Raw genomic sequence first — 56,282 nt, forward strand, 5'->3', positions numbered from 1 at the left:
GCGCATCGGCAGCGACGGGCTTCACGTTCGCAACGGCCGTCGGCTTCGCGGCGGCGACCTGCGGCGCATCAGCGGCAGCAGCCGTCGCAGCCATCGGCAGGCTGAGCATCAGGGCCAGGACAAGTTCGGTAGAGCGGTGCTTCATGGAATTCTCCGTTCGAATCAGAAGTTGACGGCCATTTCCAGGCCGAAGGTACGCGGGTCGTTGAAGATGCCGCTCTGGCCCAGCGCCGCGCTGTTGATCTTGTAGAACAGGTGCTGCTCATCGAGCAGGTTGCGTGCCCACAACGAGAACGACATGGTGGTGCCAGTGCTGTTGACCGGCACATCCACCAGCGCCACCCGTGCGTTCACCACGAACGAGCTGTCGGTCAGCATCTGGTCGTACTCGCTGGTGTAGTAGCCATCGGACCAGTTGCCGTCCACATGGAACTTCAGTGCCGAGAAGTTCGCGAACGGCACCAGGTAGTCGACCGACAGGCTGCCGGCGTTCTTCGGCGCCAGCAGCGGCTGGACCGTTACCTGCACGCCTGCACCGAACGGGTCCGTCGCGGTCTGCGCGTCGATCTTCGTATAGGCGTAGTTGAGGCCGAGGGTGAGGTTGTCCACCGGCATCACGTTGAACTCCAGTTCCGCGCCGCGCGACCTGCCATCGCTCAATGCATTGGTGGTGACCATGGTGGTGCGGGTCTCGCCACTGTTCGGGTCGAACGGCAGCGAGAAGTCCATCTGCTTGTGCGCGATGGTCGAATCGAACACGGCCAGGTTCAGGCGCGCGCGGTTGTCCCAGAACTGCGACTTGAAGCCGAGCTCGTAGGCCGTCACTTCTTCCGGCCCGAACGCGGTGTAGTTGGTCGAGCGCGAGTTGGCACCGCCGGCCTTGAAGCCGGTGCTGTACTTGGCATAGACCATCGTGTGCTCGCCGAGGTCGTAGGCGATGTTGACCATCGGGTCGAAGCGGCTCCAGCGGTCCTTGAACGCAAGGTTGGTCGCCGCACCATTGACGATGTACAGGCTGCCCTTCTTGTCATCGCGGGTATAGCGGCCGCCGGCGGTCAGGTGCAGGCGCTGCAGTGCCTCCGGGGTCCACGTGGCCTGGCCGAACACGCCCAGGCTGTCGGTCCAGGCCTTGCTGGCGCGGTCGATGCGTACCCGCGAGAGATCCAGCGGGTTGGTCGCCGGATTCACGGTGTAGCTGTTGCCACCCGCCCCCCAGACCAGCATGTTCGGGGTCTGCGCATTGTCACCGGCAGTCTCGTGGTAGTAGAACGCACCGCCCAGGAACTGCACCTGCGAGGTGTTGCCGATCAGCTGGAACTCCTGGCTGTACTGGTGCTGGTAGACCTGCGCCAGGCTGTAACGACCGAACGGCGTCCCTGCGCCACCATAGGCGGAAATCGCATCGACCAGGCCCATGTCGAACTGGCCCTGGGTCAGTTCGCGGTAGGAACTGATCGACTTCAGCTCAAGGTTGTCATTCAACACCCACGACAGGTTCAACAGATGGCCACTGGTGCGGCCGATGTTGTCTTCCTGAGGCCCGCCCAGGATGGCGCTGTCGCGGCGATCCTGGCTGGCGCCGGCCTTCTGCAGGGGGCTGAGGTAGGCGGCTGGCACCAGCACCTGGGTGTGATATGGCGTGGTGGCATCATAGGAGCGATCGAACGCGTACAACAAAGAGAAGTCATCGCTCGGCTGCCACAGCGCACTCAGGCGGGCGCCGCGCTTGTCGTAACTGTTGAAGTCACGCTCGCCGCGCATCGGATTGTCGGTGGTGCCGCCACGCTTGGCCTGCACGGCGTCGATCTTGAAGCTGACATCGCCCACCTTGGGCAGATCCAGGTGCAGCGCACTGTTGTAGCCGCTGAAGTTGGACACGCCGACGCTGACGTTGCCGCCAAACTCGCCGGTCGGCGCCTTGGTGACGATGCTCACTGCACCGCCTTCGGTGTTGCGGCCGAACAGCGTGCCCTGCGGCCCCTTCAGCAATTCGATGCGCTCCACGTCGTAGAGCATGCTGCCCAGCCCCTGCGCACGGCCCATGAACACCCCGTCGACGTAGATGCCGACGCCGGCATCGCGGGCCGGTTGGTTGGCGTCGCCGGAGGCACCGATGCCACGGATGCCGATGTTCAGCGCGGAACTGCGGGTAGCGAACGGCGTGACCCGCAGTGATGGGATGGAGCCATCGGACAAGCTGCCCAGCGAAATCGCGCTGCGGTCCTTCAGCGCTTCGGCATCGACCACCGATACCGAGATCGGGGTCTCCTGCAGGTTGGTGGCGCGTTTCTGCGCAGTCACCATCACCTGGTCAAGGGCGACCACGGTGCGCGCGGCATCGGCGGATGCCTCGGCGTCGGCGCTGGGACGGTCTTCGGCATGGGCCAGCGCCGGCAGTGCGGCGGCAATGGCGAGGGTGAGCAGCGGGCGGTGCAGCAGGGCGTGGCGCATCGGACTCATTCGCGGAAGGAGAAGGCCGGCGCAGTCTGGGAGGCGGGAATTACAAATGAATGACCGTTCATTCACACCTTTTGTGACGTACTATCCCGCCTCTGGACGCCCCGACTTCACGCAATGACGCCGAAAACCGCCGTAGCCGTACCCGCTGACGCCCCTGCCGCCGCCCATGCCGAAGCCCAGCGCCGGCGCATCCTCGACGCCGCACAGAGGTGCTTCATCACCCGCGGTTTCCATGCCGGCTCCATCGGCGATATCGCCGCCGAGGCCGAGATCAGCCAGGGGCTGATGTACCGCTATTTCGCCAACAAGCGCGCCCTGATCCTGGCCCTGATCGAACGCCAGCTGCGTCACGACCAGGCCTCGATCAGCGAGATGCCGGCGGCCTCGGATCTGGTCGATGGCCTGCTCGCGTGCTACCAGCAATGGGCACGCGGCGAGGTGCTGCCGATCCACGGCAATGCCATTGCCAGCGTGGCGCTGTATGCGGAAATCAACGCCGAGGCACACCGCGACCCCGTGCTGGCCGAGGTGCTGCGTACCCATGACAAGCAGACCAGCGCCGCGATCCATGCCTGGCTGCGCCAGCGTGACGTCAATCTGGGCCGCGCCGTGGACGAAGAGCGGATTGCCAGCCGAACCCTGCTGCTGCGACTGCTGGTGGAAGGTCTGGCGATGCGCGCCGTGCGCGATCCCGACCTGCCTGCGGCACGGGTTCGCGTCCTGCTGGCCGATGCCATTGGGCGGGTGATGGCGGATTGAGCGGCAGTGCCGGCCGCTGGCCGGCACCCGGGGCCGAAACGACGGTATCAGATGAAGAAACGGGCCGGCAGAGCCTTATGCACGGCCTTCGTGCGCTCGCCGAAGTACCAGGTCGCCAGCGCAAGGAACCCGATGACGATCAGCAGCCCGCATCCAGGGCGTCCCCAGCTTGCGATCGGGGCTGCGCTTGCCGCTACGAAAAGCTTGCCACCCGCAGCGAGCAGGAGGGTGTTGGAGATCCGCGCGACGCTGGCGCAGAGCAACAGACTGAGGAGGTCGTACCAGGGAAATTTGCGATTCATCGAAGTCTCTTCAGGTTACGGAGAATAGTCAACGTCGCTTCGAACACGGTTGGCTACGAGGACTGACCCCAGCGTAGGGCCTGGCGTCTGCATTCCTGCCCCCTAACCGGCTTGATCGCAGCGGCAGTTGGGCGCCTGCCGGGCCCCGGAACATCGGACACCTGCACATCCCGGGGACATGCCCGTCCGGAAGATCGGGCATCCACCTGCCCTCCCCCTTGCCTTGATGTCTGCCCCCACCGGTTCCCGTCTGGTCATCTACGCCGCCCTCGCGGGCAACCTGGCCATTGCCATCGCAAAGTTCATTGCTGCCGGCATCTCCGGCAGCTCGGCCATGCTCAGTGAGGGCGTGCATTCGCTGGTCGACACGTTGAATGAACTCCTGCTGCTGTACGGCCTGCGCCGCGCCGGCAAGGCGCCAGACCCCGTGCATCCGTTCGGCTACGGCCGCGAGCTGTACTTCTGGAGCTTCATCGTCGCCCTGCTGGTGTTCGCCGCCGGCGCCGGTGTTTCGGCCTACGAGGGCATCCAGCACATCCGCCGGCCGGAGCCGGCCACCAACCACGCGTTGAGCTACAGCGTGCTGGGCATCTCCATCCTGTTTGAGGGGGCGTCATGGTGGGTCGCGTTACGGGAGTTCCGGCGTACCAAGGGCAAACTGGGCTACTTCGAAGCCTTCCGTCGCAGCAAGGACCCGTCCACCTTCACCGTGCTGCTGGAGGATAGCGCGGCCCTGCTGGGCCTGGGTTTCGCACTGATCGGGCTCGTGGCTGCCCAGATGCTGGACATGCCGGTGCTTGATGGTGTGGCGTCGCTGTGCATCGCCGGCGTGCTTGCCGCCACCGCCTTTCTTCTTGCACGCGAAACCAAGGGACTGCTGGTGGGTGAGCCAGCCCATCCGGCGGTGGCCGAGCGGATCATGGCCGTGGCGGAAACCGACCCGGACCTGCGCCGCGCAAATGGCGTGACCACCATGCAGATGGGCCCCGAACAGGTCGTGGCCATGCTCAGCGCCGAGTTCGAGGATGACCGGAAGACACCGCAGATCGAGGCGTGCATCACCCGCATCGAATCAGCCGTGAAGCGTGAGTATCCGGAACTGGTGGCACTGTTCATCAAGCCGCAGACACCCGAGGTCTATGCCTCCCGCCGCGCCGCACTGGCCGTTCCGCCTGCGCAGGAATGACACTGCGTCTGCGCCCGTTTCACCTGTTTGGTGCCACAGTGCCATCACCGTTTACCCGAGCCTGCCTCTACCGTGCCGGATTGGTTGCCCGCCGCTCTTCAGATCCTCCCCCGCAGCTTCTACCGGCGCCCGCCCGTCGAGGTTGCGCCCGAGCTGCTCAACAAACTCCTGGTCCGTGACGATAGCCGGGCCGGTCGCATCGTTGAAGTCGAAGCCTACGCGGGCAGTGTCGATCCGGCCGCACACTCCTATCGCGGGCAGACCCCGCGCACGGCCAGCATGTTCGGCGAGGCCGGCCACCTGTATGTCTACTTCACTTACGGCATGCACTGGGGCAGCAACGTTGTCTGCGGCGAAGTGGGTGAAGGCGTGGCGGTGCTGCTGCGGGCCATCGAGCCGCTGGCGGGCCTGGAGCGCATGCGCGAACTGCGCCCCGCCGCGCGCCGCGACCACGATCTGGCCAGCGGGCCCGGCAAGCTCTCGCAGGCCTTCGGGCTGGACCGCAGCTTCGACGGCGCTGATCTGGTGACCGGCAACCACGGCATTGTCATCGCCAGCGATGGCGTGCCGCCGCCGGAGGATCCAGTGGTTGGGCCCCGCATCGGCATCACCCGCGCTGTTGATTTCCCCTGGCGTTGGCACATCCGTGATCACCGTCACGTATCGATCCAGCCACGTCGCGCTTCCGCCCCAGCGAGGAAACGATGATGACCCCGCTCGACAAACCATTGCGCCGCGAACTGCACATCGACGGCCAACCCTACACTCTCACCGTGGCCCCTGAGGGCCTCAAGCTGGTTGAGAAGGGGCGGCGCAAAGGCATCACACTGCGCTGGCAGGACCTGGTATCCGGAGACGCCGCTCTGGCCACCGCCTTGCAGGCATCGCTGCAACAGCACTGAGCCGGCGCGCCCACCTCACATCCGCATCACCCCGCCGTGGCGATACATAACGGCGCGTGCACTAGCTTAGCGCCAGACAGCCGCCGCAACCGCCCTCGCCACCCAGCCCTGAAAAGCGCCATGGACGAAGCCGAACGACTGCTCGAAATCGAACGACTGCACCTCTTGGATACGCCCCCGGAGCCGGTGTTCGATGCCATCGTCGCCGCCGCCCGCGCCGCGACCGGTATGTCCATGGCGTTGATCTCGGTGGTGGCCGACGAGCGCCAGTGGTTCAAGGCCAACATCGGGCTGGAAGGCGTCAGCGAAACCGCACGCGAGATTTCCTTCTGCACGCATGCCATCCAGCAGGACGCGCTGTTCGAGATTCCGGACGCGCGCCAGGACCCGCGATTCGCCACCAATCCGCTGGTCACCGGTGGCCCGCGCATCCGTCACTACGCGGGCATCTCGCTGGGCTCGGCGCATGGCGCGCGCATAGGAACGCTGTGCCTGCTCGACCCGAAGCCGGGCGTTCTGTCTCCCTCGCAGCGCGAATTGATGGTGCATCTGGCCCGGGTCACCACCCAGGTGCTGGAGCAGCGCAGCACGCTGATGGCCCAGGTCGGCCAGGCCAAGGCCCTGCATCGTGAGCTGAAGCGCAGCGAGGACTTCCTGGAGCGCACCAACCGCGCGGCCCGGGTGGGGGGCTGGGAAATGGACCTGGTCAGCAACGAGGTCCGCTGGACCCGCGAAACCAAGCAGATCCACGGCGTGCGCAGCAACTTCGAACCGACGCTCGAAACTGCGCTCTCGTTCTATCGCGAGGACAGCCGAAACATCATCCGCACGGCGGTGCAGCGTTGCATTGATGAAGGCACGTCGTGGGAGGTGCAGCTGCCGATGACCACCGCCGACGGACGAGCCATCTGGACCCGCGTGGTTGGAGGCCGGCAGCAGGTCGATGGCCGGCCGCGGCTGGTCGGGGCCATACAGGACATCACCGAGGAGCGCGCCGCGCTGGATGCACTGGAAGCAAGCGAAACCCGCTACCGGCGGTTGTTCCACTACAGCCTTGGCCTGATCTGCACCCACACGCTGGAGGGCGTGCTGACCTCGGTGAACCCAGCGGCCGTGCAGTCACTGGGCTTCGATGAGAGCTACATGATCGGGCGCAGCTTGTGCGACCTGATGCCGCCGGAGAAGCGGGCCGCGTTCAAGGCGTATCTGGAACGCATCGCAGTCAACCACACCGATGCCGGCGTCATCGAGCTGATCGCCGCCGATGGTACCCGGCATTTCTGGGCGTATCACAACGTGCTCGACAACGAGGCCACCCCACCCTACGTGCTCGGCCATGCGCAGGACGTCACCGCACTGCGGATGCAGGAACAGCAGTTGCGCGAGATGTCCTTCAAGGATCCCCTCACCCAGAGCTACAACCGCCGCTTCCTGCCCCGCCTGGACGAACTGATCGACCAGCCTTGGGCCTGCCTGATGTTCGATCTGGATCATTTCAAGCAGATCAACGACACCCAGGGCCATGCACGGGGTGACACGGTGCTGGTCGAGTTCGCCGCCTTCCTGCGCGCTCCACTGGGGTCAATGGAAAGCGTAGTGCGTATGGGTGGCGACGAGTTCATGGTGGTGCTGACTGCACCGGAACCGGGACGGCTGGCCGCGCTGGAGCAGTGGTATGCGCAGCATGCCGGGCAGTCACCCACGCCCTTCTCGCTGGGCGCGACCCATCATGCACCCGGCGAGACGGTGGCCGACACCCTGCAGCGCGCCGACAGCCGTCTGTATCGCGAGCGTGCACGCGTGCGCACGCATCCGCGCCCCTCATCCTGAGGCTGCACCTGTGGAGCCAAAGGCAACGGCTCCTGCCGTTGCCTTCGGCTCCACAAATGCCCGCACCGGGCCTGCGCCTACTCCGCTGCCAGCGCTTGGATCGGATCCAGTTGTGCCGCGCTGCGCGCCGGGAAGTAGCCGAAGCCAAGCCCGATCGCAGACGAGCACGCCAGCGCGGCAAGCACCGGGCCCGCCGTGAACAGGAACGGCACACCCAGCGACAGCAGGCTGGACAGCGCACCCACGCCGAACGCGAACAGCACCCCCAGCACGCCACCGAACAGGCAGATCAGCACGGCCTCGATCAGGAACTGGCGCAGGATGTCGCCCTGCCGCGCCCCCACCGCCAGCCGCACGCCGATCTCGCGCACGCGCTCCTTCACCGACACCAGCATGATGTTCATCACCCCCACCCCGCCGACCACCAGCGCCACTGCTGCGATGGCCGAAACCAACGCTGCCATGGTCTGGCTGGACTTCATCACCGCCTTGCGGATCTGATCGGCGTTGTAGATGAAGAAGTCACGACGGCCATGCAACCGCTCCAGCTCGGCCCCCAGTGAGGCCTCGGCTGCGTTGGTGGGCACGTCGTCGCGTACACGCACCGTGATGCTCTCCAGGCGCTCGCTGCCCAGCAGCCGCGAGGCCGCCGAGGTGTACGGCACGTAGACCGTCGGGGTTGCACCGCCAGCGAACGCATTGGCCCCGACCACACCGATCACCTCCACCGGCATGCCGCCCAGCAGCACCGTGCTGCCGATCGGGCTGCCGCTGAACAGCGCTTTGGCGGCCTTCTGGTCGACCACACCCACTGCGCGATGCGCATCCACTTCGGCGTCGGTGAAGAAGCGGCCGGCCTTCAGCCGCAGCCCACGCACGCGCGGCATGTCGGCCCCCACGCCCAGCACCTGGGTGTTGGCACGCCGGTTGCCTTGCAGCGCTGCCACCGATCCGCTCAGGTTCGGGCTTACGCTGTCCACGTAACTCAACGCCGCAAGATGGTCCGCATCGCCCACCACCAGCGTCTCGATCTCCGCCGAGCGCGGGTCACCGAAATCCGAGCCCGGGAAGATCTCCAGCGTACTGGCGCCCAGTTCGTTGATCTGTGATTCAACCTGCGCCTGTGCACCCTTGCCCAGCGCAACCACGGTCACCACGGCCGCTACGCCGATGATGATCCCGAGCATGGTCAACAGCGTGCGCAGGCGATGGGCCAGCATCGAGCGCACGGCCATGCGCGCGGCTTCGCGAATCGCATCCATGCGTGCGCGGCGCTCGGTGACCGGCGACACGCCGCGTTCGGTCCCAGGTGTTTCAGCCACAGCACGCGATCCCCGCTCGCCGCGGTCGGTCACCACCCGGCCGTCGGCGATCTCGATCACCCGCGCCGCGTTGGCGGCAATCGCCGCATCGTGTGTCACCAGGATCACCGTGTGGCCCTGTGCATGCAGGCGCTTCAGCTCGGCCATCACCTGCTGGCCACTGGCGTGATCGAGCGCGCCGGTGGGTTCATCGGCCAGCACGATCGCGCCGCCGTTCATCAGCGAACGGGCAATGGACACGCGCTGCTGCTGGCCGCCGGACAGCTGGCTCGGCCGGTTCGCCATGCGTTCGCCCAGCCCCAGCGTTTCCAGCAGCGTGCGTGCACGGGCAGTGCGCACGTCCGCCTCCACGCCGGCATAGACTGCCGGCAGCGCCACGTTCTCGGTGGCGCTCAGGTTCTCCATCAGGTTGTAGCGCTGGAAGATGAAGCCGAAATGCTCGCGGCGCAGGCGTGCCAGCGCGTCCGGCGCCATCTGCTCGGTGGCCTCGCCGTTCACCCGATAGCTGCCCTCGGTCGGCCGGTCCAGGCAGCCAAGGATGTTCATCAGCGTGGACTTGCCCGAGCCCGAGGGGCCGATGATGGCGATGAACTCGCCGGCATCGATGCGCAGCGAAACGTCCTTCAGCACCACCACCTCGCCGGCGGCCGAGCGATAGGCGCGCGATACGCCATGCAGTTCCAGAAGTGCGTCGGCCATGCTCACATCCCCAGCAGGCTGGTCGGTTCGGATTCGCCGCCGCTGGGCGCCTGGCCGACCACCACGTTCTCGCCCTCGCGCAGGCCGGACAGGATCTGCACGGCGGTGGCGGTGCGCAGGCCGGTCGTCACCGCACGTTCCTGGGGGCGGCCCTTGGCATCGACCACGCGCACGGTTCCACGGCTGCCGTCCTTGCCATCCGAATCGGCCAGCGCCGTCAGAGGCACCTGCAGCGCGTTGGCGACCCGCGCCAGCTGCAGGGTCACTTTCACCGTCATCGAGGGCTTCAGCTTCAGGCCGGGATTGGCCACGTCGAACAGGCCGGCGTAGTACACCGCCTTCGGCGTCTGCGCAGAGCCACCCGCATTGCCGGAGGCGACGTCGGCAATCGAGGACGGCGCCGGTTCCAGCTGCTGCAGGTGGGATTCATAGCGGCGGCCGCTCGGCCCCAATGTCGAGAACCACAGCGGTTGTCCCGGTGCCACCAGCTCGACATCAGCCTCGGCGATCTCGGCGCGCACGGTCATCGTATCCATCTGCGCCAGCATTACGATGGTCGGCGTGGTCTGCATCGAATTCAACGTCTGCCCGGCCTTGGTGACGATGGCCACGATGTAGCCATCGCTGGGCGACACGATGCGGGTATAGCCCAGGTTGATCCGTGCGGTTTCGACCTGGGTCACGGCCTGGTCGATCTGCGCCTGCAGCGCGGCCACCTCTGAGCGTGCCGCATCGCGCGCCACGCGTGCGGCTTCGAAACCTTCCTGTGACACCAGGCGCGACGCCACCAGCTGCGACTGCCGCTGGTAAGCACGACTGGCCTGCGCATAGCGGGCCTGGCTGGCGGCATGCTGGGCGCGCAGCGTGTTGGTGGCCGCCTCGGCACTGCGCAGCGCGATACGCTGCGGCTGCGAATCGACCTCGGCGATCAGGTCACCGGCCTGTACGCGCTGGCCCAGCACCACATGCAGGCGCTTGACCTGGCCGGACACCTGCGCACCCACCGCCACCAGCTCCTTGGGATGAACCCGGCCGACCGCCTGTACGGTCTTCTCCAGATCCGCCACCCTTGCCGGTGCGGTGATCAGCGCGGCATCATCGCCGCCGGCAAACGCCCACCATCCAGCGCCGGCGGCCAATGTGGCCACCGTAGCGGCAATGATCCAGGTCCTGCGGTTGCTCATCGAAACGCCCGGCTGCGTGCAGTCGCCCAGTGCGACCGCCGAAACCGCAGTCTGGAAGCCGCGGATGGACGTTGTTTGGAGCCACTGTGGAGATTGCATGGAGGCGCGGCAGCCGTTCAGGCACCAGCCCCGCGCCTGAATGCTGCGGCCTGCGTCCACGCAATCTCGACACAATCTCGACCGAGTCTCCATCAACGGTCGCTAGCCTCGTCGGCCTCGCCGACTGCCCGCCTGCCGTGTCCCTTTCCCATCCAGACCTGCCACCCATCGATGTGCGCCGTGCCTACCTGGCGTGGTGTGCGCCTTCGCCGTGGTTGATCGCCGTCGTGTTGGCATCGACCACCAGCTGGATGCTGGCCGCGCCGGATCCGTTACCCCCGCTGCTGGCGGGCTTCGGGGCGGCCGCCCTGGTGGGGTTCCGCAGCGATGGGCCCGGTGGCACTGGCCGTTCCGGCGCACTCGCGTCGCTGGCGCTGATTGGTCTGGCGGTCTGGGCGGCAACGCACCCGGTCGCCGACGCCACCCTGCATCTGCTGCTCGCCCTAGCCACTCTCGTGGTCGTCGCCCTGCTGGCACTGCGCCTGCGCGCCATCCTGGGCATGGCCTTGCGGCTGCAGGCCCGGGTAGATACCACTCCCATGGCATCGCGCTGGAGCAAGCTGCCGGCGGCGGTGTCCACCCTGATGCTGCAGCAGCTGCGCGGCGCAGGTGCAGTGGAACCGAGTCTGCGGCGCACGCTGGTGCTGGCCACCCTGGCCTGGGCTGCCAACGAAGAGGCGCAGGACATGCAGTGCCGACGATGACCCTGCCCCAGATCCCGCCCTTGCCCACCCTTGCCCCGAACCCGCAGCACGCAATGAAACACGATCTCCGTACCCGACAGGCACCCTTGGTGCTGATTGCCGAAGATGAGGGCGAAATCGCCGACATCCTCAGTGCCTACCTGGCCCGTTCCGGCCTGCGCAGCGCCCGCGCCGCCGACGGTGAGGCGGCACTCGCCAGCCACCGCCAACTGCGTCCGGACCTGGTGCTGCTGGATGTGCAGATGCCAAAACTGGATGGCTGGCAGGTGCTGAGCGAACTGCGACGGATCGGCAACACCCCGGTCATCATGCTCACTGCGCTCGACCAGGACGTGGACAAGCTGACCGGCCTGCGCGTGGGCGCCGACGACTACGTGGCCAAGCCGTTCAATCCGGCCGAGATCGTCGCCCGCATCCAGGCCGTGCTGCGCCGGAGTTCCCGGCCCCTGGTCGAAGCGCCCAACGGGTTGATCCGCCAAGGGCCCTTCGAGATCGACCTGCGCAGCCACGAGGTGACCGTGCGCCATGGCGAGCAGGTGCACGAGCTGAACTTCACCCTCACCGAGTTCCGGCTGCTGGTGCATATGGCACGCGCGCCGCGGCAGGTGCATGCGCGGGTGGATCTGCTGCATGCCTGCCTGCCCGAAGGCGATGCGCAGGAACGCACCGTCGACAGCCATGTCAGCAAACTGCGGCGCAAGCTGGAGGATGTCGGCGTAATCGGCATTCCCGCCACCATTCGCGGCGTCGGCTACCGCTTCCTGGACTGAATGATGAACCCCAAAGGCAAGAGCATCGGACGCCAGATCACGCTGTCCATCACGGTGGCCTCGCTGTGTTCGACGGTGCTGTCGATCAGCGGCTTCTACCTGTTCTATTACCTCATGGAGGTGTTCTATCCGCGCTGGTACGACGAGCCGGAAACGATCATGCCGTCCGGGCTGGAATGGCTGTGGATCGGATTGACCGCCACCGTGGTCGTCATCTTCGCCACGCTGGTCGCCTCGCGCCTGACCCGGCGCATCATCACGCCGTTGAACTCGGTGGCCGAAAGCCTGCGCCGGGTCGCCAGTGGCGATCTGGAAGCGCGTGCACGCGGTGGTGATACCACGATGGCCGAAGCGGCCACGCTGGTCAGCGATTTCAACTCCATGGCAGAACGGCTGAGCCGGATGTCCGAGAACCGGGTGTTCTGGAACGCGGCGATCGCGCATGAACTGCGCACGCCGATGACCATCCTGCGCGGCCGCCTGCAGGGCATCGCCGAAGGCGTGTTCGAGCCTGGCCCGGAGCAGTTCAACAGCATGCTCACCCAGCTGGAAGGCCTCACCCGCATCATCGAGGACCTGCGCGTGGTCAGCCTGGCCGAGAGTGGCCACCTGGATCTGCGCCTGCAGCGCAGCGATGTCAGTGTGCAGGTGGCCGCGGTGGTTGAAGCGATGTCCGAGGCACTGACCGAGAGTGGTTTCTCGGTGACATTGGACGCACGACCTTCGCTGGCCGACTGCGATCCTGCACGCATCCGCCAGGCAGTACTGGCACTGTTGGAGAATGCGCGCCGCCATGCCATTCCCTGCCCGCTGCGGGTGTACGTGACGCTGGCCGAAGGCCATTGCACCGTCACGGTGGAAGATAGCGGCCCCGGCGTGCCGGACGACCTTCGCGACAGCATCTTCGAAGCCTTCCAGCGCACGGATGTCTCGCGTTCGCGGCAGAGTGGTGGCTCCGGGCTTGGCCTGGCCGTGGTGCGTGCGATTGCCGTGGCCCATCACGGAACAGCGCTATGCCGGGCCACCGAACGTGGTGGCAGTGCCTTCGAAATCCGCTGGCCGGTGCATGCCCGCCGTTGAGGCGGTAGACACTGCCCTGGTAGCGGCCCACCTTGGTGGACATTCGCATCGCTGAACGGCGCCGGTTTCTCCACGCAATCTCCATCGTCCCTCCATGCCTTCTCCAAAGGGCTGCAGATACTGGGCGCGATCCGGGAGATGGCAGGCATCCGTCCCCTGCCCTGACTCCGACCCACCCAGGCATCCCCATGCCCCCCCCACACGATCCGGCGGCCGCCGCCGGCAGCATCGGCCAGCAGAACGCGGCCGCCACTCTCAAGGCCATCCTGCGAACCTATCCGTGGCAGCTCACCGGCACCTTTTCGCTGGTGGCGCTGGAAAATGCGCTGCTGCTGGCGTATCCGCTGTTTGCCGGCTTCGCGGTGGACGCGATCATCCGCGGCAACATCGGCCATGCCATTTCCTACGCCGGCGTGGTGCTGCTGTTCTGGCTGGTCGGTGCTGCCCGCCGTGCGGTCGATACCCGTACCTTCACCCGCATCTATGCCGACCTGGCGGTGAACGTGGTGCAGGCGCAGCGCAGGCTGGGCCACGCCACCTCCACCTCGGCCGCGCGTGTTGTGCTGGCCCGTGAGTTCGTCGACTTCTTCGAAAAGCACGTGCCGATCATCGCCACCGCGCTCGTATCAATGTTTGGTGCGGCGGTGATGCTGCTGGTGATCGAACCGCTGGTGGGCGCCGCGAGCCTGATCGCCCTGCTCGGCGCAGTGTTGTTGATGCCGTCGTTCGCACGCCGCAACGAGCAGCTGCATGGACGCCTGAACAACCGGCTGGAACATGAGATCCGCCTGGTCGACCGGGTCAGTCCCTCGGTGCTGCGTCGCCACTACACCACGCTGTCGCGGCTGCGCATCCTGCTCTCGGACCGAGAAGCTGGGGCCTTCGTGGTGGTGGGTGCGGCGGCGGCGGTGTTGTTCGCGCTGACCATCGGCCGTCTCGCCACCACCGACGGTGTGACGCCGGGTCATGTGTATGCGGTGATGACCTATCTGTGGACGTTCGTCGGCAGCCTGGATGATGCACCGTCGATGGTGGATCAGCTGGCGCGGTTGAAGGACATCGGCCGCCGCGTCAGCCCGGGCATGGAAGACGCGGAGCACAAGGATGCCGCTTGACCGGTAGATGCCCGCCTTGGTGGGCACCGATACATCGCGGCGCCAACCAAGGTTGGCGACTACCAAGGCAACAGTGCCAACCAGGATTGGCGGTTACCTCGCGGAAGGACATCGGCCGCCGCGTCAGCCCGGGCATGGAAGACGAGGAGCACAAGGATGCCGCTTGACCGGTAGATGCCCGCCTTGGTGGGCACCGATACATCGCGGCGCCAACCAAGGTTGGCGACTACCAGGGCAACGGTGCCAACCAGGATTGGCGATTATCTAGCGGAAGGACATCGGCCGCCGCGTCAGCCCGGGCATGGAGGATGCTGAGCGCAAGGACGCCGCTTGACCGGTAGACGCCCACCTTGGTGGGCACCGACACATCGCGGGGCCAACCAAGGTTGGCGACTACCGGGGCAACGGTGCCAACCAGGATTGGCGGTTACCTCGCGCCTGCCATGCGCCCGCACATCGCCAATGCACCGATGATCAACGCTTCCATGCTGCGGTCGAACTCGGCCTCCTGCGCCTTCCGATCCAGCGGGCGTCGCGTGGTATCCACCACCGCATGCCGCGAGTACACGGTGTCGGCCAACGCCACGGCGTGATACGCCACGGTCGACAGCAGCCACGCTGCCTGCTCCAGCGGCAGATCGTGCACGCGACTGAACTCGGCATGGTGGCGCTGGATGCGGGCCAGCATCTCCGGCGTCTTCGCGCCGTGGCTGACCAGGAAGGGCGCCAGGCCCGGATTGGCATCCACCAGCGCCCGCAATGAACGCTGGAATGCGCGAAGGTCCGCTTCGATGGAAACATCGGCGTCGGCATCCAGTGCCGGTGCCTGCCAACGCTCGAAGATCGCCTCGGCCACCAGCTCGCGCAGTGCCGCCAGATTCGCCACATGCTTGTACAGCGCGATGTGGCTGACCCCCAGCGCCGCCGCCACGCCCACGAAGCTCAGCTCCGGCAGCGTCATGGCAATGCCGGCGTCGGCGATGCGCTCGCGGGTGATGCTGGGCGGTCGCCCACGGGCAGCGGTCTTTTTCGGTGCAGCCATGCGGTAACGGTTCCTGCGCGGTGCGCGGGCAAGGGCTGTCATGGTGGTCCGCAGCGACGCCGCGGTCAACGCGTCGCTGCGGTCCGTGGACAGGCCCCGGTTGCGGCGCGATCAATTTAGTTTACTATGATGTAACTAATTCGCATTTGCAGTGTCCAGGATCGTTGTCGATGTCCGCGTCCCCCACTTCAATCACCCCGGCCGGGCCGCTGCGCGGCGCCGACCATGATCGCGGCCTGCAGGCGCTGCAGGTCCAGGTGGTCGCGGTTGCACAGCCGTGCGCCAGCCTGCTGCGCCTCGTGGTCCAGCTGCCGGAACATGCAGAACTCGCGCCCTGGCAGCGTGCCAACACCGCCGTGCGCATCCAGCTCGGCGCCACGTTCGGCGATGTGTCACGGATCTACACCGTGCGCAGCCTCGATCCCAACACCCGCCAGTTCACCCTGGACGTAGTGCTGCACGAGGCGCCGGGGCCGATGCTGGCCTGGGTACGTGCGCTGCGCCCCGGTGATGCCTTCGTTCTGACCGGACCGCGCCCCCATCTGCAGGTACCGCAGCGCGAGGGCACCTGCGCCCTCCTGTTCGCCGACCCAAGCGCCATCCCTGCCCTGTTTGCATTGCTGCAGCAGTGGCCGGCCGACCTGCGCGCAGAGGCCTGGATCGCCTCGGATGATGCATTCCCGGTAGACGAACTGCCCGCCATTGAAGGTGTCTGCGTGCTCCGCCTCGCCACCGGTGACGTGCCGTTGCTGCAGCAGGCGCGCCAACTGCGGCCGGAACCCGGCAGCACGGTCTGGGCGGCCGGCGAGCGCGAGGAAATGCGTGCCCTGCGCCGCCACTTCATCGAAACGGTCGGCCTGCCACGCAGCGACGTTGCCGTGGCCGGCTACTGGAAACGTGGCGAGACCACCACCGAGACCGACCAGCGTCGCCGCCGCAACTACGAGCGCGTGCTGGCACGCGGCGGTGGCCTGCAGGACCTCGACGACCTCGCCGACGATATCTGATCCACCCCGCAGTATCCGCGCCCCGCGCTTCGTTCCACCCAGCCACAGATCGCCCACGCACCTCGCGTGCAGCACTGCCACACCGGCAGTGCCGTGCCCTCTGCCAGCCATTCCACAGCCCGCGTCGTCCTGCCCCTGCAGGTCACAGACGGCGCCGTGCTGGCCGATCGCACGACCCACCACACGAGAACCGCCATGTCCCTCCCCCTGCGAACCCTGCCCCTCCCACGCCGCTCGGCGCTGTCTCTGGCCGCCCGTGCGGCGTTGCTGCCCACCCTGCTGATCGCCACCGCCGCACACGCCAACGATGCACCTGATGGCGCCCGCCAGTTGCCCACCGTGAACGTGCGCGCCGACAAGACCGCACCCACCGATACCTACGCCGGCGGCCAGGTCACGCGCGGCAGCGGCGTCGGCCTGCTCGGCGAGCTCGACTTCATGGACACGCCGTTCAACACCACACGCTACACCGCCGAATTCATCGACAACATCCAGGCGCCGGACCTGGTGCGGGTCATCGCACTGACCGACCCCAGCGTCTACAACAGTGGCTCCAGCGGTGGCATCACCGACTACTTCAACATCCGCGGTTTCGGTGTCGCCTCGTCGGATATCGGCTTTGGTGGCCTGTACGGGCTGATCCCCTACTACCGCGTCACTCCCGAACTGGCCGAGAACATCGAGGTCCTGAAGGGTCCGTCCGCGCTGCTCAACGGCATGCCGCCGGGCGGCTCGGTGGGCGGTGCGGTGAACGTGGTACCCAAGCGTGCAGGCGACACACCGCTGACCCGCTTCACCGCCAGCTACGGCAGCGACGCGCAGTGGGGCGGTCACCTGGATGTCGGCCGCCGCTTCGGCGCGGACAAGCAGTTCGGCGTACGCCTCAATGCCGTGCATCGCGACGGCGACACCGCCACCGACCACCAGCAGCACAAGACGCAGCTCGCATCGCTCGGCCTGGACTGGCGTGGTGAGCGCTCGCAGGTGTCGCTGGACCTGTTCAGCAGCCGCGACCATGTGGATGGCCTCAACCGTGGCGTCTCGCTGGCGCCCGGCCTGGCCGTGCCCCGCCCGCCGAAAGCCAGCACCCTGTTTGCACCGGACTGGACCTTCAGCACCGTCAAGGACCAGGCCGCCGCACTGCGCTGGTCGTTCGACATCAATGACTACCTGCAGGCGCATGCCAGCTACGGCCACGGCCATACCGATTTCGACTCCATCGCCAGTGCTACCACGCTGATCACCATCACCGCCGGCGACTTCCGCAACAACTTCGCCCACCAGCGCTTCATCTACAGCAAGGACACCGCCGAAGCCGGATTGTCGGCGCGTTTCCGCACCGGCGCGGTCGATCATGCGCTGGCGATCAGTGCGGCCTGGTACCAGCACGACCAGAAGTTCGGCTTCAAGCGAAACCTGCTGGCCCGCGATTGGGTAACCAATATCTACAACCCGCAGTGGGGCCCTGCCATCGACCGCAGCTTCAGTGATGCGTCGCTGCCGAAGACCGCGGAAGTGCGCACCACCAGCTTCGGCATCGCCGATACGCTGTCCTTCATCGATGATCGTGTGCAGCTGACCCTGGGCATCCGTCACCAGACCGTGCTCAGCGATACCTTCGATGGCGGCACAGGCAAGCGCACCGCACGCTACGACGCCAGCGCCAACACCCCGGCCGGTGCACTGCTGTTCAAGGCCAGCGACCGCCTGTCACTGTATGCCAACTACATCGAAGGCCTGAGCCAGGGCAGCAACGCCCCGGCAACCGCCGCCAACGCGGGCGACGTGTTCCCGCCGTTCAAGACCCGCCAGCGCGAGGTCGGTGCCAAGCTCGACTTCGGCCGCTTGGCCAGCGCATTGAGCGTGTACGAGATCGAAAAGCCCAGCTCCTATACCGACCCGACCACGAATGTCTTCTCGTTCGGAGGCCAGCAACGCAACCGGGGCGTGGAATGGACCGTGTTCGGCCAGGCCACCGAACAGCTGCGCGTGCTCGGTGGCATCGGCTGGCTGCAGCCGAAGCTGACCCGTACCCAGGGCGGTATCAACGAAGGCCGGTTGGCGACGGCCACACCGCAATGGCAGGGCAAGCTGGGCGTCGAATGGGACGTGCCGACCGTGGCCGGCCTCACCCTCACCGGCAACGCGGTCAGCCTGTCCAAGGGCTACATCACTGCTGACAACAGCCAGTGGGTGGCGGACCGCACCGTGTTCGATCTCGGTGCCCGCTATGCGACGCAAGCGGCCGGCCATCCGCTGGTACTGCGTGCCACCGTGCAGAACGTGACCAACAAAGCGTACTGGGCCGGCAGCCTCGGCTCGGGGCTGGGCACGCCACGCACCGCCCTGCTGTCGGCCACCGTCGATTTCTGATCCTGGTTTCAAGGGCGCCACGCCATTGCGCGTGGTGCCCTGGAGAAGTGCTTTGACCGTTTCCCGTACCGCTTCCGTGCTGACCTGGCTGCCCCTGGTCTCACGCATCGTCGCCGCGCTGTTCGGCGGTTATGTGCTGGCCGCGCTGTGCAGCATCGCCGCACTGGCGCTGCCCATCGATGGCCGCCAGGCCGTGTTCACCGGCATGCTGGCCAGCTTCCTTCTATATGCGGGCGCCGTAGTCTGGGTGTTCGCGGTGCGCTCGGCGTGGCGCGCATGGATCGGGCTGATCGTGATCGCCCTGCCGCTGTGGCTGGTCGCGCAAACGGTCAGCCGGGGAGCGGGCGCATGAGCAAGGTCGATCGCACCCCCAAGCCACGCGGCATCCGCCAGACCATGTCCGACCTGCATATCTGGGTCGGGCTGCTGGCCGGCTGGATCCTGTACGCGATGTTCCTCACCGGCACCGCCAGCTACTTCCGCGACGAGCTCTCGCGCTATACCCGCCCGGAAATCGCCACACCGTCCACGTTGCCGGATGCCGCTATCGTCACGCAGCGCACCGTCGCCACGATCATGGCCGACACGCCTGCGGCCAGCCAGATCAACCTCAGCCTGCCGAGCACGCGCATGCCGTGGGTGTCGGCGATGTGGGCCGGCCCGGGTGGGCGTGGCCGGCATGGTTTCGACTCGGGCCTGTTCGATGCCAGCACCGGCGCGCCGCTGCAGGCACGTGACACCGGCGGCGGCGACTTCTTCTATGCCTTCCATTTCAACCTGCATTACATGCCGGCCATGTGGGGTCGCTGGATCGTCGGCCTGTGCGCGATGTTCATGCTGGTGGCCATCGTCAGCGGCGTGATCACCCACAAGAAGATCTTCGCCGACTTCTTCACCTTCCGTTGGGGCAAGGGCCAGCGCTCGTGGCTGGATGGTCACGCGGCACTCTCGGTACTCGGCCTGCCTTTCCATTTCATGATCACCTGGAGCGGGCTGGTGATGCTGGCGGTGCTGTACATGCCGTGGGGCCTGGCCAAGCTGCCTGACAAGCGCCAGCAGGCCGAGGTGGTCAGCGAGATGCGCCTATTCCTGCCGCCGCAGAAGGCCGCCGGCCACCCTGCTCCGCTCACCAACGTCGGTGCACTGGTGCAGCAGGCCGAGCAGCGCTGGGGAGCTGGCGCGGTGGGCAGCGTGCAGGTGCAGAATCCCGGCGACGAGAACGCACGCGTGGCCGTGGTGCGTGCGCAGTCCAGCCGTGTTTCGACCACCCCGAACTATCTGCTGTTCGACGGCAGCGGTGGGCAGCTGCTGCAGATCAAGGAACACTCGGGCGTTGCCGCCGATACCCAGGGCGTGCTGTATGGCCTGCACCTGGGCCGCTTCGCCGATGCCGCCCTGCGCTGGCTGTACTTCATCGTCAGCCTGGCCGGCACGGCCATGGTCGGCACCGGGCTGGTGCTGTGGACGGTCAAGCGCCGTGCGCAGCTGCCTGATCCGCAGCGCCCCTACTTCGGCTTCCGCTTGGTCGAGCGTCTCAACATCGCCACCGTCGCCGGCCTGTCGGTGGCGATGACCGCCTACCTGTGGGCGAATCGCCTGCTGCCCGTTGCCATGGACGCGCGCGCGGCGTGGGAGGTGCATGTGTTCTTCCTGGCCTGGGCGGGCATGTTCGTGCATGCAACGCTGCGTACACCCAAGCGCGCATGGATCGAACAGTTCCTGCTGGCGGCGTTGCTGCTGGCGCTGCTGCCGGTGCTGACCGCGGTGACCACGCCGCATCCGCTGTGGCGCACGCTGGCCTCGGGCGATTGGGCATTCGCTGGCACCGACCTGACCCTGCTGGCATTGGCCGCCCTGCACACGCTGCTGGCCTGGCGCACCTGGCGGCATGCGCCGAAGGTGAAACGCGCCCGGCCGTCTGCCGCGTCACGCACTGCGGCACCGGAGGCCAGCGCATGATCCACGTCATTCTGTTCGTGTTGTCGCTGGCCGCGTTCGCCTGCCTGGCACTGGCGATGGAGCGTCATCAGCGGGACGTATTGCGTCGTGTGCTGAGCGCGCAGGCAACCCAGCAGCTGCGCGCGATTGGCTGGGCACTGCTGGTGTTCAGTACCGTGTTTGCCATGCGCGGGTTGGGCGTGGGTTTCGGTCTGGCTGCGCTGTCCGGTCACACCAGCGTTGCCGCGGGCGTGGTGGTGTTGGCGATGGTGGTGCATGGGCGGTGGAATCGGTAGCTGCCCACCTTGGTGGGCATTGGTGAAAGCGACGCCAACCAAGGTTGGCGACTACCGGGCCTGCGCGGCGTTGCTTTGGTAGCGGCCCACCTTGGTGGGCACCGGGAGCGATAGGTGCCAATTCGCCGCTCGGCTCTACAGAAAAGCTGCCATGCGCTGCAGCTCATCTTCCAACGCGCCACGAAATACCTTGTCGCGGGCCAGTGACTTGCCGGCGTAGCCCACGCTGGACGCCAGTTCACCATCGCGCGCACTGAGATTGGCCCAGCCCACCACCTGGTCGTGCCACAGCACCGGCAACGCGTAGTAACCGTACTGGCGCTTCGGCGCAGGCGTGTAGGCCTCGAACTTGTAGACCCAGCCCCACAGCAGCTCGAAGCGGCGGCGGTCCCACACCACGGGATCGAACGGGGCTAGCAGGCGCACCTGCTCATCCGGTGCGTGACGGCGCGAGCGCGGGTTCTCGTCTGCCGGCCAGTACCAGGTGGTGCCGTCCAGCGTGCAGCTGGCCAGCTGTTGCTTGGCCAGCATCAATGCCTGCCGGGTCTGTTCGGCCAGATGCGGTGCGCCGTAGCCCAGTAGGCGCACCAGATAAGTCAGGCTGCCCGACGGCAGCGGCGCGTACTTGCGCACCACCAGGTCAATCAGGGCGGCGGCGCGTTCAATCTGTGCCTGCTCGCTGGCATCGACTTCCGCGTGGTCGGCCACCGCGTAGATGCGCGTACCGCTGTCGCGCCGCTGCACGCGCAGCAGGCCACGGTAGTGCATGCCATCCAGCAGGTGCGTGCTGGCATTGCTGGTGCCGCCCCAGTAGTTGGTCACCCGCCCATGCGCGAATGCCTGGTCGACCTCGCGTGGGTGCACGCTGCCGCGCTCGCGCACGAAAGCCAGCACGTCCGCCGCGCGGCGCTGCGTTTCGGCATCCCATGCGCGCTTGGACACGCGCGGGTGCATCAGTGCCAGATGTTCACGTGGCAGGAAGCCGTAGTTCACCAGGCAATCTTCTTCCACCGGCAGGCGCGTATAGCGCCGCTCCAGATCACCGGCGCGGTAGTCCTTCACCCGATGGCGCAGGGTCAGGTCCTGTGCGCGTGCCGGCGCCCGGATCGGGTCAGCCTGCACGAAGCCCAGGCGACGGATCGCGGTCAGCAGCGTGGTGGGTTTGAACAGCGTGCGCGCCACCGCATGGCGACGCAGATCATCGAGGGTGGGCGTGGCAGGCATGGCCGCATTGTAGATCCACGCCATGCATGGAGGGGGCCGTGGCGAACCGTGCAACCGCATCCACGCATGGCGTGGATCTACCGAAGTTCCAACACCTCCAGCGAACCGATCACCAGCGCACGCATGCCCTGCTTGAACTCGGTGATCACCTGGCCCTCTTCGTCGTCGGCAATCCCGTAGACCGTGTCCGCACCGGCAATGCAGTAGAAAGCAATCGTGGCCAGCAGCCAGCGCGCCTTGTCCAGCGGCAGGCCGAACACCTCGGCCACATGGGCTTGGTGCGAGGCGATCTTCTCCAGCGTCGGCGTGGTCGCCACCGAACGGCGCAACAGGTACGGCGGTAGTCCGGGGTGCGCTTTCACCACCTCGCACAGCGATTCCACGAACCCCAGCAGGTAAGCCTGCAGCCCGCCCGGTGCATCGGCCGACGCGCACGGAATCTGCCAGCGCTGGAACACCGTATCGGCCACCAGACGCTTCAAGGCCTCCAGGTTGGCCACACGCTTGTAGAGCGCGGCCTGGGTCACCGCCAGTTCGGCGGCCACGTTGGCCATGGTCAGGTTCGGCAGGCCCAACGTGATGCCGATGTCGGCCAAGCGATCGGGGGTGATGGTGGGCGGACGGCCACGGGCCGACGCCGGGGTTTCAGGGTGCATGTTCATACCGTAGTGAGGGTGCCAGCAAAGGGACCCTCTTGTCCGCTTCATATGGTTTAGTTTAATTTACTCAACTAATTCGGAATGCGTGTGGTTCGCAACCCCGCCGCCGTCCGCAATCGAGCCCATGGCTCACTTCCCGCCAGGTCCCCACCCAGCCGACAACCCTGCGCCGCGCCCTCCCCCGTGCTTGCCGTCGGCAGCGCGCCAGGCGCGCTCGCACCTGCGATTCACAGGAACCTGGCATGACCGTGTACCACCTTTCCTCCCCGCTGCAGCGTGCAGCGGCCGCCGCGACCCGCGTGCATCCGCATCCGCCGATGGCCCGGCGCTACCGGGTGTCGGCCCTCGCGCTGGGGCTGCTGGCATCGTCTGCCGCGCTGGCCGACTCCGCACCATCCACCCTGCCCTCGGTGCAGGTGCAGGAACAGCGCCGGGTCACTGCAGACTATGCGGGCGGCCAGGTGGCCGCCGGCAGCCGCGTCGGCCTGCTTGGCGACAAGGACTTCATGGACACGCCGTTCAATACGGTCAGCTATACCGAGTCCTTCATCCGCGACCGCCAGGCCAAGGACCTGACCGATGTCATCGCCGCCACTGACCCCACGGTGTTCAGCAACGGCGTCACCGGCGCCTGGAGCGAGAACTACGCCATCCGCGGCTTTGCCTCCAACACCAGCGATACCACCTTCAACGGTCTCAGCGGTATGGCGCCGTACTACCGCACCTCGCCGGAGATGTTCGAGCGCATCGAGGTCTTGAAGGGTCCGTCCGCGCTGCTCAACGGCATGCCACCGGGCGGCTCGGTTGGTGGCAGTGTCAACCTGGTGCCCAAGCGTGCCGGCGATCAGCCATTGCTGCGGGTCAGCGCCAACTTCGCCTCCGATGCGCAGTTCGGCACCCATGTGGATATGGGCCGTCGCCTGGGCACAGACAAGCAGTTCGGCATCCGCTTCAACGGCGCGTACCGTGATGGTGATGGCGCCGTGGGCAAGCAGAGCAAGAAGGTACAGCTAGGTTCGCTGGCATTGGACTGGCGCGGCGAACGTGCGCGGCTGTCGGCCGATCTTTACAGCGCCGACGACCGCGTGGACGGCCCGGCGCGTGGCGTCGGTCTGGCACCGGGCGTGGCGATTCCGCGACCGCCGCGTGGCGACACCCTGATCAACCCGGATTGGGCCTACGTGGACAGCCAGGACAAGGGCGCGATGCTGCGTGGCGAGCTGGACATCAACGAACACCTGATGGCCTACCTGGCCTACGGCACCAGCAAGACCGACTACCGCTACAACGGTTCGATCAGTGCGCAGATCCTCAACCCGGCCGGTGACTTCACTACCGTGATCGGCCAGCTGGCGTTCGACATCAAGAAGCAGTCCGGTGACGCTGGCCTGCGCGGCAGCTTCCGTACCGGCAGCGTCGGCCACCAGTGGGCTGCCAACATGACCCATTACCAGCACACCCAGAACGACTACGGCCGCCGCAGCGTGCCGGGCTGGGACTGGACCACGAACCTGTACAACCCGGTGTGGGGCCCGGCGGCGCCGTTCGTGGCACCGCATATCTCGCACACCGAGCTGCGGCTGGACAGCCTCGGCTTCGCCGATACCCTGTCCTTCGCCGAGGACCGCGTGCAGTTGACCGTAGGCGTGCGCCGCCAGCAGGTGGTCAGCGAGACCTTCAATGTCGCCAGCGGTGCACGCACCTCACGCTACGACGAGAGCGCCACTACGCCGGCAGCGGCCCTGCTGGTGAAGGCCACCGACACGGTCTCCCTCTACACCAACTACATCGAAGGCCTCAGCCAGGGCGCCACCGCGCCGATGACCGCCGCCAATGCCGGCGATGTGTTCGCACCCTTCCGCACCAAGCAGAAGGAGCTGGGTCTGAAACTGGACCTCGGCAGCTTCGCGCACACGTTCAGCGTGTACGAGATCAAGCGCCCGAGCAGCTACACCGACCCGGTCACGAATATCTTCTCGTTCGGTGGCGAACAGCGGAACAGTGGCGTGGAATGGGGCTTCTTCGGCTCACCACTGGATGGCGTGCGCCTCCTCGGTGGCGTGGCCTATGTAGAGCCGAAGCTGACCCGCACAGCAGGCGGTGTGAATGAGGGGCGCATCGCCACTGCCGTAGCGCAACGGCAGGCCAAGCTGGGTGTGGAATGGGATGTGCCGACCTTGCAGGGCCTCACCTTGACCGGCAATGCCACGGCGATGTCGAAGCAGTACATCAGTGCCGACAACAGCCTGTCTGTGCCGGGGCGCACGTTGTTTGATGTGGGTGCGCGTTACAACACCACGATGGCCGGACGACCACTTTCCTTGCGCGCCAGCGTGAACAACGTGACCAACAAGGCGTACTGGGGCATGCCGTTGCTTTCCAGCCTGGCGCTGGGCGCACCGAGGACGGTGTTGTTGTCGGCCACGATGGATTTCTGAACCGGGCGGCCTCCGCGCCAGACATGCATCACCTGTAGAGTCGAGCCATGCTCGACTCGCTTCATCAGTAGAGCCAGGCCATGCCTGGCTGCCGCCATGTTGATCCGCCAAAAGCATCCACGCATGGCGTGGATCTACTGAACCTCGGCCTACCCTTTCATTCCGGATGCAGGCGATAGATGGCATGACTGGTCAATGCCAGCGCGGCCAGCTTCAACCCTTCCATCACGCGGTCGCCGACGTAGTGTTCCGGGCCGCCATTCTGGCGGGCGCGTTCGGCCGCCAGAAGGATTTCCTGCACGATGCGCAGCCCGGCCAGCGCACCATCGGCATCGGCCAATGCCATGCATCGGCCCGGCAGTTGATGGCGCTCGGGCCAGGGCTGGCCGTCAGAAGCCGCGCCCAGCCCGATGCGATGCAGCAGGGCCGTCAGGTTGTTGGGATCGGGCGGGATGTCGTGTCCTTCATCGGCATTGGCCGGGACGCGCTGATGGGGGAGCTCCGATGCGTTCATGGCAGGTCTCCGTGCAAGGCATGCGGGACCACCGCCCTTAACAAAGGCGGCGGACGGTGCGTGGCTGGAATCCGGTGGTTGCGTGAAGACAGTCCGGTAGGCACGCTTGCGCGCACCTCCACGCACCGCCCGCCATAAGGCGCGGACGGGTTGTCAGCCGGCGCCGCACAAGGCGACGCCGGCTGACAAGCGCGAACAACACAACCAACGGGGATTCCAGCCCCCGGCCATCCTTTGTCGATGGCAACTCATCATGTGCACAACAGGGTGGCAGGCGCCAACAACCCAAGTGCAAAGACAGCAACGTTCACGCAGTGGCAGCATTGTCGCATATCGACAATCGCGCCGAAAATTCAATAACTTGCACCATGCCGGTGGCGGCATGCTTCACCCGCATCGGCACCGCGCATTCCTTGACCGCATCCGGCATTCAGGACATCCCACATGCCAGTTCCGACATTACGTAAGCAGATGGGCAATCAACGCCAGCACCGCCAGATGCCCCACGTAGTACCCATAGAACGCCCAGCGCCAGCGCGGCAGCCGCCATGGCACGCGCGCCGCAGCCAGCACCACCGGAATGGCCAGCAGTGCCCAGCCATTGTGGTTGGCCCAGCACACCGCCCCGAGACCGACCAGCAGCAGCCACCACGCGCGATGCCGGAATGCGATCCAGCCCAGCAGCACGAAGCCGACACCGGCCCACTGGTAATCCACCAGCATTGGCGCCATGCCCGCCGCCAGCAACAACAGCAGCGGCCGATTGCTGGCCAGTGCATGCACCGCCACCGCGGCCAGCGCGAAAGTGAGCAAAATGTTGAGTGGCAACCAGGAACCGAAGGCCAGTGCATGCAGCGGTTGCGCGACCACGCCCCATACGGCCAGGCGACGGATCGACTTGCGCAGGTCCGCCCCCGGTTGGGCGAGGTTGCAGGCCATCACCAGCGCGAACAGCGGGAACGCGATGCGCCCCAGTTCGCTTATGACCGGCAGGTAGCCGCCGTAGACCACTTTTGCCACGTGGTCACCGGTCATGGTCAGCAGCGCGATCCACTTCAGCAGCTCGCGTGCGCCGCTGCTGAGGCTGGGATCGGGCGTGGACATCCCTGTCGTGGTCGCTTGCATCGCGGAAGCTTATGCGCATCGGCCAGCCCATTTCCAGCACCGCGAAAGCATGTGCCACTGCAGGCAGCGGGCGGCGGCGCTATGCTGGCCGCCCCTGCTTGTGAGACACGCCCCATGCGCACCCTCTACCCCGCCATCGAGCCCTACCGCGAGTTCACCCTGCCGGTGAGCGATCTGCACACTCTGCATATCGAAGAGTGCGGCAGGCCCGAGGGCATCCCGGTGGTGTACCTGCATGGCGGCCCCGGCGCCGGTATCTCGCCCACCCACCGCCGCTTCTTCGACCCGGCGCGCTATCGCATCGTGCTGATCGACCAACGTGGCAGCGGTCGCTCCATGCCGTTCGGCGAGCTGCGCGACAACACCACGCAGGACCTGGTGGCCGACATCGAGAAGGTGCGCGAGCACCTGGGCATCGAGCGCTGGCTGGTTTACGGCGGCTCCTGGGGTTCGACCCTGTCATTGGCGTACGCGCAGGCGCACCCAGAGCGTGCCACCGGCCTGATCGTGCGTGGCGTGTTCCTTGGCCGCGAGATGGAGAACCGCTGGTTCGCCGAGGCCAACGGCGGTGCACGCTGGATCTTCCCGGAACGCTGGGACCGCTACGAGGCCTATATCCCGGAGGTCGAGCGCGGTGACATGCTCGCGGCCTACTGGGCACGCCTGGGCAGCGCCGATGAGGCCACCCGCATCGCGGCCGCGCAGGCCTGGCTGGGCTGGGAAGACAATGCAGCGACCCTGCAGCACGACGTGGATGCCGTGTCCACGGATGACCCGCTGGATACGCTGGCCAAGGCCCGCATCGAAGCGCACTACTTCCGCAACGGCATCTTCCTGGAACCGGACCAGCTGCTGCGCGACATCGATCGCATTCGCCATCTCCCCGGCGTGATCGTGCAGGGCCGCTACGACATCATCTGCCCGCCGCGCAGCGCCTGGGACCTGGCCAAGGCCTGGCCGGAGGCCACGCTGGAGATGGTGACCTCCGGCCACAGCGCGAACGAGCCTGCGACGGTGGATGCGCTGGTGCGCGCCACGGATGCGTTCGCCGACCGTTTCTGAAGGCACGAGGTAGTGCCGGCCGCTGGCCGGCATCCCAGCGCTCTGCCCACCTGTCACGGATTGGCATCGAACACCACCGTCATGTTGCCCTGCCAATGCGAGCCGGGCGACTTCAGCATCTCCGTCACCGCCTCGCGGCCCGCGGTAAATCGAAGCGTCGAACGCCGCTGCATCAGATAGCCATCCGGGGTGAAGCGTGGCGCCCGCGCATCATCCGGCAGCAGCGCTGTGTTCTGCGCAGGCCGTCCATCGCGCACATTGCTCATTCCCGGAATGGTGACGTCAACGTCCACCGGTACCAGCTCATCATTGGCGGCATTCTGAATCCCGCAACGATCATCTACCTCATACTCACATCGCAGCTTCATGCTGAAGTCCATCGACGAGGTCAGGTTGAAAGGGAGCTCCTGATGCAATCGTCTCGGCACCAGACCGTAGTCGATCCATTGAGACCAGCCTCCATCAGGCACAAGTCGTGCGGTGGGAGACTCGCTGGAGAACATCACCTCAAAGTCATGAATCACGTCGAACACGAAGTTCATTCGGATGCTGCTGGTGCCAGTGATGTTGTCACCGAGGTCGATATCGGCGTCCAAACCACCTGTCGACCAACTCTCGGAAGCCTCATAGCGTCCATTCAACAACGTGGTCGCACGTGGCAACTCCACCTTGATGCCAATGCCAACATTGCGATACCTGTAGGTTCGCGAGTTTCGAGGCCTGTTGCTGAAGCATTCCTTCGGTTCCGAAGGATCTCTCACGCCCCAACCGCCGTTTGACCAGCCGAGCCCACCACCACCGCGAATTGCCGTGCAGCCACCGCTGATTCCGTAGTACCAGGGGTCCACGCCATTGGTAAAGTCAAGTCGGAGCGCGATAGCCGCGAAGCTGATCTTGGCTGGGAATGAACGTCCTGTAGCTACTTCGGTCAAGTTTATGATGCGTGGATTTGGGAAACGCACGTATGTCGTGTCACGACGCGAGGCATTGTCCCCATCACCGGATTTTCTCCAGAATTCACCGCCTCCGACGTTGAAGATGTAGGCTCCTTTCTTGTCACATTCTTCAGGTCTCCAGTTGCAGAAGCTGCCCCTCGGGGTCGTGTTCTCGAATTCGCTGTTTCCGGGATTCAGCGCACTCGGCCTGAATCGCCCGGTCACCTTCACCTCAGCGACTTGCGCCAAGGCGGGTCCTGAGACCAGAAACATCAGCAGCGCGAAACACAGTCGAAGCAGTTTCATTCCCTCCCTCCTACGATTCGCGGCCCCACCTGCCCACGCGAGACCACCGCTGCAGGACAGCCCAAGCTGCCCACCATCAGCACATCGCCTTCTCGCGGATAGCGCCCCTCCTCCATCGTCAGCACGCAGCTGATCTGATTCGGGTAGCGCAGTTCCAGCACCGGCGCACGTGCACTCAGCTCCAATGTGAAGAAGCCTTCCTCCTGGCTGACGCTGCGGCCTGCATGGTTGATCACCTGCACACCGCGCACGCCGTTGCCGTCGGCATCCTGCACCTGGCCCATTACGGTGAACGTGCGAAGCACATCCACGGTGGCGTGCATCACTCCACCCTTGTTGAGGTGGTAGCTGATGGTTGCCGGTTGCAGCGTGGCCGCGGGTGCATGGCGGCCCTGGAAATCAAACTGCACGTGGCCTGCGCGGTAGGCGGTCACCGGCACGAAGTTACGCCCTGCCTTCAGTTCCACGCCACCGCCCCGGCTGTCGTCGGCACGCAGCCTCACATCGGAATAGTCGCTGCGCACGTCAACGATGATGCCGGTATCCACGCCGCCACTGCGGCCTTGGCCAAGCACCGCTGCACGGCCGCCGCCGATCACCAGTGTGCTGTCCAGGTTGGCGCTGCCACTCACGTGGCCCGAGCCCGCGCCACGGTATAGCTGTACATCGCCTTCCAAGAGCGCGCTCTGCAGATAGGCACCGGCGCCTGCACCGATGCCGCTGCGCTCGGCACTGATCATGCCATTCACGCTCTGCACTAACTTGCCATCCACACGCTGCGTGGCTGCCGCGCTGACATACGTATCGCGCTGGCCAGCCTCGCCGGTACGGGTGCCCAGGCTACCGCTGTAGCTGCGGCGCTCGCTGCCCAGCGATACGCTGACGGTCAGATCGACCCCGCGCTGGCGCCGGTAATGGGTGAAGCGGCTGCCAGGGCGGTCGTAGGCCGAGACCCGCCAGTTCACGTCGTGCCTGCCGAACAGGGTCTCCCGGCGTCCATAGGACACATCGATGCCAGTGCCTTTGGTGAAGCCCGAGGTGCGCGCCACCCGCAGGCTGGCGTTGTCGCGATGGCTGAATCGATGGGTGATCGACACGGCAGTTGTGTCCTGCCAGCCCCCGCGGGTTACCCAACGCGGTGCGGAGCCGTCACCGGGCAGGACGCGCTGGCGCTGCTCGGCCCAGCTGCGAGCATGGTTGGCCACTACCGACCCGGCGCGGTAGCGGTACAACCCCTGCAGGTCGACGCCGCGCCCGGCATCACTGGAGGTGTAGACATTGGTGTAGGTGCTGAAGCGGTCGCTGGCCTGCCAGTCCATCGACAGCCCCGCCGCGCGGCGCGTGCCGATCTGCTGCACGGTGGCACCGGCCACCGCCCGCGGGTGCACCAGGTAATTGACCACCGCACCCGCGGCCAGCCTGCCCTCCTGCAGTGCTCGACCGCTATCGAGCAGGCCACGCTGTTGGCCGGCGAACACGCTGTAGCGCCATCGGCGTGTGGGGTCGCTCCAGCGACTGGGCTTGTGGATCGACGCGGTCTCACGCGAGGCCTCGTGGCCATCCTCGATGACCCGCAGTTCCACGTCGTAGATGCCACCGGGAAGACGGCGGGTGTCGATCTCCTGGATGCCCGGCTTGACGGCCTGCGTGGACAGCAGGTTGCCGTCGCGCAGGATCTCCACCACGCCTTCGCGGCTGGCAGTGACATAGACCGGGTACACACTGGGGCTGCGCGTGTCGGCCAGCAGTACGTCCGACGAGCCGAGCATGAAGCCCAGCGCAGTATCGTTCTGCGTGCCGGGTGCGCGCGGCTGGCGGATGATGCCTTCGAAGGTGGGCAGGAAGTAGCCCGCACGCACGAAGTGGTCGCCCAGCTCGCGTTGGGTATACAGGGCACTGAGATAGTGCTCGCGGCTGCCCGGCTGGGCGTAATACTGGTAGCTGCCGACAGTGCTCCAGCGGCCAACACTGCCACGCAGCTCGGCGCTGTAGCGTGCGGACGTCTGTTGCTCCTGGCCGCCATGTACGGCCACGCTGTTGCGGACGATCAGTCCATGGCTGCCGCGCTCCGGCAGCGCGACGTGGCGACCTTCCTTGTGCGCACCTGCTTGATTCAGCAGGCTGAGCAGGGAATTGGACAGGCTGTAATGCAGCGCAGCCAGGCCCCGGCATTGCTGGCTGCACACGCCCAGCGCCATCGGCTCGGCCAGCGCCTCGACCCAGCGCGTCCGCTCCGTCTGCGGAAGCGGGCTGTCATGGGCTTCGCCAAAGCCGATCAGCTGCACACGATTGTCTTCGTGCAGCAGCACCTCGGCGTCCCCCAGGTAGCGACCGTCCAGCTCCACCCGCACGGTGAGCGGATTGCCGAACAGATGCTCGCGGAACTCCGCAGGCATGCGCTCGCGCTGCTCCAGCAGGCTGGGCAGCTCACCCAGCGCAAGACCGGCGGCATGGCTGGACGCGGCAAACACCACGGCGCCGATGCCAGCAGCCAATCGCGCAAGGGCCGGAGATGCGGGACGGAGGGGTCGTTTCATGGGCGGATGCCCGTGCCCTCCCGCTGCATCGGCGATGCGGCAGGAAGGGCACGAAGCTGCATGATCGTCAGATGTCGCTCTCGAAGATCATGTGGAACTGGCCGCCGTAGCTGCCCTGCTTGTAGCCACCGCTCGGCGCGGTCGGGGCAATGGCGAAGGCCAGTGACTTGCCGGCGGCCGCCTGGGTGGCATTGGCCACTTCGATCTTCGCGGCCGAGGTGGGCGGCACCACCACGTTGTCCAACTTCACTGCCAGGTCGACCACATCGGCGGCCGATGCCATCTGCGCCGGTGCCGACAGATAGGCACTGATCGCCGCCGGCGACTTGATGTTGATGACGCGGCCGGTCAGATCGCTCAGGGTCTGGCGCGCGGTATCCCACGGCAGGTTCTGCGGCAGGCCTTCCCAACCATCGGGGGTGGACACCTGCAGGCCGGCGCTGTTCGGTACGTCGGCGGTGACATTGATAGTGATGGACTTGGTTTCGGTAGCGGCCAGGGCAACGGCCGGGGTGATCAGCAGGGCGGTGGCCGCTGCCAGCAGGGTGGTCTTCAGGGACATGGATGCACTCCAGGTTCAAGGGTAGGAATCAAGGTGCCAGGCAAGGGCAACGCCGTCCCAGCGGGCGCCTGACAGGCCCGTTCGGGACAAAACCATCGGTGGAATCGGGCTTAACGGCGCGAGTCGATGCTGCGCTGGCTGTCGCCTTCGCGAAGCTCGAAACGCAGGTACTGATGCTCGGCGGCCTGCAGCGCGTAGCTGTTGCCGGGGCGTACATGGGCGATGATTCCCGGCGTGCAGGTATCGGGGTGGTTCCGCTCGCACTGGCGCAGATTGTCCAGCACCACGGTGGCATTGCCGCGATTGCGCACCTGCTGTTGTTCGATGAGCGTGTCGTAGTGCGGGTTCTCCGGCGCGACGAAGAAGATCGTGCCGTAGCCGGTGAATACGCGGATGGCCGAAGTGAGCTCCGCTGCCTCCCGGGCCTGCTCTTCGCTGAGCGAGAATTCCTCGGCTGTCGGCGCCACCGGGATGAAGCGCAACCGGTAGTAGCGCTCCTGGTCACGCGCACCGCGATACACCAGGCGTGTAGCCTGCTGTCCATTGCCTGCGATGATCAGGCGGCTGGGACTGGCGATGACCCCTTGCGCATCCGGCGTGTTCCGGACAAGCGCGGTGGTATCCACCGGCGTTTCGCTGGCCTTGCCGTCTGCATCGAAGTGCATCTGGGTGACTTCAACCCGCACGTAAGCCGTGGCGTCACCGGTGTTGCGGATGCGCTTGAGCAGGTTGCTGTGCGTGGGTTGCAGGTAGTCGAACAGTACGCCGACGTTGATCTGTGGGGTGGATGCGTGCGCGCTACCAGACAGAATGACCAACAGAATCAAAGTGAGAAGACGATGCATTGCGAGCCCGCGGGGAAAGGCGAGCGCGAATTTTCACGGCGGCGTCACAACCTCGACATACAAGAAGTTGCAAAAATCAAACATGTCCTACTCGTTTGAAAACATTCTTAGTCTGCCGCTCCTGGTCTGCAGGACCTGCACGCACGCGGTGAACGGCAACCAACTTGCCTGCACGCTTACCTGCATTCTTCGCAACCGGCTTACAGTCCCGCGCAGAAGATCCGGCCGTGGCCACCACAACGGTGGCCCGCACCTCTACTTCTGGAGCCTGTCATGACCGAGGTCCGCTATCTTCCCGTCGCCCTCACCCTTTGCGCGGGCCTGCTGCTCGGTGCGTGCTCCAAGGCCCAGGAAGCCAGCAAGGCCACCGCGGCCGAGGACGTAACCGAAGTGAAGCTGATTCCGTCCTATGAGTCGCTGGACAAGGACAAGGACGGCATCGTCACCTTGGCCGAAGTGGATGCCGTGGCACCCGACTGGGCCGAGCGCCTGCACGCCTGTGATACCGATCGCGACAAGACGCTCACATCCGGCGAATATGACGTCTGCAAGCAGACCACGCCGGCCGCCCATTGATCCGCGCCTTGGCACTTCGCGGGGTCTGGCTATACCAAGGTATAGCCGGGCTAACCCACGAGCCTCTAGGACTACCCCATTCAGGGGCGGACAATAGCGCCACTGGCCAGGGCAATCCTGGCTGGCTCCCTCCCCTCATGGAGACGCAGATGGACCCCGACCCTGCCGGGCGCACCGCGCCCCGTATGCCCGCCTGTTGCCTGTTCCTGGCGCCTGCCCGCCGGTCCCTGCCTGCCTGAGTGACGGGGGATCGCCAGGTGCCGTCTGCCTGGAGATCGCCCCCATGTCCTACAAGATCCTCTACATCACCCTGCGCCGCCTGATTGGTGAGCGCGATGTTGCCGCGCTGCGCAGCCAGCTGCTGCAGCACGGCCCGGTCATGTTCGCCCGTTCGCTGTCGCTCGGCTCGCCACGCGTGGTGGCCGACGCGCTGTCGCTGCTGCCGATCAGCGAGCGCATCAATGTGCTGCGCCACCTGCCCTACCCGCTGCGCGATGCGATGAAGCCGCTGTGCATCGGTGGCAGCCAGCGCCTGCACATGCAGCTGTGGTCACCGGCGGTGCTGGCAATGCGCCACGCCTGAACCGTTGCATCCGTTCCGTTCGTGTTCCGGCCGCGGCCGGCTCTGACATTCAAGGAGTTCCCATGAGCCTGCTCAACGCCTGGTTCAATGCATTCCTGCGCAGCCGTCGCGCAGGCAACCTGTTCGGTCGTCGCGCCATGCCCGAAGCCGGCTTCGGCCCGGGCAGCGCCGAGGCCGCACCGTTCGCACTCACCACCGGCCTGGTCACCCTGTCGCAGTTGGACGAGCCGCGCCTGCTGGCCGCGCTCGACTCGCACGTCGATGGCCTCAGCCCGCACGAAGCCGAGGAGCGGCTGGCCACGCTCGGCCCCAACGAGGTGGATCACGAAAAGCCGCTGCCGTGGTGGCGGCACCTGTGGCAGTGCTACCGCAACCCGTTCAACCTGCTGCTGACCGTTCTGGCGGCGGTGTCCTGGCTGACCGAGGACATCAAGGCCACGATCGTGATCGGCGCGATGGTGCTGCTGTCCACGCTGATCCGCTTCGTGCAGGAAGGCCGCTCCAACCGTGCCGCCGAGCGGCTGAAGGCACTGGTCGGCAACACCGCGCGCGTGCTGCGCCGCAATCCGGGTACCGAGGCCGCTGATGTGGCCGACCAGTACTTCGGTGCGCACCTGCACAGCCGTCGCCCGGCACGGCTGCTGGACCTGCCGATCCGCGAGCTGGTGCCCGGCGACCACATCGTGCTGTCGGCCGGCGACATGATTCCGGCCGATTGCCGCGTACTGACCGCCAAGGACCTGTTCGTCGCCCAGGCCGCGATGACCGGCGAATCGCTGCCAGTGGAAAAGTTCGCGCACCCGGGCGACGGCCTGGCCGGCCTGCTGGAACAGCACAACCTGCTGTTCATGGGCACCAATGTGGTGTCCGGAACGGCCACCGCCGTGGTGCTGGCCACCGGCAACCGCACCTACTTCGGCACGTTGGCCCAGCGCAGCACCGCCACCGACCGTGCGCCGACCGCATTCCAGGCCGGCGTCAACAGTGTCAGCTGGCTGCTGATCCGCTTCGCGCTGGTGATGGTGCCGTTCGTGCTGCTGATCAACGGCTGGACCAAGGGTGACTGGACCGAGGCGTTTCTGTTCGCGCTGTCGGTGGCGGTGGGCCTGACGCCGGAGATGCTGCCGATGATCGTCACCTCCACCCTGGCCAAGGGTGCGGTGCTGCTGTCGCGGCGCAAGGTGATCGTCAAGCGCCTGGATGCGATCCAGAACTTCGGTGCGATGGAAGTGCTGTGCACCGACAAGACCGGCACCCTCACCCAGGACAAGATCGCGCTGGAACGGCACACCGACGTGTTCGGTCACGATTCGGAGGATGTGCTGAAGTTTGCCTACCTCAACAGCCATTTCCAGACCGGCCTGATCAACCTGCTGGACCGCGCGGTGCTGGAACACGTGGAGCTGCAGAGCTCGCTGCGGCTGTCGCAGGACTACCACAAGGTGGACGAGATTCCGTTCGACTTCGAGCGCCGCCGCATGTCGGTGGTGGTGTCCGAGCGCGAGGACCACCACGAGCTGATCTGCAAGGGCGCGGTGGAAGAAATGCTGGCGGTATGCAGTACCGTTCGCGAGAACGGCCAGGACATGCCACTGGACGAGCACCGCCTGGCCCGCGTGCGGCAGACCACCGAGGAACTGAACGAACAGGGCCTGCGCGTGGTGGCGGTGGCGATGAAGGAGACCGCTGCCAGCCAGACCACCTATTCGCAGGCCGACGAATGTGGTCTGACCCTGGTTGGCTACGTGGCCTTCCTGGACCCGCCGAAGGAGTCCGCTGCGCAGGCGCTGCAGGCGCTGGCCGCGCATGGCGTGGAGGTCAAGGTCTTCACCGGTGACAACGAACTGGTGACCGCCCGCGTCTGCGCCCAGGTGGGGCTGGAGGCCGACACCATCCTGACCGGCCCGCAGATCGAGCGCATGGATGACGGCGCGTTGTCGCGCGCATTGCACCACCATCGTGTGTTCGCTCGATTGACGCCACTGCACAAGGAGCGCCTGGTGCGCGAGCTGCGTGCGCAGGGCAAGGTGGTCGGTTTCCTCGGCGATGGCATCAACGATGCACCGGCGCTGCGTGCGGCGGACATCGGCATCAGCGTGGACAGCGCGGTGGACATCGCCAAGGAGGCCGCCGACATCATCCTGCTGGAAAAGAACCTGATGGTGCTGGAGGAAGGTGTCATCCAGGGCCGGCGCACGTTCAACAACATGCTGAAGTACATCCGCATGACCGCCAGCTCCAACTTCGGCAACGTGTTCTCGGTGCTGGTGGCCTCGGCCTTCCTGCCATTCCTGCCGATGCTGCCACTGCAGCTGCTGGTGCAGAACCTGCTGTACGACATCTCGCAGATCGCCATTCCGTTCGACAACGTGGACGAGGAGCTGGTGCGCAAGCCGCTGAAGTGGAACCCGGCAGACATTGGGCGCTTCATGGTGTTCTTCGGACCGATCAGCTCGATCTTCGACCTGAGCTGCTTCGCGCTGATGTGGTACGTGTTCGATGCGCGCACACCGGCCGACCAGGGCCTGTTCCAGTCCGGCTGGTTCGTGGTGGGCCTGCTGACCCAGACGCTCATCGTGCACATGATCCGTACGCCGAAGGTGCCGTTCCTGCAGAGCATCGCCGCGCCGCCGCTGCTGGTGATGACCGGCCTGATCATGGCCATCGGCGTGGCCCTGCCGATGAGCCCGCTGGCTGGCTACTTCAAGCTGCAGGCCCTGCCGACCGGCTACTGGCCGTTCCTGGTGGCGATCCTGTTCGGCTACGCGGTGCTGACCACCGTGCTGAAGAAGATCTACATCCGTCGTTACGGCTGGCAGTAAGCGCCCGCCGCCTGGTCCAGGGAGAAACACAATGGACATCAATCCGAACCTGCCGGCGTTCAACGCCGGCGCAACCCTGAGCTCGCTGATCAGCCTGTCGGTGGCGTTCGTGCTTGGCACGGCCATCGGCCTGGAACGGCAGCTGCGCCAACGCACCGCCGGCCTGCGTACCAATACGCTGGTGGCAGTGGGTGCGGCGGTGTTCGTCGACCTGGCCGTGCGCTTCCATGACCTGTATGGCGGCCCGCCCTCACCGCTGCATGTGGTGGCCTATGTGATCTCCGGTGTCGGCTTCCTCGGCGCCGGCGCGATCATGAAGGACGGCGCACAGGTGTCTGGCCTCAATACCGCCGCCACCCTGTGGGGCTCGGCGGCGGTGGGTGCCTGTGCGGGTATCAAGCTGCTGCCAGAGGCGGTGCTGGCGGCGGTGTTCGTGCTGGCCGCCAATACCCTGCTGCGGCCGGTAGTGAACCGCATCCAGCGGCAGCCGTTGCCGGAGGCGTTCAGCGAGGCGACCTATGCGATCAACGTGGTCTGCCAGCGCGAGCAGCAGGCCGAGGTGCTGGACCAGCTGTTGCTGCTGCTGGAGCAGGCGCACTACCCGGTGCGCGCGGTGGACCAGCGCCCGTTCGGCGAGCGCGACGTGGAGATCGAAGCGGTGCTGTATGCCACCACGGTGGATGCCGGTGAACTGGATGCGGTGCTGGCCACGCTGGCGACCACCCCCGGCGTGCTGCAGGGGTTCTGGAACGCCAGCCTGGAGGAGTAGTGCCGGCCGCTGGCCGGCAACATCGTGCACCGCTTGGTAGGTGCCGACCTTGGTCGGCACAGAACCCTCAGATGCCATGACTCCTGCCAGAGCCTGCCGACCAAGGTCGGCATCTACCAACAGCCCTCATGCACCGCTTGGTAGGTGCCGACCTTGGTCGGCACAGACCCATCAGATGCCATGACTCCTGCCAGAGCCTGCCGACCAAGGTCGGCATCTACCAACAGCCCTCATGCACCGCTCTGGTAGGTGCCGACCTTGGTCGGCACAATCCTGCAGCTGCCGGCCAGCGGCCGGCACTACCAGGCATCGCTTTGGTGGGTGCCGACCGCACAGGAGCACGCCAAGCACGGTCGGCACCTGCCAGAGGCAGCTTTGCTATCCTTTCCCCCCACGCCAGGGAGCCGCCCCGATGCCATCGCTGTCGCCCCGTCGCCCGCTGGTGCTGCTGGCCCTGATCGTCGTGATGGCGGCGATCTTCCTGGTCGATACCGTCACCGACTACGCCGTGGCGGCGGCCTGCTTCTACGCAGCGGTCATCCTCGCCGCATCGCGCGTACTCGCCACGCGCGGGCTGATCAGCCTGGCCATCGCCTCCATCGCACTCACCGCCCTGAGCTTCTTCCTCACCCGCTTCGGCACCTACCGCATCGGCCTGGTCAACTCGGTGATCGGCATGCTGGTGATCGGCATCACCACCTACCTGGCGTTGAAGATGGAAGCGGCCAAAGCCGCAGTGCAGGAGGCACAGGGCCGCCTGCTGCGAGTGGCGCGCGCATCGACCGTGGGCGAGCTGACCACCTCCATCGCACATGAAGTGAACCAGCCGCTGGCGGCCATCGCCAGCAGCGCCGAAGCCTGCCAGCGCTGGCTGGCACAGGACCCACCGAACGTGGACAAGGTACGGCAGACCGTGGCCCGCATCCTGGCCGACGCGCATCGCGCCGGTGACGTGATCGCCCGCATCCGCGGCCTGACCCAGGGTGCCGCACCGGAACGGCGCGCCTTCGATCTGAACCAGGCGGTGGAGGAAATGCTGGCACTGTCGCGCAGCGAGCTGGACCAGCACGGCGTGGCCGTGGCCCTGCTGCTGGACGCCGACCTGCCACTGGTGCAGGCCGACCGCGTGCAGGTGCAGCAGGTGATCGGCAACCTGATCCTCAATGCGGTGGACGCGATGGAAGCCGTGCCCGCCGCCGACCGGCGCCTGTCGCTGCTGACCCGGCGTGACGGCCAGCGGGTCAGCCTCAGTGTGCGCGACCGTGGTGTCGGCCTGCCCGCCGATCATCCTGAGCGTGTGTTCGACGCGTTCTGGACCACCAAATCACACGGGCTGGGTCTCGGTCTCAGCCTGAGCCGTTCGATGATCGAGGCAAACGACGGCCAGATCCGTGCTGAGCGGCCGGCAGGTGGCGGCGCCTGCTTTGTGTTCGACCTGCCCATCGCCACGGAACGCCCTCATGCGTAAGCCCGCTGCACCCGCCGCCGATCCAGCGCCCATCGTCTATGTGATCGACGACGATCCGTCGGTGCGCGCCGCGCTGGAAGACCTGCTCGCCTCGATGGGCCTGCAGGTACGGGCCTTCGCCTCCACCCAGGCGTTCCTCGAACACGAACTGGAAGATGCACCGGCCTGCCTGGTGCTGGACGTGCGCATGCCCGGCCAGAGCGGGCTGGAGTTCCATCGCACGATGGGCAGCCACGGCCTGCAGCTGCCGGTGGTGTTCATCACCGGCCACGGCGACATCGCGATGGGCGTCAACGCGATCAAGGACGGTGCCATCGAGTTCCTGACCAAGCCGTTCCGTGACCAGGAACTGCTCGATGCCATCCACAAGGGCATCGAGATCGACCGCCAGCGCCGTCGTGACGGCGAGGCGCTGGACGCCCTGCAGCAGCGCTGGAACACCCTCAACGCCGGCGAGCGCGAGGTGGTTGACGGTGTGGTACGCGGCCGCCTCAACAAGCAGATCGCCGGTGACCTCGGGGTCAGCGAGATCACCGTGAAGGTGCGCCGCGCGCAGGTGATGCGCAAGATGGGCGCGCGTACGCTGGTCGATCTGGTACGCATGTACGACCGCCTGCAGGCAGGTTCCCCATGAGCGTGCATGTCGCACTGCTGCGAGCAGTCAATGTCGGAGGTACCGGCAAGCTGCCGATGGTTGAACTGGTGGCGATGTGCGAAGACGCCGGCTTCACCGACGTGCGCACCTATATCGCCAGCGGCAACGTGGTGTTCCGCAGCGGACTTGACGAAGCCGGCGTGCGGAAAGCTCTTGGCCAACGGCTGCAGGCCTATGCAGGAAAACCGGTGGGTGTGCTGGTGCGCTCGGCAGCCGAGATCGCGGCGGTTGCCGCCGGCAATCCGTTCCCACATGCCGCCGGCAATCGCGTGGTCGCGCTGTTCGTGGATGAGGTACTGCCCGCCGATCCCTTGACCGGGGTGACCGGCCTGCGCGATGAGCAGCTGGCGCTGGGTACCCGCGAGATCTTCGTCCACTATGGCGACGGCATGGCCGACTCGCGCCTGCGGATTCCCTATGCCCAGCAAGGCACCGCCCGCAACCTCAACACGGTCGGCAAGCTTGCGGCAATGGCCGCCGCGCTCGGCCAGGCCACCTCAGGCGGTAGAGGGCGGCGGTAGCGTCGACTGTCAGTCGACTATCGCGCGCAGCGCTGGATTTTCCACAACCTTGTGTAAGAGCAGTCGACCAACAGTCGACTCTACCCGGCACAGGCTGGATACCGGACAAGATCACGCCCGTTGCAGGCGGTGCTTCAACCGCGTATCCATCAATCCCACCGCCAGCAGCACCGCGCTGGTCAACCAGCCAGCGGTCAGCAGATGGGTCTGCGGCAATACGAAACCCATCACACCCAGTGCCACTGCACCGATCAGATGCGAGTACGGTGCGCGCCCGTACACCACCCGCTTGTACAGCGCGCTGCCCAGCAGGTAGATCAACGGGCCGGCCACCAGCACGGCCGCATACACCGGCGTCACCGCAGCGTGCGGGTGGTCCATGACCAGGTCATTGCCCACCGCCGTAGCGATGATCCCGGCGATCAGCAGCGCATGCACGTAGTGGAAGTTGGCGCCCATCCGCCCGGGGTCTTCAGCATGGCTGATGGCCTCGGTGGCATCGCGGCTGGAGATGCCGAAGTACAGCCACCACATGGCGATCGTACCGGCGAAGGTGGCGAGCACTGCGGACACCACCGCCCCACTCCACTGTTCGACCTCGCTGAGCACGCCACCGGTCGCCAGCAGCGTCTCGCCCAGCGCGACGATGACGAACAGCTGGCAGCGCTCGGCCAGGTGCCCGCCCTCGATGGTCCACTCGCGGGTGTGCGAACGACCCAGCCCCGGGAACGCGAAGCCGAACATCGGTGAGACGTATTCGCACGCCACTGCCACCGCCCACAGCGCCAACCGCGTATTGCCCTCGGCTGCCGCACCTGCCAGCCAGAAGCAGGCCGACACGCTCACCCAGGCCAGCATGCGGCGGAAGTTCGGCGCCAGCGGGTGCGTGCGGCCAACCTCGAACAGCACGAAGGCGGTACGCCCGACCTGCATGGTGGCGTAGGCGCCGGCGAACACCCAGGCACGGTCGGCGAACGCCTCGGGAATGGACGAGGACATCAACAAGGCCAGCAGCATGGTGGCAAACAGCAGGCCGCGGATGCGCGGTGCCTCCGGATCGAACCAGTTGCTGACCCAGCAGGCGTACTGCCAGCCCAGCCACACCGCAAACCACAGCACCAGCGTCTGCAGCACGCCGGCCAGATCCAGGTGATGCAGCAGGTGGTGGCTAAGCTGGGTGACCGCGAACACGTAGACCAGGTCGAAGAACAGCTCTTCGTAGGTCACGCGCGCATGGTGGCCATCGCGCTGGCGCAGGGCTGGCAATCGCAGTCGTGTACTCATGGCTGTCCTTCAGCGCGCCAGGCGCCAGTAGAGCAGACCGGCCAGCAGGGCCGGCACCGCGAACACCAGCAGCAGGATCGGCAGTTCTTCGCGCATCCCGTAGCCGGCCTTGCTGACGCCTACCCACAGGTTGGCCACCGTCACCAGCAGCCAGGTGGCAATGAACGCGATCAGGGCCGTGGGCAGCTGTGAGGTGCCCACGCTCCACAGCCGCCCGAACAGCAGGAACACCCCAAGCAGCACGACGCCACCCACCATCACCAGAAGCACATGCATGGTCCACCTCCTTGAGCCTGCAGGCAGGCTAGCCGTGGGCGATTCTGCGCTCCAGCCGATGATCGTGGATTCACTTTCCAGGCGCGGCGAACAATCGCCCTGATGATCGCGGCATGGCAAACGAGAACAGTTCCCATTAGTATTGCGTCATTGCGCAGGGATGACCTCCCGGCACCCGCCTTTCACCCTTGCTTCCCGTCCGGATGTCCCAGCCGACACTTCCCCGCCCACCTGCGCTGCCGCTGGTGACCTCGCTGGTGCGCCACTACGAGGAACTGGTGGACTACCTGCATCGCCGGTTCCGCTCGCCCGGGCTGGCCCGCGAAGTGGTGCACGATGTCTGTGTGCGCCTGCTGGAACGCCCGGCCGCGCATGACGCCCGCCAACCGATCGCGCTGCTGCGCAGGATCGCCCACGATGCGGCGGTCGACCGCTGCCGCGCCGAGGACCTGCGCCGGCACTGGGTAGAGCCCCGCGCCGAGCTTCCCGAAGGCGCCTGCGAGCGCCCCGGACCCGAGCGCCAGGCGCAGGGCCAGCAGGCGCTGCAGCGGCTGACCGCCAGCATCGAGCGCATGCCCTGCCGGCGGCAGCAGGTGTTCATCCTGCACAAGATCCACGAGCTGCCCCAGGCCGAGGTGGCGCAGCGGATGGGCATCGGCCTGAAGGCGGTGGAACGTCATCTGCGCCTGGCCATGGCCGACTGCCGGCTGCACGGTGCGCTGCGGTGAGCCCTGCATCACCCGATCCGGCACCGCCGTCGGCGCCCGCCGAACCGTCCGCCGAGGACATGCTCGACCAACACCGGGAGGCACTGAAGGAGCGTTTCCCGTTGCCAGGCCCGGAGCAGTTGCAGCGGCGGCGCGGCGGATCTGGCGCGAAACGGGTACTGCCGGTGCTGTTGCTGGCGGCTGCCGCGCTGCTGCTGGCCGACCCGGCCTGGCAGGTGCGTGACTACCAGACTGCCGTCGGCGAGCGCCGCGACATCGAGCTGCCGGACGGCAGCCGCGTGCTGCTCGACGCGGGAACCCACCTGCAGGTCCGTCGCCATCTGCGTTCGCGGCAGGTGCTGCTGGCGCAGGGCCATGCGCGCTTCGAGGTGCAGCATTCGGCGTGGCGCCGCTTCCAGGTTGATGCCGGGCCGGTACAGGTACGCAACTACGGCACGGTGTTCGATGTTGACCGCCAGGGCGATCTCAGTGAGGTCACGCTGTGGCGCGGCGAGGTCGGTGTCAGCGTGGATGGCGGCGGCACCGAGCAGCGGCTGAAGCCGGGGCAGCGCCTGCTGGCCCAGCCGGGGTCGCTGTCTCCTCCGGAAGCCGTGGATCCGGACCGGGCCGACTGGACCACCGGCCGGCTGCAGTTCGACCGCATGCCACTGAGCGAGGTGCTGCGCATCCTGCAGCGCTATCACGACCGTCCGATCGTGCTGGACGACCCAGCACTGGGTCCGCTGCAGGTGTCGGGTGTGTTCGATGCCGATCGTGCCGAGACGGCGGTCGCGCTGTTGCCGGAGATCCTGCCGGTCCAGGTGCATACCGCCGCCGACGGCAGCCTGCATCTGCGCGCCCGCGATTGATTGCCACGCCGAGGGTGGGTTGCGCGCCGTCCCATCCGGCAAGTGCTTGAACCCTTCCGAAGGACCCCCGCATGACCCGCCCTGTTCCGCCCGCCGCGCTGCGCCGGCTGGCCCCCACCCTGCTCGCCGCCTGCCTGTGTGCGGCGCTGCCCGCCACCGCGCAGACCGCTGCGTCCGCACTCGTCGAACTGCACCTGCCGGCCGGCCCGCTGCAAACTTCGCTCAACTCGCTGGCGCGCCAGAGTGGCATCCAGCTGCTGTTCGCCGCCGACAGCGTGAGCGGCCGCAACGCGCCCGCCCTCGACGGCCGCTACACCCCGCACGACGCCCTGCAGCGCCTGCTGGCCGGGCAAGGCCTGGCGATGCAGGAGCGCTCGCCGGGGGTGTTCGTGGTGAGTGCCGCGCCAGCATCGCCCAAGCCCCGCGCTCCGGCCCGGGCCGCGTCATCGGCAGCGTCCCCTGCCACGACCACTTCGCTGGCCCGCGTCACGGTATCGGCCTCGACCGCGCGCATGCCGCAGGGTGAGACTGCGATGCCCAACACCATCACCGTGCTGACCCGCGAGGACATCGCGCAGCAGCTGGCGCTGGGCTCGGATGTCTCGCGCGTGCTGTCGGCGCAGATCCCGGCGTTTGCCCCGGCGCGCGAGAAGATGTCCAACTACGGCGAAACCATGCGTGGCCGCGGCATCCTGTACATGGTCGACGGCGTGCCGCAGTCGACGCCGCTGCGCGATGGCTCACGTGATTCGCACACCATCGATCCGGCGATGATCGAACGCATCGAGGTCATCCACGGCGCCAACGCGCTGCAGGGCATCGGCGGTACCGGTGGCATCGTCAACATCATCACCCGCAGCGCGCCCAGCGAGCCCGGCGCCTTCCTGCTCGACACCAACGTCAGCTACAGCTCGGCCCTGCCCAGCCGCCGCGATGACAATGGACAGCGCGGCTCGGCACTGGTCGGCGTGCGCGGCGAGCAGTTCGATCTGGTGGCCGGCCTGGCCTATGAGAAGCAGGGCCTGTACCACGACGGTGAGGGCCGTTCGATCGGTACCAACGCCCAGGGCGAACTGATGGATTCGACCTCGTCGAACGTGTTCGCCAAGCTGGGCTGGAACATTGCCGAGGGCCACCGCCTGCAGCTGATGGCCAACCGCTACGAGCTGCGCGGGCTGGACAACTACCTGGCGGTGAACGGTGATTACCGCACCGGCCGCCCGACCATTTCGGTGCCCGGCGATACCCCGCTGGAGCCGCCGATGAACCGCTCGCGTTCGTTGACGCTGGACTACAGCGCCGCCGACCTGCTCGGTGGCCGCTTCCAGGCGCAGGCCTTCGCGGTGGACTTCGAAGGCCGCTATGGCGCCAGCCAGTGGGATCCGTGGGGTAACACCGGCGCCAACGCCGCCTGGGACCAGACCCAGAACGAATCGGACAAGCGCGGCTTCAAGCTGACCCAGAGCTGGGCCCGCATCGCCGACACCACGCTGGACGTGACCCTGGGCCTGGACGGCCTGCGCGATCGCACCCACCAGGTGCTGCTGGCCAGTGGCATGAACTGGGTGCCGCAGACCACCTACCAGAGCCTGTCGCCGCTGCTGCAGCTGCACTGGTGGCCGACCGACCACCTGATGCTGTCCGGCGGCCTGCGCTACGAAAAGGGCGAGCTGGAAGTAGGCGACTACACCACCCTGCCCCGCTACGGCGCACGCAAGGTGGCTGGCGGCAAGCCGACCATGAGCGAGACCCTGCCCAACTTCGGCGCGGTCTGGTACATCAATGACCGCCTCAACGCCTACGCCTCGTATTCGGAAGGCTACACCGTGGCCGACGTCGGCCGTGTGCTGCGTGCAATCAATCGCGACGGCCAACGCGTCGACAATCTCATCGACCTGTCACCGGTGGTGTCGGACAACCGCGAGATCGGCCTGGAGTACGACGATGGCCGCTTCAGCGGCGACATCGCCTACTACACGTCCGAATCCAAGCTCGGCTCGGTGCTGATCTACGATCCGGGCATCGATGCCTATGCGGTGCAGCGCCAGGCCACGCGCGTGGAGGGCTTCGAAAGCAACCTGCGCCTGCGCCTGAGCGACAGCCGGCTGGGCCTGGGCTACGCGCGCGCCAACGGCCGCTACGACGCCAACGTCGATGGGCGTCTCGACAGCGACCTGGCTGGCGTCAACATCGCGCCAAACCGGCTGACGGCATTCTGGGAACAGAACTGGACGCCGCAGCTGAGCACCCGCCTGCAGGCCAGCCACGCCTTCGACCGCGACTTCGACCTGCGTGGCGCGCGGGTGGCGGAGTTCAAGGGTTACACCACGGTGGACCTGGTCGCACGCTACACGCTGGACAAGCACGCCTTCACGCTGGGCGTGCAGAACCTGGCGAACAAGCAGTACATCAGCTACTACTCGCAGACCACGCCGTCGAACCCGAGCTATTTCTCGGGCCGTGGCCGGGTGGTGACGCTGGGGTGGCAGTACCGGTACTGATCCATGGCGCCCTTATGGGAGCCATGAAATCTATGCGCGACGCGATGAAGGAGGCCCATGCTAGTTTCTGGGCCTCCTTCAATCGGACGTGAACCATGCGTTTTTCCCTGCTCGCCGTCACACTGGCCGCTGTTCTTCCGGTCGCGCACGCCAGCGCCGCCGAGGCACCCCTGCCGCAGTTGCGGGCCTACACCGTGGATGCTTCCTGGCTGCAGCCGATGGCACCGCTGCAGATTGCTGACCACACCTGGCAGATCGGCACCGAGAACCTGACCGCATTGCTGGTGCAGACCGCCGAGGGCGCCGTGCTGCTGGACGGTGGCATGCCACAGATGGCCAGCCACCTGCTGGACAACATGAAGGCGCGCGGCGTGGCCCCGCAGGACCTGCGGCTGATCCTGCTCAGCCACGCGCATGCCGACCATGCCGGGCCGGTGGCTGAACTGAAGCGCCGTAGTGGCGCGCACGTGGTCGCCAACGCGGAATCGGCGGTGCTGCTGGCGCGTGGCGGCAGCGATGACCTGCACTTCGGCGATGGCATCACCTACCCGCCTGCCAGTGCAGACCGCATCGTCATGGATGGCGAAGTGATCACGGTGGGCGGCATCGCGTTCACTGCGCACTTCATGCCGGGGCACACCCCGGGCAGCACCGCGTGGACCTGGACCGATACCCGCGAGGGCAAGCCGGTGCGCATCGCCTATGCCGACAGCCTGAGTGCACCGGGCTACCAGCTGCAGGGCAATGCGCGCTATCCGCGCCTGGTCGATGACTACAAACGCAGCTTCGCGACGGTGCGGGCGTTGCCCTGTGACGTGTTGCTGACCCCTCATCCGGGTGCCAGCAACTGGGACTACGCCTCCGGCAGCAAGGCCAGCGCCAAGGCACTGACCTGCAAGGCCTACGCGGATGCGGCCGAACAGAAGTTCGACGCACAGCTGGCCAAGGAAACAGCCGGGGCCCGCTGATTCTGTAGAGTCGAGCTTGCTCGACTGAAGCAGAGCAGTCGAGCATGGCTCGACTCTACAAAGAGCATGCCGAGGGTGGGCTCGGCTCTCCGAGGGGTGCCGGTCAGGACGACCGGCACCGCCGCCTGTCAGCCGCCCTGGCCGTGCTGCGCGAACGGCTCGGTGGTGCCATCGTTGCGCACCAGTTCAACGGTGTACGGCTGCACGTAGCCGTCCGGCATTTCCATGCCCGGCGAGCCGGCCGGCATGCCCGGCAACACCAGGCCGCGCGCTGCCGGCCGCTCCGCCAGCAGTCGCTTGATGTCCTCGGCCGGGATATGGCCTTCAACCACGTAGCCACCGATCTCGGCGGTGTGGCAGGACGCCTTGCCGACCGGCACACCCAGCCGGACCTTGATCGGGTTCATGTCATCGGTATTGCGCACATCCACCTGGAAGCCTTCGGCCTTCAGGTGGTCGACCCAGATACCGCAGCAGCCGCAGCTGGCGGTCTTGTGCACGATGGCGATGGGCAGTGCCGGATCCACCTGCGACGGGCTGGCCTTGATCGGTGCCGCCGGGGCTTGGCTGGCAACCGGCGCAGCAGGCGATTCTTCGGCAGCACGCGCGCAGGCGGTGGTGGCCAGCACGGTGCCCAGCAGCAGGCCGAGGGAGAGAGAACGGTTCATGGTGTTGATTCCTTTGCAGATGCGGGCAACGCGGCCCGCTGCCTGCGCATCGAAGGCACAGGCAGAGTCGAGAATGAGTCGAGCAGCTACGGCAGGCGCTTGAGGCCTGGAGGGAATCACACGATGGGAGGCCGTAGCGGATCCGGCAACGGCGGCGGTGCGCGTTGCTGGGCGCTGGCTGGCAAAGGCGCCTCACGCCAGGGTGACGCTGGCGTTCCGCTCAGGGTGGCCAGCATGCCGAGGCTGGCCGGCGGGCATTCGCACTCATTGCTCTGGCAGACCGTTGATGCTGCCTCGTCGCAACATCCGGCCATGGCCGCCGAATGCGGTGCGGCGCAATGGTCCGCGCTGGACTGCGCCGCGTACGAGGATGAGGCAATCGCAAGCGCCGGTGCATTCAGCACCAGGGCAACAAGCATCATCCATCGCAGCAGCAGGCCAGGCAGGTTCACCCGCTGATGATAGCCGATGCGCACGTCACGCAATCACCGCCACCATTGCGCTCATCCGCACCGGGATCGACTTGGCCGCTGGGGTACCGCTGACTCGATCGTAGTAGTCCAGCGGCAACAACGGGTTCAGTTCCGGGTAGTAACCGGCCAGGGCGCCGCGCGGCATCGGGTAGTCCAGTACGGTCAGGCCCTCGATGCGCCGCTGCACGCCATCACCGCTGATGGTCTCCAGGCTGACCAGCGCCTCCTTCTCCAGCCCGCGCGCCAGCCGGTCCTCGATGTTCATGAACAGCACCATGCGATCGTTGTACACGCCGCGGTAGCGGTCGTTGTAGCTGTAGATGGTGGTGTTGTACTGATCGTGCGAGCGCACCGTGGCCAACCGCAGCATCCCGGGGTCGTCCACCGGCGCGTCCACGTCCAGGCCCGGCATCACCAGGATGTTGGCCTTGCCATTCGGCGTGGGCCACACCCGGCGGCGCGGCGGAATGTCCAGGTGGAAGCCGTGCGGCTGCTGGATCCGCTCGTTGAAGCCGGTGTAGATCTCCGGATACACCGCCGCAATCAGCTCGCGGATGGATTCGTAGTCATGCATGCACCCCGCCCAGTCGACCTTGCTGTGCGGCAATGTTGCCAGCGCCATGCGACAGACGATCTCGACCTCCGGGAGCACGTCCGTGCTGACCGGCTCGAGCACGCCGCGCGAAGCGGTCACGTTCGACATCGCGTCTTCGATAGTGACGAACTGCTCGCCGGCAGGCGTAACGATGCGCTCCGAACGTGCGACCACCGGCAGGATCAAGGCATCGCGGCCATGCACCAGGTGACCGCGATTGAGCTTGGTGGCGATGCCCACCGTCAGCTCCAGGCCGCGCATGGCCTCGTACGCGCGCGGCGTATCGGGCACGGCGTGGATGAAGTTGCCGCCCATACCGATGAACACCTTGGCGCTGCCGTCCAGCATCGCCTCGATCGATTCGACCACGTGATGACCGTGCTCGCGCGGCGGATCGAAGCCGAACACCTGCTGCACGCGGTCCAGATAGGCCGGCTTGGGTTTCTCGTCGATGCCGACGGTACGGTCGCCCTGCACGTTGGAATGGCCACGGATCGGCCCGATGCCGGCACCGTGCTTGCCGAAGTTGCCACGCAGCAACAGCAGGTTGGCCACCTGCTGCAGCAGGGTCGAACCATACTGATGCTGGGTCAGGCCCATGCCATAGCAGATCACCGTGGCCTTGGAGCGGATGTAGATCTCGGCGCAGCGGCGGATCTGCGCCTGGGTGATGCCGGAGACCTCCACGATCTCGTCCCAGTCCTGCGCCAGCACGTCTTCGCGTAGCGCCTCCAGGCCCACCGTGTGTTCTGACAGGAACTCATGGTCGAGCACGCGCTCACCCTGCGCCTCGCGTTCGAACATCACCTTCATCATGCCCTTGATCAGGGCCAGGTCGCCGCCGATGCGGATGTGCACGAACTCGCTGGTGATCTCGGTCGAACCGAACGTGGCCATCTGCACCACATCCTGCGGCTCGGCGAAACGGATCAACGCACGCTCGGGCATCGGATTGACCGCTACGATCGGGATGCCGCGTTTGCGCGCCTCGACCAGGTTGCTCATCATCCGCGGCGAATTGGTGCCGGTGTTCTGGCCGATCACGAAGATCGCCTCGGCGTGCTCGAAATCCTGCAGCACGATGGTGCCCTTGCCCACGCCGATGGCCGGCGGCAGGCCGCGACTGGTCGGCTCGTGGCACATGTTCGAGCAGTCCGGGAAATTGTTGGTGCCGAATTCGCGCACGAAGATCGAATACAGGAACGCGGCTTCGTTGGGTGTACGGCCGGAGGTGTAGAACTCGGCCTGGTGCGGGCTGTCCAGCGCCTGCAGATGATGGCCGATCAAGGCAAACGCCTCATCCCAACTGCACGGCACGTAATGATCGGTGGACGCGTCGTAGCGCATCGGCTCGGTCAGCCGGCCCTGCATCTCCAGCCAGTAGTCGGTCTGCGCCATCAGCTCGGTGACAGTGTGCTGGGCGAACAGCTCGCGGCCAGCACGGAACTGGGTGGCTTCCCAGGCCAGCGCCTTGGCGCCGTTCTCGCAGAATTCCAGTTTCTTGCGCTCATCGGCATCGGGGAACGCACAGCTGGGGCACTTGAAGCCGCCGGGCTGGTTCATCGCCAGCAGCGCCTTCGACCCCTTGCCGATCACGCTCTGCTGCAGCAGCACCTTGGCCGTGGCGCCAGCGGCACCCCAGCCACCGGCCGGCTGGTTGTAGGGCTTGTAACGCGGCGGCTTCTGCTCGGACATGTTCGGGAACCTGGCGGGAGGAACACAACAATCAACGGCGCGAGACGGGCCGGATGCGGCCTCTGCAGCGCGGCCAGCCCCGCAGTCAAGCACGGACAAGGCCGCTTCGCCAGAGGCAGACGCTGTTTTCAGCGCAGCCTGCCATGACAACGGTTACACCCGCGTCAGCGCCCGGCCACTGCGCTATTCTCGAAGCCGTGGGTGGTCCACCACCTGCGTATTTCCCTTGCCCGGACGCGCTGCATGCCTGACTCGACCCCGCCGCACATCCCGCCTGCCGGTACGGCGCAGCGCCCGTTGCAGCGCTGGCGCAGCGAGGGGCACCAGCAGCAGGTCGACGTGGTGGCCGAGGAAGTGCCGGTTGCACTGCGCTACAACGGCGCCGCCTTCGCGGTGATGATGGCCACGCCCTGCGACCTGGAAGACTTCGCGCTGGGTTTCTCGCTCAGCGAGGGACTGATCACTGCGCCCTCGCAACTGCTGTCGATCGAGGTCCGCCCGCAGCTGGAGGGCATCGAACTGCAGATGACCGTTTCCGAAGACGCACCCGGTGCCGATCTGGATCCGGCCAATGGCCGCCTGCTGCCCGGTCGCGGTGGCTGCGGCCTGTGCGGCACGCGCCAGCTGGAGGATGTGCTGCGCCCGCTGCCGCAGATCCGCGAGCGCCGCACCTATCCTCATGCCGCGTTGCAGCGGGCGCTGGTCACGCTGGCGCAGCATCAGCCGATGAATGCGGTGAGTGGATCGACGCACGCCGCGGCCTGGGCCGATGCCAGCGGGCGCATCGGCTGGGTGCGCGAGGATGTGGGCCGTCACAATGCGTTGGACAAACTGATCGGCGCCCTCCATCACAACGAGCACGCCATCGACGGTGGGTTGCTGGTGATTTCCAGCCGCGCCAGCTATGAGATGGTCAGCAAGGCGATACGTGCGGGTGCCAGCGTGCTGGCAGCGGTGTCTGCGCCGACCGCGCTGGCGATCGACCTGGCCCGTAGTGCCGGACTGTGCCTGGTCGGATTCGCGCGGGAGAGCGGGTTCAATGTGTATACGCACCCCGAGCGGCTGCAGGCGGACGACAGGTAGCGCCGATCACCCCGTCTGCTCCCTTTCGACCGGCCCGGGCGGCCCATTGCCACCCGGGCCAGACCGTACCTCAGCGCAGCGCCACCTTCGGGAAGTCCACCGGCACGTCGAACGCCACGTTGACGTAGTTGGTGAACAGGTTGAGCGCCACATGGGCGAGGATCTCGACGATCTGCTCGTCATCGAAGCCGGCTGCGCGCAACGCCTGCACATCACTGTCGGCGATCTGCGCACGTTGCTCGACCACCTTCAGCGCGAAGTCGAGCGCCGCCGAAGTGGCCGGATCGCTGGACTGGCCGATCTGCGCAGCAGCCATCTGCTCGCTGCTGGCGCCGGCCTTGCGACCCAGCGCCGTGTGCGCGGCCAGGCAGTATTCGCAGGCATTGCGGTTGGCGATGGCGACGGCGATCTGCTCGCCCAGCAGCGGCGACAGGCGACCGCCGCCCAGTGCGCCGAACGAGCCCCACATGCTCTGCAGGGCGGCCGGCGAATTGGCCACCGCGCGGAACATGGCCGGGGTGGCACCGAAGGCGGCGTGGACCTGGCCCAGCAGGGCCTGGCGGTCGGCGGTGGTGTTGGCGGCATCGATCAGGGGGACACGGGACATGGTGGATCTCCTTGGGAAAGCGCCCGGGATTGGACGACCCGCTCATCCTAGGTAGACTCGACGGACTTATTGACCGTAATAAGCCACACATGTTGTCCATTCGTCCATGCGCATACCCACCGACACCTCCGCACCCGACCGCCTGTCCTCCCTTCTGGAACGCTTCCGCGTGCAGGCCGCGCTGTTCCACAGCGGCCCGCTGTGTGGACGGCAGGTGTTCGAGCCGCAACCCGGGCGCGCGTTCCTGCACATCCTGCGCCAGGGTGAGATGGAGGTCCGCCATCCCGATGGCGATACCGCGCTGCCTCGGTTGAAGATCGACACCCCGAGCCTGCTGCTGTACCCGCAGCCACTGCACCACGTGTTCTTCAATGCGCCGCTGGATGGCCCCGACTTCACCTGCGCCACACTCGACTTCGATGGCGGCGCGCGCAATCCCATCGTGCAGTCGCTACCACCGGTTATGGTGGTGCCACTGGCCGCGATCGACGAGCTGGACGACACCCTGCATCTGCTGTTCACCGAGGCCGACCGCCAACGCTGCGGTTCGCGGCTGCTGACCAACCGGCTGTTCGAGGTGGCGTTGATCCAGATCCTGCGCTGGGTGGTCGATCATCCCGATGCGGCCGGGGTCAGCCATGGGTTGATGCGCGGGCTGTCCGACGCGCGGCTGGCACGCACGCTGGTGGCGATGCACCAGGCGCCGCAGGCCGAATGGACGCTGCCGCGCATGGCGTCGACCGCCGGCATGTCGCGTAGCGCGTTCGCAGCCGTGTTCAAGGAGGTGATGCAGGCGACGCCGGCAAGCTATCTGCTCGACTGGCGGCTGAGCCTGGCCTGCGCGCAGCTGCGGGCAGGTGTGGCGGTCAAGCAGGTGGCGATCGAAGTCGGGTTTGCCGACACCGCGTCGTTGTCGAAGGCGTTCCGCAAGCGATTGGGGGCCTCGCCCAGGGCGTGGTTGGCGGCGACTGCAGCACAGGCTGGGTAAATGGAGAGGGGTAGAGTCGACCGCTGGTCGACTATCGCGCGCAGCGCGGGATTTTCGTGAGCAGCCGACCAGCGGTCGGCTCTACCAGGAGCGGCGTCCCCGCGTCGGCCGACGGCTCAGCTGGACGTTCCATCAGACTTCGCCAGCAGCCCGGCGATCCGCTCCGCCACCTGGGCGCGCACGCTTTCATCCAGCTGCCCTTCGTACATCGCCTCGTAGATCCACAGGCCATCGGCGGCCAGCCGCGCCACGAAGTTGTCGAGTGCGGCCGGGTCATTCTGCCCGGCCGACGGCGGCAGCGGCGCCCAGCGCCGCACTGCCGGGCCCCACGGGCGCTCGTCGGCGTCCGGGTCGGCCGATTCAAGCATGAACATCAGTTCGGCACGGGTGGCGCTCTGCGCCGAGACGCGCACGAAGGTCTGGTAGCGCTCCAGCGCAGATGCTTCCTCCGCACGCTTGCCCAGCAGCGTTTCCATCGACGTCTCCCAGGCCTGCACCAGGTGCTCGTCGATGCCGCGCAGCAGCGCCTCGCGCGACGGGAAGTGGTACAGCAGGCCGCCGCGGGTCAGCTTGGCCTCGGCGGCCACCGACTCGAAAGTCACCGCGCGCACGCCGTCACGATTGATCACGTTGACGGCGGCGTCGAGGATGCGGTCGCGCTTGCTGGTTCTCATCGCGTCATTTTACGCGATCGGCCGCACCCTCGCGGCCACCGACGCGCCCCCGCAGCAGGCGCGCGATGATCGCCGCGCCCACTGCCAGCACCACCGTGATCACCAGCAGCACGATCTGGTAGCCACGGTCATACGCGACCGTGGCCAGTGCGAACCACTCGCCCTGCCCGCTTTCGCGTGCCGCGTGCAGCGCCTGGGTGAAGCCTTCGCGGGCAAGCTCGGGCATGTCGGCCGAGGCCGGCAGGAAGGCGCCGTACATTGCCGCACTCAGGCTGCCCAGCATCGCCACCGCCAGCAGGCCACCGAATTCGTAGGACACCTCTTCCACCGACGAGGCCATGCCCGCGCGGTGTGCCGGCACATTGTTGAGGATGGCAGTGGACGCCACCGAGATGGCCGAGCCCATGCCGAAACCAGTGATCGCCATGCCAGCCACCACCCAGCCAAGGCCGTGCGGGAAGCCGAACGCCACCACGCCGACACCCAGAGCACCTGCGGCCAGGCCGCCGCAGATCAGCGGGCGGAGGCCCACGCGGTGCAGAATGCTGCCACCCAGCAGTGCACTCGGCAGGCTGCCCAGCGCCGCCACCGATACCAGCAGGCCTGCCTGCAGCGGTGTGAAGCACGCCACCAGCTGGAAACGCTGGGTGGTAACCAGCTGCAGGCCAGCCATCGCAAACAGGGTGAATACCGCCGACAGCGTGCCGGCCAGGAACGCCGGATTGCGGAAGATCGCGAAGTCCAGCAACGGGTACGGCAACTGCTGCTGGCGACGTGCGAACGCCGCGCCGCTGATGACGGCCAGCAGCAGCGCACCGGCACCCAGCGCATACGACGGCGGTGTAGCGATCAGCGACTTGATCGCCAGCACCAGGCCGGACAGCGCCGCCAATGCCAGCAACGAAGACACCAGGTCCCACGGCCGCGAGGTATCTCGCTGGCCTTCCGGTGCCAGCAGCAGGGTTGCAACGAAGGCCACCACCACCACCGGCACGTTGATCAGGAACACCGAGCCCCACCAGAAGTGCTGCAGCAGCCAGCCGCCGATGATCGGACCCAGTCCCGCACCGACGATGGCCACCGAACCCCAGATGGCGATGGCAATGTTGCGCTCGCGCTCTTCGTGGAAGCTCAGGCCGATCAGCGCCAGCGTGGCCGGCATCATTGCCGCTGCACCGACCGCCAGGAACGCACGGGCGGCGATCAGCTGTGCGGCGCTGTCGGCGAAGGCCGCCGCCAGCGAGGCGGTGCCGAACACCACCAGGCCGATCAGGAACATGCGGCGATGACCGATGCGGTCACCGAGCGTGCCAGCGCCCAGCAGCAGGCCGGCCATCACCAGCGGATAGGCGTTGATGATCCACAGTGCCTGGCCGGCACTGGCCGAGAGTTCCTCGGTCAGGGTGGGCAGTGCGGTGTAGAGCACGGAGTTGTCGAGCGTAACCAGCAGCAGGCCGGCGGCGACGGTGAACAACAGCGCCCAGCGACGGGCACGCGACAGGGCCGGAGCACCGGCCAGGGGCTGGGACAAAGCCATGGGAGAACCTGGTGGGATGGAGTACAGCCATAACTATACCGGATGTCCTGTATAGTTATGATCTTCGGAATCCACCAGTTCAGGGTCTGTAGGGGCGAGTCTGCTTGGCTGAACCGCCAGCCAGGCATGGCCTGGCTCTACTGGTAAACGCTTATCGGCAGTCTTCCGGCAGCGCGGCAATCGCCGACACCACCGCACCCTGCATGCCCTGCCCCACGGCCATGTCCAGTTCCCCGCCCGTTCCCCCATGCTGGCGCCGCAGTTCGTCCTCGCACAGCCCACGCACCCGCGCACGCGCATTGGCGCGCAGGCTGCTGCATCGCCAATCGGTGCCACCCAGCGGCAACACCGAATACACCACGCTGTTGCAGGCGTTACCGGCCCGCTGCTGCAGCGACAGGCCGCCGAAATCCCGCGGCTCGCTGCTGCGCTGCGGGTCGAAATAGCTGTCCGGGAAGGTGCGCGCGTACTGCTCGATGTCCACGGCCATGCTGCGCCCACCGGCCAACGGCATCTGCAGCGGCTGGCCACACGGCGTCGCATCGGCCCGGTGCTGGATGTACTGGTAGATCGGCCGGTCCAGCGATGGATCCTGCTGGGTCACCGCACTGACCGCCGCCAGCACCGGCAGCGATGCACGATTGGCCATGCGCGCCAGCAGCCCCGTCTGTGCCGGCTGGCAGCGGTC

Annotated in this window: 51 protein-coding genes (2 of these 51 only partly in view); 29 read left to right on the forward strand and 22 right to left on the reverse strand. The window is 66.6% G+C overall.

Annotated elements, in window-relative coordinates:
• Positions 1-145, reverse strand: partial view of a tyrosine-protein phosphatase gene (locus MG068_RS11100; RefSeq protein WP_132810186.1) — the start only. Its footprint begins 752 nt before the window's first position; the window shows 145 of its 897 coding nt (coding positions 1-145); the start codon lies at positions 143-145; its stop codon lies beyond the left edge, outside the window.
• A 17-nt stretch (positions 146-162) separates the two neighbouring features.
• The gene (locus tag MG068_RS11105) at positions 163-2,451 is read right to left on the reverse strand and encodes a TonB-dependent receptor (protein ID WP_206138645.1); all 2,289 of its coding nucleotides are present in this window, start codon (positions 2,449-2,451) and stop codon (positions 163-165) included.
• A gap of 123 nt (positions 2,452-2,574) precedes the next feature.
• On the opposite strand from MG068_RS11105, the gene MG068_RS11110 reads away from it, so the two are divergent.
• Positions 2,575-3,219, forward strand: coding sequence for a TetR/AcrR family transcriptional regulator (locus tag MG068_RS11110; RefSeq protein WP_132810188.1), 645 nt, complete (start codon positions 2,575-2,577; stop codon positions 3,217-3,219).
• Positions 3,220-3,266: 47 nt separating this feature from the next.
• Here MG068_RS11110 and MG068_RS11115 read toward each other — a convergent pair whose 3' ends face one another.
• Positions 3,267-3,521 (reverse strand): hypothetical protein, encoded by a 255-nt coding sequence (locus MG068_RS11115; RefSeq protein ID WP_132810189.1) that lies wholly within the window; start codon positions 3,519-3,521, stop codon positions 3,267-3,269.
• Between the two features lie 226 nt (positions 3,522-3,747).
• Here MG068_RS11115 and MG068_RS11120 point away from each other — a divergent pair, with 226 nt between their 5' ends.
• The 4 genes from MG068_RS11120 (at position 3,748) to MG068_RS11135 (ending at position 7,439) form a co-directional block, all read left to right on the forward strand.
• Positions 3,748-4,707, forward strand: a complete 960-nt coding sequence (locus MG068_RS11120; RefSeq protein WP_132810190.1) for a cation diffusion facilitator family transporter — start codon at positions 3,748-3,750, stop codon at positions 4,705-4,707.
• Between the two features lie 72 nt (positions 4,708-4,779).
• A complete protein-coding gene (locus tag MG068_RS11125) occupies positions 4,780-5,415 on the forward strand; it encodes a DNA-3-methyladenine glycosylase (protein ID WP_132810191.1) in 636 nt (211 codons plus the stop codon).
• The gene (locus tag MG068_RS11130; protein WP_005413550.1) at positions 5,415-5,609 is read left to right on the forward strand and encodes a hypothetical protein; all 195 of its coding nucleotides are present in this window, start codon (positions 5,415-5,417) and stop codon (positions 5,607-5,609) included. Before MG068_RS11125 ends, MG068_RS11130 begins: the two co-directional genes overlap by 1 nt.
• Before the next feature lie 120 nt (positions 5,610-5,729).
• Positions 5,730-7,439, forward strand: a complete 1,710-nt coding sequence (locus MG068_RS11135) for a sensor domain-containing diguanylate cyclase (RefSeq protein ID WP_132810192.1) — start codon at positions 5,730-5,732, stop codon at positions 7,437-7,439.
• A gap of 77 nt (positions 7,440-7,516) precedes the next feature.
• On the opposite strand, the gene MG068_RS11140 is transcribed toward MG068_RS11135, so the two are convergent.
• Together MG068_RS11140 and MG068_RS11145 are read right to left on the reverse strand one after the other, a co-directional pair.
• Entirely contained in the window at positions 7,517-9,460 is a 1,944-nt protein-coding gene (locus tag MG068_RS11140; RefSeq protein ID WP_132810193.1) for a MacB family efflux pump subunit, read from the reverse strand.
• Positions 9,461-9,462: 2 nt separating this feature from the next.
• Positions 9,463-10,644, reverse strand: a complete 1,182-nt coding sequence (locus tag MG068_RS11145) for an efflux RND transporter periplasmic adaptor subunit (RefSeq protein WP_132810194.1) — start codon at positions 10,642-10,644, stop codon at positions 9,463-9,465.
• Positions 10,645-10,880: 236 nt separating this feature from the next.
• On the opposite strand from MG068_RS11145, the gene MG068_RS11150 reads away from it, so the two are divergent.
• The 4 genes from MG068_RS11150 (at position 10,881) to MG068_RS11165 (ending at position 14,412) form a co-directional block, all read left to right on the forward strand.
• Positions 10,881-11,447 carry a hypothetical protein gene (locus MG068_RS11150; protein WP_240792067.1) on the forward strand — a complete coding sequence of 189 codons (567 nt, stop codon included), beginning with the start codon at positions 10,881-10,883 and terminating at the stop codon, positions 11,445-11,447.
• Between the two features lie 53 nt (positions 11,448-11,500).
• The gene (locus MG068_RS11155) at positions 11,501-12,217 is read left to right on the forward strand and encodes a response regulator (protein ID WP_132810195.1); all 717 of its coding nucleotides are present in this window, start codon (positions 11,501-11,503) and stop codon (positions 12,215-12,217) included.
• Positions 12,218-12,220: 3 nt separating this feature from the next.
• The gene (locus tag MG068_RS11160) at positions 12,221-13,297 is read left to right on the forward strand and encodes an ATP-binding protein (RefSeq protein WP_132810196.1); all 1,077 of its coding nucleotides are present in this window, start codon (positions 12,221-12,223) and stop codon (positions 13,295-13,297) included.
• Between the two features lie 188 nt (positions 13,298-13,485).
• Positions 13,486-14,412, forward strand: coding sequence for an ABC transporter six-transmembrane domain-containing protein (locus tag MG068_RS11165; protein WP_132810197.1), 927 nt, complete (start codon positions 13,486-13,488; stop codon positions 14,410-14,412).
• A 427-nt stretch (positions 14,413-14,839) separates the two neighbouring features.
• Here the strand turns inward: MG068_RS11165 and MG068_RS11170 are convergent, their stop codons facing one another.
• Positions 14,840-15,454, reverse strand: coding sequence for a TetR/AcrR family transcriptional regulator (locus tag MG068_RS11170; RefSeq protein WP_132810198.1), 615 nt, complete (start codon positions 15,452-15,454; stop codon positions 14,840-14,842).
• A 170-nt stretch (positions 15,455-15,624) separates the two neighbouring features.
• Here MG068_RS11170 and MG068_RS11175 point away from each other — a divergent pair, with 170 nt between their 5' ends.
• The 5 genes from MG068_RS11175 to MG068_RS11195 all read left to right on the forward strand — a co-directional run bounded on the left by MG068_RS11175 (position 15,625) and on the right by MG068_RS11195 (position 21,068).
• A complete protein-coding gene (locus tag MG068_RS11175) occupies positions 15,625-16,461 on the forward strand; it encodes a siderophore-interacting protein (protein ID WP_132810199.1) in 837 nt (278 codons plus the stop codon).
• Between the two features lie 195 nt (positions 16,462-16,656).
• Positions 16,657-18,834, forward strand: coding sequence for a TonB-dependent receptor (locus tag MG068_RS11180; protein ID WP_132810200.1), 2,178 nt, complete (start codon positions 16,657-16,659; stop codon positions 18,832-18,834).
• Between the two features lie 52 nt (positions 18,835-18,886).
• Positions 18,887-19,186, forward strand: coding sequence for a DUF3649 domain-containing protein (locus MG068_RS11185; RefSeq protein WP_132810201.1), 300 nt, complete (start codon positions 18,887-18,889; stop codon positions 19,184-19,186).
• A complete protein-coding gene (locus MG068_RS11190) occupies positions 19,183-20,793 on the forward strand; it encodes a PepSY-associated TM helix domain-containing protein (RefSeq protein ID WP_132810202.1) in 1,611 nt (536 codons plus the stop codon). The genes MG068_RS11185 and MG068_RS11190 overlap by 4 nt, the downstream gene beginning before the upstream one ends.
• Entirely contained in the window at positions 20,790-21,068 is a 279-nt protein-coding gene (locus MG068_RS11195; protein WP_121503367.1) for a DUF3325 domain-containing protein, read from the forward strand. Before MG068_RS11190 ends, MG068_RS11195 begins: the two co-directional genes overlap by 4 nt.
• A 135-nt stretch (positions 21,069-21,203) precedes the next feature.
• Here the strand turns inward: MG068_RS11195 and MG068_RS11200 are convergent, their stop codons facing one another.
• Together MG068_RS11200 and MG068_RS11205 are read right to left on the reverse strand one after the other, a co-directional pair.
• Positions 21,204-22,292: a DNA glycosylase AlkZ-like family protein gene (locus tag MG068_RS11200; RefSeq protein ID WP_132810203.1), complete on the reverse strand. Its 1,089-nt coding sequence runs from the start codon at positions 22,290-22,292 to the stop codon at positions 21,204-21,206.
• Between the two features lie 77 nt (positions 22,293-22,369).
• Complete coding sequence (locus MG068_RS11205; RefSeq protein ID WP_132810204.1) at positions 22,370-22,954, reverse strand: TetR/AcrR family transcriptional regulator; 585 nt, start codon at positions 22,952-22,954, stop codon at positions 22,370-22,372.
• Between the two features lie 239 nt (positions 22,955-23,193).
• On the opposite strand from MG068_RS11205, the gene MG068_RS11210 reads away from it, so the two are divergent.
• Entirely contained in the window at positions 23,194-25,389 is a 2,196-nt protein-coding gene (locus tag MG068_RS11210) for a TonB-dependent receptor (RefSeq protein WP_132810205.1), read from the forward strand.
• A gap of 157 nt (positions 25,390-25,546) precedes the next feature.
• Here the strand turns inward: MG068_RS11210 and MG068_RS11215 are convergent, their stop codons facing one another.
• Together MG068_RS11215 and MG068_RS11220 are read right to left on the reverse strand one after the other, a co-directional pair.
• Positions 25,547-25,903, reverse strand: a complete 357-nt coding sequence (locus MG068_RS11215; protein ID WP_132810206.1) for a hypothetical protein — start codon at positions 25,901-25,903, stop codon at positions 25,547-25,549.
• A 459-nt stretch (positions 25,904-26,362) separates the two neighbouring features.
• A complete protein-coding gene (locus MG068_RS11220) occupies positions 26,363-27,028 on the reverse strand; it encodes a TraX family protein (RefSeq protein ID WP_132810207.1) in 666 nt (221 codons plus the stop codon).
• A gap of 114 nt (positions 27,029-27,142) precedes the next feature.
• On the opposite strand from MG068_RS11220, the gene pip reads away from it, so the two are divergent.
• Positions 27,143-28,090: a prolyl aminopeptidase gene (gene pip / locus MG068_RS11225; RefSeq protein WP_132810208.1), complete on the forward strand. Its 948-nt coding sequence runs from the start codon at positions 27,143-27,145 to the stop codon at positions 28,088-28,090.
• Between the two features lie 53 nt (positions 28,091-28,143).
• Here the strand turns inward: pip and MG068_RS11230 are convergent, their stop codons facing one another.
• The 4 genes from MG068_RS11230 to MG068_RS11245 all read right to left on the reverse strand — a co-directional run bounded on the left by MG068_RS11230 (position 28,144) and on the right by MG068_RS11245 (position 33,248).
• A complete protein-coding gene (locus tag MG068_RS11230) occupies positions 28,144-29,331 on the reverse strand; it encodes a hypothetical protein (protein ID WP_132810209.1) in 1,188 nt (395 codons plus the stop codon).
• Positions 29,328-31,868 (reverse strand): TcfC E-set like domain-containing protein, encoded by a 2,541-nt coding sequence (locus MG068_RS11235; RefSeq protein ID WP_132810210.1) that lies wholly within the window; start codon positions 31,866-31,868, stop codon positions 29,328-29,330. The genes MG068_RS11230 and MG068_RS11235 overlap by 4 nt, the downstream gene beginning before the upstream one ends.
• Positions 31,869-31,935: 67 nt before the next feature.
• Positions 31,936-32,430, reverse strand: a complete 495-nt coding sequence (locus MG068_RS11240) for a CS1 type fimbrial major subunit (RefSeq protein ID WP_071229608.1) — start codon at positions 32,428-32,430, stop codon at positions 31,936-31,938.
• 110 nt (positions 32,431-32,540) lie between these two features.
• Positions 32,541-33,248 carry a CS1 fimbrial subunit B flags: Precursor gene (locus MG068_RS11245; RefSeq protein WP_240792068.1) on the reverse strand — a complete coding sequence of 236 codons (708 nt, stop codon included), beginning with the start codon at positions 33,246-33,248 and terminating at the stop codon, positions 32,541-32,543.
• 300 nt (positions 33,249-33,548) lie between these two features.
• Here MG068_RS11245 and MG068_RS11250 point away from each other — a divergent pair, with 300 nt between their 5' ends.
• The 7 genes from MG068_RS11250 (at position 33,549) to MG068_RS11280 (ending at position 40,669) form a co-directional block, all read left to right on the forward strand.
• Positions 33,549-33,851: an EF-hand domain-containing protein gene (locus MG068_RS11250; protein WP_071229610.1), complete on the forward strand. Its 303-nt coding sequence runs from the start codon at positions 33,549-33,551 to the stop codon at positions 33,849-33,851.
• Positions 33,852-34,134: 283 nt separating this feature from the next.
• On the forward strand, positions 34,135-34,434 hold the full coding sequence (locus MG068_RS11255; protein WP_132810211.1) for a hypothetical protein: 300 nt from the start codon (positions 34,135-34,137) through the stop codon (positions 34,432-34,434).
• A gap of 62 nt (positions 34,435-34,496) precedes the next feature.
• The gene (gene mgtA / locus MG068_RS11260) at positions 34,497-37,256 is read left to right on the forward strand and encodes a magnesium-translocating P-type ATPase (protein WP_132810212.1); all 2,760 of its coding nucleotides are present in this window, start codon (positions 34,497-34,499) and stop codon (positions 37,254-37,256) included.
• 31 nt (positions 37,257-37,287) lie between these two features.
• Positions 37,288-38,025 carry an MgtC/SapB family protein gene (locus MG068_RS11265; RefSeq protein WP_005413576.1) on the forward strand — a complete coding sequence of 246 codons (738 nt, stop codon included), beginning with the start codon at positions 37,288-37,290 and terminating at the stop codon, positions 38,023-38,025.
• A 412-nt stretch (positions 38,026-38,437) separates the two neighbouring features.
• Positions 38,438-39,493: a sensor histidine kinase gene (locus MG068_RS11270; protein WP_132810213.1), complete on the forward strand. Its 1,056-nt coding sequence runs from the start codon at positions 38,438-38,440 to the stop codon at positions 39,491-39,493.
• A complete protein-coding gene (locus tag MG068_RS11275) occupies positions 39,486-40,127 on the forward strand; it encodes a response regulator transcription factor (RefSeq protein WP_049462638.1) in 642 nt (213 codons plus the stop codon). The genes MG068_RS11270 and MG068_RS11275 overlap by 8 nt, the downstream gene beginning before the upstream one ends.
• Complete coding sequence (locus tag MG068_RS11280; RefSeq protein WP_032129474.1) at positions 40,124-40,669, forward strand: DUF1697 domain-containing protein; 546 nt, start codon at positions 40,124-40,126, stop codon at positions 40,667-40,669. Before MG068_RS11275 ends, MG068_RS11280 begins: the two co-directional genes overlap by 4 nt.
• A gap of 111 nt (positions 40,670-40,780) precedes the next feature.
• On the opposite strand, the gene MG068_RS11285 is transcribed toward MG068_RS11280, so the two are convergent.
• Together MG068_RS11285 and MG068_RS11290 are read right to left on the reverse strand one after the other, a co-directional pair.
• Positions 40,781-41,953: a low temperature requirement protein A gene (locus MG068_RS11285; protein WP_132810214.1), complete on the reverse strand. Its 1,173-nt coding sequence runs from the start codon at positions 41,951-41,953 to the stop codon at positions 40,781-40,783.
• Positions 41,954-41,962: 9 nt separating this feature from the next.
• Entirely contained in the window at positions 41,963-42,229 is a 267-nt protein-coding gene (locus MG068_RS11290; protein WP_032129472.1) for a hypothetical protein, read from the reverse strand.
• Positions 42,230-42,432: 203 nt separating this feature from the next.
• Between MG068_RS11290 and MG068_RS11295 the strand changes: the two genes are divergently transcribed.
• The 4 genes from MG068_RS11295 (at position 42,433) to blaL1 (ending at position 47,274) form a co-directional block, all read left to right on the forward strand.
• Positions 42,433-42,957: an RNA polymerase sigma factor gene (locus MG068_RS11295; RefSeq protein WP_049401449.1), complete on the forward strand. Its 525-nt coding sequence runs from the start codon at positions 42,433-42,435 to the stop codon at positions 42,955-42,957.
• Positions 42,954-43,805, forward strand: a complete 852-nt coding sequence (locus MG068_RS11300) for a FecR family protein (RefSeq protein ID WP_049422184.1) — start codon at positions 42,954-42,956, stop codon at positions 43,803-43,805. Before MG068_RS11295 ends, MG068_RS11300 begins: the two co-directional genes overlap by 4 nt.
• Before the next feature lie 71 nt (positions 43,806-43,876).
• On the forward strand, positions 43,877-46,306 hold the full coding sequence (locus MG068_RS11305; protein ID WP_132810215.1) for a TonB-dependent receptor: 2,430 nt from the start codon (positions 43,877-43,879) through the stop codon (positions 46,304-46,306).
• A gap of 95 nt (positions 46,307-46,401) precedes the next feature.
• Positions 46,402-47,274, forward strand: coding sequence for a L1 family subclass B3 metallo-beta-lactamase (gene blaL1, locus MG068_RS11310; RefSeq protein ID WP_132810216.1), 873 nt, complete (start codon positions 46,402-46,404; stop codon positions 47,272-47,274).
• Positions 47,275-47,402: 128 nt separating this feature from the next.
• On the opposite strand, the gene MG068_RS11315 is transcribed toward blaL1, so the two are convergent.
• Both MG068_RS11315 and MG068_RS11325 read right to left on the reverse strand, forming a co-directional pair.
• Positions 47,403-47,942: a DUF411 domain-containing protein gene (locus MG068_RS11315; protein ID WP_132810217.1), complete on the reverse strand. Its 540-nt coding sequence runs from the start codon at positions 47,940-47,942 to the stop codon at positions 47,403-47,405.
• Between the two features lie 477 nt (positions 47,943-48,419).
• Complete coding sequence (locus MG068_RS11325; protein ID WP_132810218.1) at positions 48,420-50,705, reverse strand: FdhF/YdeP family oxidoreductase; 2,286 nt, start codon at positions 50,703-50,705, stop codon at positions 48,420-48,422.
• A gap of 243 nt (positions 50,706-50,948) precedes the next feature.
• On the opposite strand from MG068_RS11325, the gene fdhD reads away from it, so the two are divergent.
• Positions 50,949-51,788 carry a formate dehydrogenase accessory sulfurtransferase FdhD gene (gene fdhD / locus MG068_RS11330; RefSeq protein WP_132810219.1) on the forward strand — a complete coding sequence of 280 codons (840 nt, stop codon included), beginning with the start codon at positions 50,949-50,951 and terminating at the stop codon, positions 51,786-51,788.
• Positions 51,789-51,858: 70 nt separating this feature from the next.
• Here the strand turns inward: fdhD and MG068_RS11335 are convergent, their stop codons facing one another.
• Complete coding sequence (locus tag MG068_RS11335; protein ID WP_032129465.1) at positions 51,859-52,395, reverse strand: carboxymuconolactone decarboxylase family protein; 537 nt, start codon at positions 52,393-52,395, stop codon at positions 51,859-51,861.
• Between the two features lie 106 nt (positions 52,396-52,501).
• Between MG068_RS11335 and MG068_RS11340 the strand changes: the two genes are divergently transcribed.
• Complete coding sequence (locus tag MG068_RS11340; protein WP_132810220.1) at positions 52,502-53,383, forward strand: AraC family transcriptional regulator; 882 nt, start codon at positions 52,502-52,504, stop codon at positions 53,381-53,383.
• 116 nt (positions 53,384-53,499) lie between these two features.
• On the opposite strand, the gene MG068_RS11345 is transcribed toward MG068_RS11340, so the two are convergent.
• From MG068_RS11345 to MG068_RS11355, 3 genes are all read right to left on the reverse strand, one after another.
• Entirely contained in the window at positions 53,500-54,057 is a 558-nt protein-coding gene (locus MG068_RS11345; protein ID WP_049422177.1) for a TetR/AcrR family transcriptional regulator, read from the reverse strand.
• Positions 54,058-54,061: 4 nt separating this feature from the next.
• Positions 54,062-55,594 carry an MFS transporter gene (locus MG068_RS11350; RefSeq protein ID WP_132810221.1) on the reverse strand — a complete coding sequence of 511 codons (1,533 nt, stop codon included), beginning with the start codon at positions 55,592-55,594 and terminating at the stop codon, positions 54,062-54,064.
• Between the two features lie 151 nt (positions 55,595-55,745).
• A protein-coding gene (locus tag MG068_RS11355; RefSeq protein ID WP_132811139.1) for a hypothetical protein crosses the window boundary here: on the reverse strand, positions 55,746-56,282 show its 3' portion. It continues 192 nt past the right edge of the window; 537 of the gene's 729 nt are visible here — the last part of the coding sequence; the start codon falls outside the window, past its right edge — the gene reads right to left on this strand; its stop codon occupies positions 55,746-55,748.

It is taken from the genome of Stenotrophomonas sp. ASS1 (genome assembly GCF_004346925.1).
GTDB classification, from domain to species: Bacteria; Pseudomonadota; Gammaproteobacteria; order Xanthomonadales; family Xanthomonadaceae; genus Stenotrophomonas; species Stenotrophomonas maltophilia_A.

Excerpts from the sequence above, each read along its gene's own strand:
- MG068_RS11140 (WP_132810193.1), bottom strand. The coding sequence starts at position 9,460 with ATGGCCGACGCACTTCTGGAACTGCATGGCGTATCGCGCGCCTATCGC.
- MG068_RS11130 (WP_005413550.1), top strand. The coding sequence starts at position 5,415 with ATGACCCCGCTCGACAAACCATTGCGCCGCGAACTGCACATCGACGGC.
- MG068_RS11215 (WP_132810206.1), bottom strand. The coding sequence starts at position 25,903 with ATGAACGCATCGGAGCTCCCCCATCAGCGCGTCCCGGCCAATGCCGAT.
- MG068_RS11165 (WP_132810197.1), top strand. The coding sequence starts at position 13,486 with ATGCCCCCCCCACACGATCCGGCGGCCGCCGCCGGCAGCATCGGCCAG.
- blaL1 (WP_132810216.1), top strand. The coding sequence starts at position 46,402 with ATGCGTTTTTCCCTGCTCGCCGTCACACTGGCCGCTGTTCTTCCGGTC.
- mgtA (WP_132810212.1), top strand. The coding sequence starts at position 34,497 with ATGAGCCTGCTCAACGCCTGGTTCAATGCATTCCTGCGCAGCCGTCGC.
- MG068_RS11270 (WP_132810213.1), top strand. The coding sequence starts at position 38,438 with ATGCCATCGCTGTCGCCCCGTCGCCCGCTGGTGCTGCTGGCCCTGATC.
- MG068_RS11335 (WP_032129465.1), bottom strand. The coding sequence starts at position 52,395 with ATGTCCCGTGTCCCCCTGATCGATGCCGCCAACACCACCGCCGACCGC.
- MG068_RS11170 (WP_132810198.1), bottom strand. The coding sequence starts at position 15,454 with ATGGCTGCACCGAAAAAGACCGCTGCCCGTGGGCGACCGCCCAGCATC.
- MG068_RS11145 (WP_132810194.1), bottom strand. The coding sequence starts at position 10,644 with ATGAGCAACCGCAGGACCTGGATCATTGCCGCTACGGTGGCCACATTG.
- MG068_RS11325 (WP_132810218.1), bottom strand. The coding sequence starts at position 50,705 with ATGTCCGAGCAGAAGCCGCCGCGTTACAAGCCCTACAACCAGCCGGCC.
- MG068_RS11180 (WP_132810200.1), top strand. The coding sequence starts at position 16,657 with ATGTCCCTCCCCCTGCGAACCCTGCCCCTCCCACGCCGCTCGGCGCTG.
- MG068_RS11240 (WP_071229608.1), bottom strand. The coding sequence starts at position 32,430 with ATGTCCCTGAAGACCACCCTGCTGGCAGCGGCCACCGCCCTGCTGATC.
- fdhD (WP_132810219.1), top strand. The coding sequence starts at position 50,949 with ATGCCTGACTCGACCCCGCCGCACATCCCGCCTGCCGGTACGGCGCAG.
- MG068_RS11135 (WP_132810192.1), top strand. The coding sequence starts at position 5,730 with ATGGACGAAGCCGAACGACTGCTCGAAATCGAACGACTGCACCTCTTG.
- MG068_RS11295 (WP_049401449.1), top strand. The coding sequence starts at position 42,433 with ATGTCCCAGCCGACACTTCCCCGCCCACCTGCGCTGCCGCTGGTGACC.
- MG068_RS11175 (WP_132810199.1), top strand. The coding sequence starts at position 15,625 with ATGTCCGCGTCCCCCACTTCAATCACCCCGGCCGGGCCGCTGCGCGGC.
- MG068_RS11350 (WP_132810221.1), bottom strand. The coding sequence starts at position 55,594 with ATGGCTTTGTCCCAGCCCCTGGCCGGTGCTCCGGCCCTGTCGCGTGCC.
- MG068_RS11195 (WP_121503367.1), top strand. The coding sequence starts at position 20,790 with ATGATCCACGTCATTCTGTTCGTGTTGTCGCTGGCCGCGTTCGCCTGC.
- MG068_RS11265 (WP_005413576.1), top strand. The coding sequence starts at position 37,288 with ATGGACATCAATCCGAACCTGCCGGCGTTCAACGCCGGCGCAACCCTG.
- MG068_RS11230 (WP_132810209.1), bottom strand. The coding sequence starts at position 29,331 with ATGAAACTGCTTCGACTGTGTTTCGCGCTGCTGATGTTTCTGGTCTCA.
- MG068_RS11120 (WP_132810190.1), top strand. The coding sequence starts at position 3,748 with ATGTCTGCCCCCACCGGTTCCCGTCTGGTCATCTACGCCGCCCTCGCG.
- MG068_RS11255 (WP_132810211.1), top strand. The coding sequence starts at position 34,135 with ATGTCCTACAAGATCCTCTACATCACCCTGCGCCGCCTGATTGGTGAG.
- MG068_RS11345 (WP_049422177.1), bottom strand. The coding sequence starts at position 54,057 with ATGAGAACCAGCAAGCGCGACCGCATCCTCGACGCCGCCGTCAACGTG.
- MG068_RS11315 (WP_132810217.1), bottom strand. The coding sequence starts at position 47,942 with ATGAACCGTTCTCTCTCCCTCGGCCTGCTGCTGGGCACCGTGCTGGCC.
- MG068_RS11280 (WP_032129474.1), top strand. The coding sequence starts at position 40,124 with ATGAGCGTGCATGTCGCACTGCTGCGAGCAGTCAATGTCGGAGGTACC.
- MG068_RS11115 (WP_132810189.1), bottom strand. The coding sequence starts at position 3,521 with ATGAATCGCAAATTTCCCTGGTACGACCTCCTCAGTCTGTTGCTCTGC.
- MG068_RS11205 (WP_132810204.1), bottom strand. The coding sequence starts at position 22,954 with ATGAACATGCACCCTGAAACCCCGGCGTCGGCCCGTGGCCGTCCGCCC.
- MG068_RS11290 (WP_032129472.1), bottom strand. The coding sequence starts at position 42,229 with ATGCATGTGCTTCTGGTGATGGTGGGTGGCGTCGTGCTGCTTGGGGTG.
- MG068_RS11160 (WP_132810196.1), top strand. The coding sequence starts at position 12,221 with ATGAACCCCAAAGGCAAGAGCATCGGACGCCAGATCACGCTGTCCATC.
- MG068_RS11105 (WP_206138645.1), bottom strand. The coding sequence starts at position 2,451 with ATGCGCCACGCCCTGCTGCACCGCCCGCTGCTCACCCTCGCCATTGCC.
- MG068_RS11110 (WP_132810188.1), top strand. The coding sequence starts at position 2,575 with ATGACGCCGAAAACCGCCGTAGCCGTACCCGCTGACGCCCCTGCCGCC.
- MG068_RS11190 (WP_132810202.1), top strand. The coding sequence starts at position 19,183 with ATGAGCAAGGTCGATCGCACCCCCAAGCCACGCGGCATCCGCCAGACC.
- MG068_RS11340 (WP_132810220.1), top strand. The coding sequence starts at position 52,502 with ATGCGCATACCCACCGACACCTCCGCACCCGACCGCCTGTCCTCCCTT.
- MG068_RS11235 (WP_132810210.1), bottom strand. The coding sequence starts at position 31,868 with ATGAAACGACCCCTCCGTCCCGCATCTCCGGCCCTTGCGCGATTGGCT.
- MG068_RS11200 (WP_132810203.1), bottom strand. The coding sequence starts at position 22,292 with ATGCCTGCCACGCCCACCCTCGATGATCTGCGTCGCCATGCGGTGGCG.
- MG068_RS11250 (WP_071229610.1), top strand. The coding sequence starts at position 33,549 with ATGACCGAGGTCCGCTATCTTCCCGTCGCCCTCACCCTTTGCGCGGGC.
- pip (WP_132810208.1), top strand. The coding sequence starts at position 27,143 with ATGCGCACCCTCTACCCCGCCATCGAGCCCTACCGCGAGTTCACCCTG.
- MG068_RS11220 (WP_132810207.1), bottom strand. The coding sequence starts at position 27,028 with ATGCAAGCGACCACGACAGGGATGTCCACGCCCGATCCCAGCCTCAGC.
- MG068_RS11155 (WP_132810195.1), top strand. The coding sequence starts at position 11,501 with ATGAAACACGATCTCCGTACCCGACAGGCACCCTTGGTGCTGATTGCC.
- MG068_RS11275 (WP_049462638.1), top strand. The coding sequence starts at position 39,486 with ATGCGTAAGCCCGCTGCACCCGCCGCCGATCCAGCGCCCATCGTCTAT.
- MG068_RS11305 (WP_132810215.1), top strand. The coding sequence starts at position 43,877 with ATGACCCGCCCTGTTCCGCCCGCCGCGCTGCGCCGGCTGGCCCCCACC.
- MG068_RS11285 (WP_132810214.1), bottom strand. The coding sequence starts at position 41,953 with ATGAGTACACGACTGCGATTGCCAGCCCTGCGCCAGCGCGATGGCCAC.
- MG068_RS11210 (WP_132810205.1), top strand. The coding sequence starts at position 23,194 with ATGACCGTGTACCACCTTTCCTCCCCGCTGCAGCGTGCAGCGGCCGCC.